48 protein-coding genes and 4 pseudogenes (2 of these 52 running past the window's edge) are annotated in these 57671 nt (G+C 68.5%); 36 read left to right on the top strand and 16 right to left on the bottom strand.

The window, feature by feature from the left end; all coding sequences use genetic code 11:
• Positions 1-315, top strand: partial view of a GNAT family N-acetyltransferase gene (locus ACFQBT_RS08940; RefSeq protein ID WP_377822063.1) — the 3' portion only. Its footprint begins 252 nt before the window's first position; the window shows 315 of its 567 coding nt (coding positions 253-567); its start codon lies beyond the left edge, outside the window; the stop codon is at positions 313-315.
• On the opposite strand, the gene ACFQBT_RS08935 is transcribed toward ACFQBT_RS08940, so the two are convergent.
• A complete protein-coding gene (locus tag ACFQBT_RS08935; RefSeq protein ID WP_377822061.1) occupies positions 301-711 on the bottom strand; it encodes a PaaI family thioesterase in 411 nt (136 codons plus the stop codon). The genes ACFQBT_RS08940 and ACFQBT_RS08935 overlap by 15 nt on opposite strands.
• Before the next feature lie 19 nt (positions 712-730).
• On the opposite strand from ACFQBT_RS08935, the pseudogene polA reads away from it, so the two are divergent.
• A pseudogene (polA, locus tag ACFQBT_RS08930) lies at positions 731-3408 on the top strand (DNA polymerase I).
• A gap of 17 nt (positions 3409-3425) precedes the next feature.
• On the opposite strand, the gene ACFQBT_RS08925 reads toward polA, so the two are convergent.
• Genes ACFQBT_RS08925 through ACFQBT_RS08915 form a run of 3 tightly spaced genes read right to left on the bottom strand, consistent with a single transcriptional unit; the run spans position 3426 to position 5843 of the window.
• Complete coding sequence (locus ACFQBT_RS08925) at positions 3426-5078, bottom strand: hypothetical protein (protein WP_377822060.1); 1653 nt, start codon at positions 5076-5078, stop codon at positions 3426-3428.
• Entirely contained in the window at positions 5075-5530 is a 456-nt protein-coding gene (locus ACFQBT_RS08920) for a nucleotidyltransferase family protein (RefSeq protein ID WP_377822058.1), read from the bottom strand. The genes ACFQBT_RS08925 and ACFQBT_RS08920 overlap by 4 nt, the downstream gene beginning before the upstream one ends.
• Positions 5520-5843, bottom strand: a complete 324-nt coding sequence (locus ACFQBT_RS08915; protein WP_377822057.1) for a nucleotidyltransferase family protein — start codon at positions 5841-5843, stop codon at positions 5520-5522. The genes ACFQBT_RS08920 and ACFQBT_RS08915 overlap by 11 nt, the downstream gene beginning before the upstream one ends.
• Positions 5844-5899: 56 nt before the next feature.
• Here ACFQBT_RS08915 and ACFQBT_RS08910 point away from each other — a divergent pair, with 56 nt between their 5' ends.
• Positions 5900-6340 (top strand): hypothetical protein, encoded by a 441-nt coding sequence (locus ACFQBT_RS08910; RefSeq protein WP_377822055.1) that lies wholly within the window; start codon positions 5900-5902, stop codon positions 6338-6340.
• On the top strand, positions 6341-7150 hold the full coding sequence (locus ACFQBT_RS08905; protein WP_377822054.1) for a class I SAM-dependent methyltransferase: 810 nt from the start codon (positions 6341-6343) through the stop codon (positions 7148-7150).
• A 53-nt stretch (positions 7151-7203) separates the two neighbouring features.
• Here the strand turns inward: ACFQBT_RS08905 and ACFQBT_RS08900 are convergent, their stop codons facing one another.
• Entirely contained in the window at positions 7204-8358 is a 1155-nt protein-coding gene (locus ACFQBT_RS08900; protein ID WP_377822052.1) for an oligosaccharide flippase family protein, read from the bottom strand.
• Between the two features lie 134 nt (positions 8359-8492).
• Here ACFQBT_RS08900 and ACFQBT_RS08895 point away from each other — a divergent pair, with 134 nt between their 5' ends.
• From ACFQBT_RS08895 to ACFQBT_RS08865, 7 genes are all read left to right on the top strand, one after another.
• Positions 8493-10232 carry an alpha-(1->3)-arabinofuranosyltransferase domain-containing protein gene (locus ACFQBT_RS08895; RefSeq protein WP_377822050.1) on the top strand — a complete coding sequence of 580 codons (1740 nt, stop codon included), beginning with the start codon at positions 8493-8495 and terminating at the stop codon, positions 10230-10232.
• Between the two features lie 20 nt (positions 10233-10252).
• On the top strand, positions 10253-12598 hold the full coding sequence (locus ACFQBT_RS08890; RefSeq protein ID WP_377822048.1) for a hypothetical protein: 2346 nt from the start codon (positions 10253-10255) through the stop codon (positions 12596-12598).
• Positions 12591-13409, top strand: a complete 819-nt coding sequence (locus ACFQBT_RS08885; RefSeq protein WP_377822046.1) for a glycosyltransferase family 2 protein — start codon at positions 12591-12593, stop codon at positions 13407-13409. The genes ACFQBT_RS08890 and ACFQBT_RS08885 overlap by 8 nt, the downstream gene beginning before the upstream one ends.
• Positions 13406-14257 (top strand): glycosyltransferase, encoded by an 852-nt coding sequence (locus tag ACFQBT_RS08880; RefSeq protein ID WP_377822045.1) that lies wholly within the window; start codon positions 13406-13408, stop codon positions 14255-14257. The genes ACFQBT_RS08885 and ACFQBT_RS08880 overlap by 4 nt, the downstream gene beginning before the upstream one ends.
• Positions 14254-14481 carry a hypothetical protein gene (locus tag ACFQBT_RS08875; protein WP_377822044.1) on the top strand — a complete coding sequence of 76 codons (228 nt, stop codon included), beginning with the start codon at positions 14254-14256 and terminating at the stop codon, positions 14479-14481. Before ACFQBT_RS08880 ends, ACFQBT_RS08875 begins: the two co-directional genes overlap by 4 nt.
• 24 nt (positions 14482-14505) lie before the next feature.
• Positions 14506-16266 (top strand): MmpA family trehalose lipid delivery protein, encoded by a 1761-nt coding sequence (locus ACFQBT_RS08870; protein WP_377822042.1) that lies wholly within the window; start codon positions 14506-14508, stop codon positions 16264-16266.
• A 71-nt stretch (positions 16267-16337) separates the two neighbouring features.
• Positions 16338-16490: a hypothetical protein gene (locus ACFQBT_RS08865; protein ID WP_377822041.1), complete on the top strand. Its 153-nt coding sequence runs from the start codon at positions 16338-16340 to the stop codon at positions 16488-16490.
• A 69-nt stretch (positions 16491-16559) separates the two neighbouring features.
• On the opposite strand, the gene ACFQBT_RS08860 is transcribed toward ACFQBT_RS08865, so the two are convergent.
• Complete coding sequence (locus ACFQBT_RS08860; RefSeq protein WP_377822039.1) at positions 16560-17795, bottom strand: glycosyltransferase family 4 protein; 1236 nt, start codon at positions 17793-17795, stop codon at positions 16560-16562.
• A gap of 95 nt (positions 17796-17890) precedes the next feature.
• Between ACFQBT_RS08860 and ACFQBT_RS08855 the strand changes: the two genes are divergently transcribed.
• Genes ACFQBT_RS08855 through ACFQBT_RS08845 form a run of 3 tightly spaced genes read left to right on the top strand, consistent with a single transcriptional unit; the run spans position 17891 to position 22931 of the window.
• A complete protein-coding gene (locus ACFQBT_RS08855; RefSeq protein ID WP_377822038.1) occupies positions 17891-18748 on the top strand; it encodes a class I SAM-dependent methyltransferase in 858 nt (285 codons plus the stop codon).
• On the top strand, positions 18745-19458 hold the full coding sequence (locus ACFQBT_RS08850) for a class I SAM-dependent methyltransferase (RefSeq protein ID WP_377822036.1): 714 nt from the start codon (positions 18745-18747) through the stop codon (positions 19456-19458). The genes ACFQBT_RS08855 and ACFQBT_RS08850 overlap by 4 nt, the downstream gene beginning before the upstream one ends.
• A complete protein-coding gene (locus ACFQBT_RS08845; RefSeq protein ID WP_377822035.1) occupies positions 19455-22931 on the top strand; it encodes an alpha-(1->3)-arabinofuranosyltransferase domain-containing protein in 3477 nt (1158 codons plus the stop codon). The genes ACFQBT_RS08850 and ACFQBT_RS08845 overlap by 4 nt, the downstream gene beginning before the upstream one ends.
• 159 nt (positions 22932-23090) lie before the next feature.
• Here ACFQBT_RS08845 and ACFQBT_RS08840 read toward each other — a convergent pair whose 3' ends face one another.
• The gene (locus ACFQBT_RS08840) at positions 23091-23981 is read right to left on the bottom strand and encodes an acyltransferase family protein (RefSeq protein WP_377822033.1); all 891 of its coding nucleotides are present in this window, start codon (positions 23979-23981) and stop codon (positions 23091-23093) included.
• Positions 23982-24008: 27 nt separating this feature from the next.
• Between ACFQBT_RS08840 and ACFQBT_RS08835 the strand changes: the two genes are divergently transcribed.
• The 5 genes from ACFQBT_RS08835 to ACFQBT_RS08815 all read left to right on the top strand — a co-directional run bounded on the left by ACFQBT_RS08835 (position 24009) and on the right by ACFQBT_RS08815 (position 28549).
• Positions 24009-25094 carry a GHMP family kinase ATP-binding protein gene (locus ACFQBT_RS08835; protein ID WP_377822031.1) on the top strand — a complete coding sequence of 362 codons (1086 nt, stop codon included), beginning with the start codon at positions 24009-24011 and terminating at the stop codon, positions 25092-25094.
• A 184-nt stretch (positions 25095-25278) separates the two neighbouring features.
• A complete protein-coding gene (locus tag ACFQBT_RS08830; protein WP_377822029.1) occupies positions 25279-25713 on the top strand; it encodes a D-sedoheptulose-7-phosphate isomerase in 435 nt (144 codons plus the stop codon).
• 13 nt (positions 25714-25726) lie between these two features.
• Complete coding sequence (locus ACFQBT_RS08825; protein WP_377822028.1) at positions 25727-26323, top strand: D-glycero-alpha-D-manno-heptose-1,7-bisphosphate 7-phosphatase; 597 nt, start codon at positions 25727-25729, stop codon at positions 26321-26323.
• 28 nt (positions 26324-26351) lie between these two features.
• Positions 26352-27542 (top strand): cell envelope lipid trafficking protein PgfA, encoded by a 1191-nt coding sequence (gene pgfA / locus ACFQBT_RS08820; protein WP_377822026.1) that lies wholly within the window; start codon positions 26352-26354, stop codon positions 27540-27542.
• Entirely contained in the window at positions 27539-28549 is a 1011-nt protein-coding gene (locus tag ACFQBT_RS08815; protein ID WP_377822024.1) for a UDP-glucuronic acid decarboxylase family protein, read from the top strand. Before pgfA ends, ACFQBT_RS08815 begins: the two co-directional genes overlap by 4 nt.
• A gap of 131 nt (positions 28550-28680) precedes the next feature.
• Here the strand turns inward: ACFQBT_RS08815 and ACFQBT_RS08810 are convergent, their stop codons facing one another.
• Positions 28681-29481 (bottom strand): class I SAM-dependent methyltransferase, encoded by an 801-nt coding sequence (locus ACFQBT_RS08810; RefSeq protein ID WP_377822022.1) that lies wholly within the window; start codon positions 29479-29481, stop codon positions 28681-28683.
• A gap of 93 nt (positions 29482-29574) precedes the next feature.
• Between ACFQBT_RS08810 and rpsA the strand changes: the two genes are divergently transcribed.
• From rpsA to ACFQBT_RS08775, 7 genes are all read left to right on the top strand, one after another.
• A complete protein-coding gene (gene rpsA, locus ACFQBT_RS08805; RefSeq protein WP_377822020.1) occupies positions 29575-31035 on the top strand; it encodes a 30S ribosomal protein S1 in 1461 nt (486 codons plus the stop codon).
• Between the two features lie 188 nt (positions 31036-31223).
• A complete protein-coding gene (locus tag ACFQBT_RS08800) occupies positions 31224-31658 on the top strand; it encodes a hypothetical protein (protein WP_377822018.1) in 435 nt (144 codons plus the stop codon).
• Between the two features lie 21 nt (positions 31659-31679).
• On the top strand, positions 31680-32876 hold the full coding sequence (gene coaE / locus ACFQBT_RS08795; RefSeq protein ID WP_377822016.1) for a dephospho-CoA kinase: 1197 nt from the start codon (positions 31680-31682) through the stop codon (positions 32874-32876).
• A gap of 226 nt (positions 32877-33102) precedes the next feature.
• The gene (locus tag ACFQBT_RS08790) at positions 33103-33942 is read left to right on the top strand and encodes a carbohydrate ABC transporter permease (protein WP_377822014.1); all 840 of its coding nucleotides are present in this window, start codon (positions 33103-33105) and stop codon (positions 33940-33942) included.
• Complete coding sequence (locus ACFQBT_RS08785) at positions 33935-34834, top strand: carbohydrate ABC transporter permease (RefSeq protein ID WP_377822012.1); 900 nt, start codon at positions 33935-33937, stop codon at positions 34832-34834. The genes ACFQBT_RS08790 and ACFQBT_RS08785 overlap by 8 nt, the downstream gene beginning before the upstream one ends.
• Before the next feature lie 25 nt (positions 34835-34859).
• Positions 34860-36179 (top strand): ABC transporter substrate-binding protein, encoded by a 1320-nt coding sequence (locus tag ACFQBT_RS08780; RefSeq protein ID WP_377822011.1) that lies wholly within the window; start codon positions 34860-34862, stop codon positions 36177-36179.
• A gap of 5 nt (positions 36180-36184) precedes the next feature.
• A complete protein-coding gene (locus ACFQBT_RS08775; protein ID WP_377822009.1) occupies positions 36185-37255 on the top strand; it encodes an ABC transporter ATP-binding protein in 1071 nt (356 codons plus the stop codon).
• Positions 37256-37259: 4 nt separating this feature from the next.
• Here ACFQBT_RS08775 and ACFQBT_RS08770 read toward each other — a convergent pair whose 3' ends face one another.
• On the bottom strand, positions 37260-37787 hold the full coding sequence (locus ACFQBT_RS08770) for a GNAT family N-acetyltransferase (protein WP_377822007.1): 528 nt from the start codon (positions 37785-37787) through the stop codon (positions 37260-37262).
• 68 nt (positions 37788-37855) lie between these two features.
• Between ACFQBT_RS08770 and ACFQBT_RS08765 the strand changes: the two genes are divergently transcribed.
• The 6 genes and pseudogenes from ACFQBT_RS08765 to ACFQBT_RS08735 all read left to right on the top strand — a co-directional run bounded on the left by ACFQBT_RS08765 (position 37856) and on the right by ACFQBT_RS08735 (position 42853).
• Positions 37856-39292: an MFS transporter gene (locus ACFQBT_RS08765; protein ID WP_377822005.1), complete on the top strand. Its 1437-nt coding sequence runs from the start codon at positions 37856-37858 to the stop codon at positions 39290-39292.
• 22 nt (positions 39293-39314) lie between these two features.
• On the top strand, positions 39315-40364 hold the full coding sequence (locus ACFQBT_RS08760) for a lipoate--protein ligase family protein (protein WP_377822004.1): 1050 nt from the start codon (positions 39315-39317) through the stop codon (positions 40362-40364).
• A 36-nt stretch (positions 40365-40400) separates the two neighbouring features.
• Positions 40401-40762, top strand: a pseudogene (locus ACFQBT_RS19925) (siderophore-interacting protein); the annotation flags it as partial.
• Positions 40763-40798: 36 nt separating this feature from the next.
• On the top strand, positions 40799-41329 hold the full coding sequence (locus ACFQBT_RS08745) for a siderophore-interacting protein (protein ID WP_377825422.1): 531 nt from the start codon (positions 40799-40801) through the stop codon (positions 41327-41329).
• A gap of 29 nt (positions 41330-41358) precedes the next feature.
• Positions 41359-42595 (top strand): annotated as a pseudogene (locus ACFQBT_RS08740) (DUF222 domain-containing protein); the annotation flags it as partial.
• An 87-nt stretch (positions 42596-42682) separates the two neighbouring features.
• Positions 42683-42853 (top strand): HNH endonuclease signature motif containing protein, encoded by a 171-nt coding sequence (locus ACFQBT_RS08735; protein WP_377825420.1) that lies wholly within the window; start codon positions 42683-42685, stop codon positions 42851-42853.
• Positions 42854-42901: 48 nt separating this feature from the next.
• Here ACFQBT_RS08735 and ACFQBT_RS08730 read toward each other — a convergent pair whose 3' ends face one another.
• From ACFQBT_RS08730 to ACFQBT_RS08720, 3 genes are all read right to left on the bottom strand, one after another.
• Positions 42902-43720, bottom strand: coding sequence for a TrmH family RNA methyltransferase (locus tag ACFQBT_RS08730; RefSeq protein WP_377822002.1), 819 nt, complete (start codon positions 43718-43720; stop codon positions 42902-42904).
• 63 nt (positions 43721-43783) lie between these two features.
• On the bottom strand, positions 43784-45922 hold the full coding sequence (locus tag ACFQBT_RS08725; RefSeq protein WP_377822000.1) for a HelD family protein: 2139 nt from the start codon (positions 45920-45922) through the stop codon (positions 43784-43786).
• A gap of 150 nt (positions 45923-46072) precedes the next feature.
• Positions 46073-46591, bottom strand: a complete 519-nt coding sequence (locus ACFQBT_RS08720) for a CHAP domain-containing protein (RefSeq protein ID WP_377821998.1) — start codon at positions 46589-46591, stop codon at positions 46073-46075.
• A gap of 129 nt (positions 46592-46720) precedes the next feature.
• Here ACFQBT_RS08720 and uvrB point away from each other — a divergent pair, with 129 nt between their 5' ends.
• Positions 46721-48838, top strand: coding sequence for an excinuclease ABC subunit UvrB (gene uvrB, locus ACFQBT_RS08715; protein WP_377821996.1), 2118 nt, complete (start codon positions 46721-46723; stop codon positions 48836-48838).
• Positions 48839-48841: 3 nt separating this feature from the next.
• On the opposite strand, the gene ACFQBT_RS08710 is transcribed toward uvrB, so the two are convergent.
• The 4 genes from ACFQBT_RS08710 to ACFQBT_RS08695 are packed head-to-tail and all read right to left on the bottom strand — an operon-like array spanning position 48842 to position 53045.
• Positions 48842-49753, bottom strand: a complete 912-nt coding sequence (locus tag ACFQBT_RS08710; protein WP_377821995.1) for an EamA family transporter — start codon at positions 49751-49753, stop codon at positions 48842-48844.
• Positions 49750-50496 (bottom strand): C40 family peptidase, encoded by a 747-nt coding sequence (locus ACFQBT_RS08705; RefSeq protein WP_377821993.1) that lies wholly within the window; start codon positions 50494-50496, stop codon positions 49750-49752. The genes ACFQBT_RS08710 and ACFQBT_RS08705 overlap by 4 nt, the downstream gene beginning before the upstream one ends.
• A 12-nt stretch (positions 50497-50508) precedes the next feature.
• Positions 50509-51183 (bottom strand): MBL fold metallo-hydrolase, encoded by a 675-nt coding sequence (locus tag ACFQBT_RS08700; RefSeq protein WP_377821991.1) that lies wholly within the window; start codon positions 51181-51183, stop codon positions 50509-50511.
• Entirely contained in the window at positions 51180-53045 is a 1866-nt protein-coding gene (locus ACFQBT_RS08695; protein WP_377821989.1) for a glycoside hydrolase family 15 protein, read from the bottom strand. Before ACFQBT_RS08695 ends, ACFQBT_RS08700 begins: the two co-directional genes overlap by 4 nt.
• Before the next feature lie 126 nt (positions 53046-53171).
• On the opposite strand from ACFQBT_RS08695, the pseudogene uvrA reads away from it, so the two are divergent.
• From uvrA to uvrC, 3 genes and pseudogenes are all read left to right on the top strand, one after another.
• Positions 53172-56176: pseudogene (gene uvrA / locus ACFQBT_RS08690) on the top strand (excinuclease ABC subunit UvrA).
• 69 nt (positions 56177-56245) lie between these two features.
• Positions 56246-56761, top strand: a complete 516-nt coding sequence (locus tag ACFQBT_RS08685) for a Rieske (2Fe-2S) protein (RefSeq protein ID WP_377821987.1) — start codon at positions 56246-56248, stop codon at positions 56759-56761.
• A 35-nt stretch (positions 56762-56796) separates the two neighbouring features.
• A protein-coding gene (gene uvrC / locus ACFQBT_RS08680; RefSeq protein ID WP_377821986.1) for an excinuclease ABC subunit UvrC crosses the window boundary here: on the top strand, positions 56797-57671 show its 5' end (the start). Its footprint extends 1129 nt past the window's final position; 875 of the gene's 2004 nt are visible here — the first part of the coding sequence; its start codon is at positions 56797-56799; its stop codon lies beyond the right edge, outside the window.

Below are 57671 nucleotides of genomic sequence, written 5' to 3'. Positions count from 1 at the left end.
TTGTGGTTGGAGCAGTTGTGGGTCCGGCCGGATATGCGCCGCCGTGGTGTCTCCCGGGTGCTGCTGGCGGCGGCGGTCTCCCGGGCCGAGCAGGTGGGCGCGACGTCACTGGTGTCGTGTGTGCCGGCCGCCGGTCGCGACGAGCAGCGCTTCTTCGCCCGCCTCGGTTTCGGTCCCTTCGTCAACGCCCGCAGCGTGACCCCCGCTGCGCTGCGCAGGCGGCTGGCCACCGACGACCACCGCGAGACCGTGGCGACGGCGCTGGTGCGCCGACGCCGGTCGTTGCGGGCCCGGGCGGCCCTACCCCGCACGTGACCCGGGAGCGGCGTCGCGCAGCAGACAGGTGATACGCGACGTACACACACGTTTGCCGTCCTCATCGGTGACCACCACGTCATAACTGGCCATGGTGTTACCCAGCGACAACGCGGTCGCCGTTCCGGTGACCACACCGCTGCGCGCGGCCCGGTGGTGGGTGGCGTTGATATCCACTCCTACGGCGACCCGGTTCGGCCCCGCGTGCAGTGCGGCGCCCACGGAGCCGAGGCTTTCGGCCAGCACCACGCTGGCGCCGCCGTGCAGCAGCCCGTAGGGCTGGGTGTTACCGGCGACCGGCATGGTGGCCACGACGCGTTCCGGGCTGGCTTCGAGGATCTCGATACCCATGCGTTCGATCAGCGTGCCGGCGGTGGAGAAGGAAGTGTCAGTCATAGCGCCTAGGCTGCCATGCGTGAAGCGACTGCTACTGCTCGACGGACATTCATTGGCCTATCGCGCGTTCTTCGCGCTGCCGGCGGAGAACTTCTCGACCACCACCGGCCAGACCACCAACGCCGTCTACGGCTTCACCTCGATGCTGATCAACGTGCTGCGGGACGAGGAGCCCACGCACATCGGTGTCGCCTTCGATGTGTCCCGGCAGACCTTCCGCGCCGCCGAGTACCCCGAGTACAAAGCCGGTCGCTCCAAGACCCCGGATGAGTTCAAGGGCCAGGTGTCGCTGATCCACGAGGTGCTGGCGGCGCTGCGCATCCCGTACGTCGAGTCCGAGGGTTACGAGGCCGACGACATCATCGCGACGTTGACGACCCGGGCCGTCGCGGAGGGATTCGATGAGGTCCTGATCTGCTCCGGCGATCGCGACGCCATCCAGTTGGTCAGCCCCGAAGTGACGTTGCTCTACCCGCGCAAGGGCGTCTCCGATCTGGCCCGGCTGACGCCCGAGGCGGTGCAGGAGAAGTACGGCGTGCCCCCGAGCGTTACAGCGACCTGGCCGCGCTGGTGGGGGAGACCTCCGACAACCTGCCGGGTGTGCCCGGCGTGGGTCCGAAGACTGCGGCCAAGTGGATCGGCCAGTACGGCGACCTCGGCGGGCTGGTCGCCCACGTCGGGGAGATCAAGGGCAAGGCCGGAGAGTCGTTGCGGGAGCACCTGGACGGAGTTCTGCGCAACCGCCGGTTGAACCAGTTGTTGCGCGACCTGGACCTGCCGGTGGGCCCGGAAGATCTGGCCCGGCAGGTATGGGATCGCGACGAGGTGCATCGCGTCTTCGACGGCTTGGAGTTCCGGGTCCTGCGCGACCGGCTCTTCGCGACGCTGGAGGCGGCCGAACCCGAGGCCCAGGAGGATGTGACCGTCGACGGCGCGGTGCTGGCATCCGATGAGGTTGCCGGTTGGCTGGCCGAGCAGGTGCCCACCGGCTCCCGCGCCGGCGTCCACGTGGTCGGCACCTGGGCCCAGGGCACCGGTGACGCACGCGGCATCGCCCTGGCCGTCGGCGACGGCGAGCACACCGGTGCATACATCGATCTGGCCGCCCTGACCCCCGAAGCCGAGGATGCCGTTGCCCGCTGGGCCGCGGATCCGTTGCGGGAGAAGGTGTTTCACGAGGTCAAGGGTCAGTTGCAGGCGTTGGCCGCGCGTGGCCTCCTGGTCGAAGGTGTCGTGAGCGACACCGCGCTCGCGGCCTACCTGGTCCGTCCGGACCAGCGCTCGTACGATCTGGCGGACCTAGCCCTGCGGCATCTGAAGGTTGAGCTCAACCCGGCGTCCGGTAACCCGGACCAGGGACTCCTGGCCCTGGACGGGATGGACGACGAAGCCCAGCAGGCGATGCGCAACGCCAGCGCCGTACTGGACCTGTCGATAGCTCTGGACGAGGAACTGGTCGCCACGGGTGGTGCCGCGCTGCTGCGCGACGTCGAACTCCCGCTGGCCGGTGTGCTGGCCACCATGGAGCACGACGGTATCGCCGTGGACAGCGACCTGCTGGCCGAGCTCGAGGACGGCTACGCCGACGGTGTACACCAGGCCGCGCAGGACGCCTACGAGGCGATCGAGGGCAAGCAGATCAACCTCGGCTCACCCAAGCAGTTGCAAGCCGTGCTCTTCGACGACCTGGGCATGCCCAAGACCAAGCGGACCAAGACCGGCTACACGACCGACGCCGACGCCTTGACCGAGCTCTACGCCAGGACCGGCCACCCCTTCCTGGAGGCGCTGCTGCGCCACCGCGACGCGACCCGGTTGAGGGTGACGGTCGAGGGGCTGCGCAAGTCGGTGGCGGACGACGGTCGCATCCACACGACGTACCAGCAGACCATCGCGGCCACCGGCCGGCTGTCCTCCACCGACCCGAACCTGCAGAACATCCCGATCCGCACCGAGGCCGGCCGCCGGATCCGCGAGGTGTTCGTGGTCGGTCAGGGCTATGAATCCCTGATGTCCGCCGACTACAGCCAGATCGAGATGCGCATCATGGCGCACCTGTCCGGCGACGCCGGTCTGATCGAGGCGTTCCGGGGCGGGGAGGACCTGCACCGGTTCGTCGGGTCGCGGGTGTTCTCCGTCGAACCGGCGGATGTCTCCGCGCAGATGCGGGCCAAGGTGAAGGCGATGTCCTACGGGCTGGCCTACGGCCTGTCGGCGTTCGGGCTGTCCAAGCAGCTGTCGATCTCGACCGGTGAGGCCTCCGGGCTGATGGAGGAGTACTTCGCCCGGTTCGGCGGGGTGCGCGACTACCTGCACGAAGTGGTCGAGCAGGCCCGCAAGACCGGCTACACCGAGACGATGCTCGGGCGCCGCCGGTACCTGCCCGACCTCACCTCGGACAATAGGCAGCGCCGCGAGATGGCCGAGCGGATGGCACTGAACGCGCCGATCCAGGGCTCGGCCGCCGACATCATCAAGTTGGCGATGCTGCGGGTGGGGGCGTCGCTGCGGGAGGCCGGGCTGCGCTCGCGGATGCTGTTGCAGGTGCACGACGAGCTCGTCCTGGAGATCGCACCCGGCGAGCTGGACCGGGTCGAGCAGATCGTGCGCGACGACATGGGCAAGGCCGTGGCGCTGGATGTACCGCTGGACGTCAGCGTCGGCGTGGGCAGGTCCTGGCACGACGCCGCGCACTGAGCCGCGAGCCGCTCACGTCAGCGGCGCACACACGCCTCGATCCGGGTGCCGGGCGCCGCATCGGTGGGCGGCTGGATCGAGTGCCAGACGCAGCCGGCGGTACCCGCCCATTCCGGCAGGGCGTCATGGCCGCCGGCGTCCCGCAGGAAGACCGTCGGGGCACCCGCCGGTGCGTTGCGCAACCGATGGAAGTCGTCGTCCTGCGGGTTGGGCCAGAACACGTCGAAATACACCGGCCGGCCCGCGGCCGCAAGGTCCGTGACGACCGCCGGACCCAGACTGGTCCACGAATACAGGCCCTGATATTCCACCCGGACGGGCCCGTCGGTGAAGCCCTGCGCCGACAACTCGCGGTCCACCACGCCGACCGCGTCCCGGGCCAGCGTCGTGAGGGTGGTCGGCTCGCTGAAGGAGGATCGCAGCGCGCTGGCCGGAAGGACGAACACCGAGAAGGCGGCGATCAACGCTCCCGCCCCGACGGAAACCGGCACCGATCGCTGCGCGAGGGATCGGGCGGCCGTCCGTGCCGGATCCCAGACCCCGGCCAGGTTGCGAACCACCCACCACGCGACGAACGCGGCCAGACTGAACGGGACGGCGCTGAGCGCGTCGGCGTACGGCAGTTGCAGCAGGTTACCGATCCGCAGCGTCGTCCAGATCGCCGCTAACGTCCCGAGGAGCGCGACGACGACCGCGGCGTGAACACCCAGGCCGCGCCGCTGACCGTGCCAGTAACGCCGGGCCAGATCCACGCAGCAGACGATGGCCAGGACGAGCACGATCACAAGCACCGCGGAGTGCACCAGATGCCCGCCCCAGGGCCAGATGGCCGATCCGACCTGGCCCAGGGCATCGGACAACGGCACCGATGGCGCGCCGCCGAGGGCCACGCCGATCAGCTGGGCGGTATTGCCGGGGAAGAAGGCGAACGTCTCGACGATGACCGGCGCCCACAGGACCAATCCGACGAGCAGTGCCAGCACACCGCGTCGAGACCACGGCGGCGGGAACCAACTGCCCGTGCGCAACCGTCGCCGGACGACCGCGGTCACGATCACCGTCAGGGTTATGACGGCGACGGTCAGCAGCAGCGAGATGTGCGGTTGCGCCACGATACTGGCGATCGCGACGTACCAGACCGTGGCGTCGCGGCGGCCCACCATCAGGCGCCACGCAAGCATGACCAGGGGGACCAGACCCAGGATCGGGAAGTAGAGGTTGAGGGGGCGGATGAGCAGATCGCCGAAGCCGGCCATCGTGGCTGCGGTGACCGCCACCGCGATCCACCCGCCCACCAGGCCACCGGTCAACGCAGCGGCGCGTACCCCCACCACCACGAACGCCATCTGTACCAGGGCGCTGCCCACCAGCAGTCCCACCGGAGCGAAACCGAAAAGGGCATAGGGGATCGCGAGCAGATAGAACTCGATCGGGCCGGGGTGGTGGGCGTAGACGTCGTTGGTCGTGAGGCTGCTGGTACTGCGCTGCCCCTGAAGCGGCGGGTGGGCGCTGAAGACGTCGTGCACCTTGGTCGCGACGACAGCGTTGTCGCCCTGAGGGATCCAGTGCGCTCCCGCCAGGATGACGACCCACGCAGCGATGACGGCGCACAGCACGATGACCGCGAGCCACACGATGAGGTGCGCCCGGTCGCGTTCGGGGTGCCTCATCGATCGGCCCCGTTCCCGAGGTGCTTGTGCGCCTCGGCCAGGGCGGCTGGAGTGCCGACATCCAGGCCGAATGCGTCGTCGCGGAACGCGTCGATGGCTCTACCCCCGGCGATCCAGCCCGGCAGGAGCTCTCGCTCCAGGCTCACCGGACCGTTGTGCTCAGCCACCTGTCGGATCAGCGACGGGTGGAACACGTAACAGCCGACGTTGACCAGCCCGGGACCGGCGCCGGCCGGCTTCTCCCGGAAGGCCGTCACCCGGCCGGCCGCGTCCACCTCCACGGCGCCGAACGTACGACGGTCATGAGCGAACCGCACATGCAGCAGCCCCTCGGGCCGGTCGCGGTCGAACTGCCGCAGTTGCGCAGACAGGTCGTGGCCGGACAACTGGTCGGCGTTGAGGACGACCACCGCATCGGGGGCGGGCCGTCGCCCCGGTTGATCACGCGCCACGCGAGGCCCAGTGCGCCACCGGTGCCGAGCGGGGGTTCTCGACACTGAAACGCAAGCGCACGCCGTACGCCGATCCGTCGCCGAGCACGGCAGGGAATTGCGCGGAGCGGTACGCGGTACTGAGCAGGACATCGGTGACGCCGGCGGCGGCAAGCCGGTCCAAGGCGTAGCCCACAAGCGGACGGCCGCCCACCTCCACCAACGGTTTGGGACATTCGTCGGTGAGGGGGCGCAGACGCTCACCGCGTCCGCCGGCCAGCACGATGGCGACGACCCGGCCGAGGGAGGCCGGGCGATGTGCCGAATCGTCCATGGAATCAAGCGGTCCGCTGACGGCACGTGTGTCGCACGCCACTAGGGTATGTCGGTATGTCCGACGATCAAGCAGCAACCCGCGCAGAGGCGCCCACGCGCGTCTCCGTTCGACCCCGGTTGGGCACCAAGATCTGCCTGCTGGTGGGTCTGGCCCTGCTGGCCATCGCGCTGTACTTCTACTACGAGCCGCTCCACACGGTCAGTGACAGCGGCGGCATTTTCGGTTGCGGCTCTGCAGCCAACATCCCGACCGATGCATTCGCCAAGGGAGTGTGCGGCAACCTGGCCGACGTCAGCAAGCTGCGGACGTTCCTCTTCGGCGGTCTCGGTCTCATGGTGCTGATCCTGGGGTCGTTGTTCTTCGGCGTCGCGCGCACCGAAGTGCCCCGGACACCCCGTGGCTACATCAGCGAGGACGGCCAGTTCCGCCGGAACCAGGATGTAGCCGGAACCGCTGCTGAGGACGTCGATCCGAGTACGGCAGGGCGCGGCTGAGTGGACACGCAGGCATTTCTCGCTGGCATTGCGCCGCTGTTCACGGCAGACCCGCAGACGACCCCGCCGGCCGACGAGCGCTGGATGGGTTTCGTCGACGGTCCGGACGCGGTGACCGGCTTCACCGGCCCGAACGAACTCGCCGTGCTGCACTGGGCCGCGAGTCTGTTACCGCCCGACGAGGTCTACCTGGAGGTCGGCACCTTCAAGGGCCGTTCGCTGTGCGCGGCGGTGCAGGACGCGAGGCACCAGAAGTTCTACGCGATGGAGAATTTCCTCGAATTCGGCATGGCCGGCCAGGAGGCCCGGGCCGAGTTGGAGGCCAACCTCGAGCGGTGGGCGGGTACTGCTGACGTGACCCTGCTCGAGGGCGACTGCTTCAAGCTGATGGCCGAGCCCGGCGCACTGCCCGACCCTGTCGGGGTCTACTTCTACGACGGCGAACACACGCTGTTGTCGCACTACCTGGCGCTGGCCGTCGTCGAACCGCTGTTGGCCGACGAGGCCCTGGTCCTGGTCGACGACGCGACCTGGCCGGTGGTGCAGCGGGCGCACCGTCAGTTCATCAAGCGGCACAGCGGCTGGCAGGTCGTCGAACGGTGGGACGCCCGCGAGGCGGACGACCCGCTGTGGGCCAACGGTCTGCATGCCCTGGTCTACCGCCGTCCCCCGGCGCTCGCCGTGAGCTCAGTCGCACCGACGAGGCGCTGCGGTACTACCAGGCGCACGTGCAGGACCGCCTCAACAGCGTTGCGTGGAAGGCAGCCGCGCGGTTCCCCGGCCCCGCCAAGGAAGCGGCCAGATGGGTGATGGGACGCTCGCGCAAGATCGACTGATGGGCTGCGTGCGCCCGGGCGATGCGTTCAGCGGCGCAGCCGCAGTTCGACCAGCCCGCCGACGGCGATGACGGTTGCGCCGATACCGCACACCAACGCGATCTGAGCACCGGACCCGTGCATCCACAACGCGATCACCGCGATCTGCGCGGCGGTGACCACCCAGGTCAGCGCGCCGAGCACGGCCCCGCCGCGGCTCATCTCGGAGAACAGCCACAGCTGTGCCAGAGCCCAGGCGATCCCGAGCAGGACGCACGCCAGGGCCAGGGGTCCGTACTCGGCGTACTCCGGGCCGCCGGCCGCGGTGACCCAGAAGCGCGGGTTGATCGCGACGATCGCGAAACCGGTCAGGCCGATCAGCACGACGAGGCCGGTCGCGCGCAGCAGCGCCCGGGTCGCGTCGACGCGATGCATCCGCGGGACCACGATGAGGGCGATGAACTGGGTGCCCCAGAAGATGGCGCGGGCGAAGGTCGACGCCAGCGCGTAGCCGCCGGACTCGTGCGGGCTCAGGAAGTGGCGGGCGAGCAGAACGTCGACGTTGGTGAGCGCGATGAACGCCGCCAGCGAACTGTTGGAGCGCAGCATCTCGCGCACCAGGGCATGCCCCGTCGTCGGCACTGTGCGCAGTTCCCGCCGGCACAGCCACCCGCCGACCAGAACGGTCAGGACGTTGGCGGTCAACATCGCCGCCATCACCCCGGTCACGTCCGCGTGGACTGCGGCGGCGACGAAGGCCGCGATGAGTCGCGTCACCGCGGTCACGACGTACAGCGATGCCAGAGCCGGCAGCCGGTGGCTGCCGAGCAGGATTCCCTGCAGGCAGCCGGTGATCAGCATGCCCGGCAGCATCGCCGCCAGGAGGACCACAGCCCACAGCGATGACAGGTGGAATGCCGCCGCCAGCACGGGCGCGAGGACGACCGTGATGGTCGTGGCAAGGGCGGACAGCAGCAGTGTGGCCCGTAGCCCGGAGGTGACCTCACCGGCCCGGTTCATCGCGATACGTCGGGCGATGATGACCTGGAAGGCGCCGGCCGGGATCGACAGCAGGACGCCGTACGCGCTCAGGGCGCTGTATCCGCCGAAGTCGGAAGCACCCAGGGACCGCGACAGCAACAGCACGACGAGGTAACCCACCGCGTTCGCGACGCCCATCGCGACGCCGAGCGCTGCACTCATCCCGCGGCCCGGCCGAACCGGCGCCGGCGCCGGGGTCTGCTACGTGGCGACGGGGCACAGTGATGCAGGTTACTCCCGGGTTATATTGGCGCGACTGCCCGCCAATACCTGGAGCTTTGTTCACTGTGCGACGTGTGCTGGACCCCTACCGGTTCGCCGTCGGCATGGGGATCGCGCTACTGACCGCGATCGTCTTCCTGAACGGCCTGGGCACCTTCAACACCGACATCAAGCCGGAGATCTACTGGGCTCCCTGGCGTACGGCGGGTAGTTACCTGCACGCGTGGATCTCCTCGCCCTACCTCGGCTCTCCGAACTTCAATGTCGGCGTCGTCCCGGTCCTGCTCGTCACGGGAGTGCTGCGCAGCATCGGCTTGTCACCGGAGTGGACCTTCAAGGTGTTCCACCTGGGACTGTGGCTGATTGCTGCATGGGGCGCCAACCGTCTGCTGCGGGAGTTGAGTCCGAAGGTCAGCAGGTGGTCGGCGCTGGCTGCCGGTGTTCTGTACCTGGCCAACCCCTACACCGTGCAGGCCGGTTCGACGCTGGCGATCGCGCTGCCGCTGGCTTTCCTGCCGTGGCAGTTGCTGTGCTTTCTCAGGGCGCTGCGCGCCGAGACCCGCTGGGGTCGCTGGGCGTGGGCGGGATTGTTCGGCCTGTGCTTCTTCGCGATGAGCGGCATGAACGCCGGCGTGGTCCCCGTGTTGCAGCTGTTGGCGTTGGTGCCCCTTATCGTCTTCGCCCGCTGGCAGTGGCAGATCGGCTGGGGCCGGATCGCGGGTACGGTGCTGCGCTGCGCCGTCTTCGTGCTCGGCCTGTCGGCCTACTGGTTGGTGCCGGCGATCTCGGCGTCCGCGACCGGTGCGTCGATCACGGCCGCCTCCGAGACCATCGACGGCATCGCAAAGGTGTCGTCCTACCCGGAGGTGCTGCGCGGGATGGGGCTGTGGCCGCTGTACGGCTTCGACGCCGACGGCGCCTGGATCCCGCAGTACAGCGCCTACGTCACCAGTCCGCTGATCATGCTGCTGACGATCGTCTGGCCGGCGTTGGCGCTGGTGAGCCTGCGCTGGTCGCGAGGTATGGCCCGGTGGTTCGCGACGGGTGCGGTCGCGATCGCCGCGGTGGTGATGGTGGGGGCCTATCCCGGAAGCGATCCCGCGTCGCCGTTCGGCGGTCTGCTGGCCCGGGTGCTCGGCGTACCCGCGTTGTCGGCCTTCCGCACCACCAACAAGGTGGGCGCGGTGCTCGCACTGGCGTTCGCGCTGTCGCTGGGCGCAGGGGCGTGGGTGCTGGTCCGCCGTTTGCGGACCCTGCCCGTGGTGGCGCCGGCCGCCGGCGCCGGTGCCCTGGCGTTGCTGACCGCCTGGACGCTGCCCGCGGTCACCGGCAACCTCTACATCTCGCCCTTGGACGTACCCGACTACTGGATCACCGCGTCCGCCGCGGCTGACTCCGGGGCTGCGGACTCCGCGGTGCTGATGCTGCCCGGCCAGGTCAGTGCCCGGTACCGGTGGTCGACCAACCGGCCGGACGACCTGGCCAATGCGCTGTTCACGCGCAACGTGATCATTCCCTACACCACTCCCAACGCGTCCGCACCAGCGGCCAATTACCTTGCGGCACTGGATGACACGCTGCAATCGGGTACGGCGCCCACCGACTTCGTCTCGTCGGCGGCACGCTATCTGGGCGTGGACAAGGTCCTGTTGCGACACGACATCGACTGGCAGACCGACGGTGGGGCCTCGCCGCTGCAGACCGCCGGCACCCTGGATGCGGATCAGGGACTCACCGGCGAGCAGAACTTCGGCGATCCGGGGAGTACCTCTTCGCGGGCGCCTCGGACGTCGATGAGCAGACCGCGAAACTGACCCCACTGCAACTGTTCTCGGTGAGGAACGCGAGACCGACGCTGCGCGCGGAACCGGCTCGCGGTTCTCTGCTGGTGGCCGGCGACGGCTGGGCCGTTCCGCAGCTCAGTGCCGCCGGCGACCTGGGGACGTCACCCAGTTTCGAGTACGCCGCGGGTCTGAGCGCCGCCCAGTTCAGCCAGCGGTTGTCGACCGCCGGACGGTTGGTGCTGACCGACACCAACGCGCGCCGCGACACGCTCACCAACCGGCTGACCGACGGCCAGGGCGCCCTTGTGTCGGCTGACGAACCGTTGGGGGTCACGCGCACGCTCGGCACCGACACGGGCGACCAGACCGTGCTGGTGCGATCCGGTGCTTTGGTGACCGCCTCGTCGTACGGCGGCGCATTCATCGGGATGCCGTATGCGGTCCCGGAGAACGCCGTCGACGGCAATCCCGAGACCGCCTGGCTCTTCGGCGATTTCGGACACGCCGACGGGCAGTGGCTGCAGATCGCACTGCCGCACGAACAGGACCTGCGCACGATCCGGATCGCCCAGGTGACCGGTGATGCCGGGGTGCGGATCGACAAGGTCACCGTGCAGGCGGGTGGTGTGAAACGAACCGTGTCGTTGCCCGACAGCGGTTACGGCACGGTCGACCTCGGCGGGGTTCGCGCCACCAGCGTCCGGGTCACCATCGACAGCACCCGCGGTAGCGGTTACAACGTGGTCGGCATCCGGGACATCCAGGTGGACGGCGCTGTCGCCGTGCGCGCGGCCCGGACCCCGCTGACGTTCAACACGGCGTACGCCGCACTGGACTCCGCCGGCCGGCAGGAGTTCGACGCCACGCCACTGGACGTCCTGCTGACCCGGGTTCGCGGCAGCGCCGGCAACGATGATCCGGAGACGTCGCTGCAGCGCATCGTCACGCTGCCGGATGACCGGGACTTCGCGGCGACTGCGACGGTGCGGGTGACCAGCGCCCAGCAACGGCAGCGTTTGGACGACGACCTCGCCGGCTACGCGACGGATGTTCGGGTCACGGGCTCAGGAGCTGCCTTCGACCAGGCCGCGTCGCGCCCGTCACAAGCAGCCGACGGCTCGAGCGGTACCGCGTGGGTGCCGGCGAGCACCGCCTCCGCGGCCACCTCTCTGGTGGGCGCCTGGTGGCAGATCGATACGGCCCGGCGTCCGATCAGGTCGGTCACCGTGGACCAGCAGCGCGGCTCCGGCGACGACACCGGGGTCAGCACCCGCTGGGCGGATCGGGTGGCGGTACTGGTGGACGGTAAGCAGGTCACCACCGCAACCCTCGAGCACGACGGCAGCACGACCATCCCGGTCCCCGGTGACGTGCAGGGATCGTCAGTCCGGATCAGGATCCTGTCGGACTCGGGTGCGCCGCGCGGGCCGGCTGCACGCTTCGTCAGGATCGATACGGGTGCGAAGGTGCACACCGGGTCCGGGGCGACCACACCCAACCCGTGCCGCACGGTCACGACGATCGACGGTGAGCCGCTCATCCTCCGGCCGGCGACCAGCGCGGTGTCGGCGAGCGGTTCGACGTGGCGGGCCTGCAAGGCGTCCACCCCGGTATCGGCGGGGCAACACACGATCGCGCCGGTGGCCGGTTATGTCATCGATGCCCTGCAGTTGCGCGATCGGCAGGGTGCACGCACCACGCCGGGTCAGACCCCGGGTCAGCAGATCACGCGTAACGATGCGACGCACAAGACGATTGTCGTCCGCGGCGAGGGGCCGGTGAACGTTCTCATCGGGCAGAGCTACGACAGTCGCTGGAAGGCCACGGCCGACGGCGAGGATCTAGGGGCGCCGCAGGTCATCGACGGCTACTCCACCGGGTGGCGGCTGACCGCCTCTGCGCGGGAGACGGTCATCGACATTCGCTACGCGCCGCAGTCCTCGGCGAACATCGCGCTCGGCGGATCCGGAGCGTTCCTGCTGGCGGCGCTGGTCCTGGCGGCCCGGCGTTCGCGATTGCGGGCCGTCTCCACGGTGCCCGAGGGCACCTGGCGCGCGCCGGCGGTTTCCCCACGGACCCGGTGGGCGCTGGAGGGTGCACTGGTCGTGGTGAGCGCCTTCTTCGTCGGCATCCCCGGCCTGCTGGCTGCGTTGGGAACCGTTGCGGCCGTGCGGATCTGGCGGCTTCCGGGTCGGGTCCTGCAATGGGTCGGCGCCGGTGCGATCGTCGCCTCGATGATCGTGTATCTGATCGTGCTGGGCGATGCTCGCGGCACGCAGAACGCGACCGCAGTCGCTGCGCATCTGTGGCCGCACTACCTGGCCGGCGCCGGGCTGGTCGTCGCGCTGGCCGGTACGCTGCGCACGCTATGGCGCGACAACGGCGAGGATGACTGACGTGTCCGAGATGGTCAGTGTGGTGGTGCCGACGCGCAACAACCAACGCACCATCGCCGCCTGCCTGGAGTCGGTGCGCGCCCAGGACTACCCCAGCGTCGAGCTCATCGTCGTGGACAACCACAGCTCCGACGCGACGCAGCAGATTGCGCGCGAGTACGCCGATCGCCTGGAGATCGCGGGACCGGAGCGTTCGGCGCAGCGAAATCGCGGTATCGAGGTCGCTTCGGGGCCGTGGATCATCTGGCTGGACAGTGACATGATCCTGCCGCCGGACGCCGTGACCGCGGCCGTCGCGACGGCGCACGAGACCGGCGCGACGGGAATCGCACTGCCGGAACGCACTGTGGGAGAAGGTTTCTGGACCGCCTGCCGTGCTTTGGAGCGCGAGTGCTACCTGGATCAACCCGGTCTGCACAACCCGCGTCTGCTGCGACGGGATTACCTGCGGGAGGATGGCGGCTTCGACCCGGCGATGTCCGGTCCCGAGGATGCCGACCTGCGGTTGCGGATGCGGGAGCGCGGTGACGTGATCGCGTTGGCGCCGGTCATCATCGACCACGACGAAGGCCGGCTGACGCTGCGCGACATCTGGACCAAGCGCTACTACTACGGCCTCAGCATCCCGGCCCTGGAGAACGAGCACGAAGGTGCGGTCAGCGGCCAGGGCCGTGCACTGCTCACGGCGTACGTGCAGAACCGGGGCAGACTGCTGCGCCGGCCGGTGCACGCGGCGGGAATGGTGCTCATGCGCGGGATGGAAGCGGCCGGTTACCTCGCCGGTGCGCGGGCCGGTCGGCGGCGGCGATGACCCGCCGTCTGCTGTGGGTGTCCTTGCCGGATCAGCGTGCTCGCCGGGAGTTGTACTGGATGTCCAAGATGCCGGGGACATCGGTCACGGCGCTGGCCCGGCAGGAGCCGGTGGGTGACATCACATGGGTTCCCACGACGTACCGGCGGCCGATCAAGCGGTTCATCGAGGCGGGCGCCTTCGCCTGGGCGCGCGGCCTCGACCGGCAGGATCCGGGCGATTACGACTGGGTTGCGTCACTGGAGTTGTGCTCGCTGGTGACCGGTCAGGCCAGCCGGTGGCGGCGGGGCGGCACACCGCTGCAGGCGGTCATCACCTGGGAGAACCTGCCCGACCAGCCGCTGTACAAGATCCCGCCCTACCGGCAGGCAGTGACGTCGTGCCGTGACGCGGACCTGCTGCTGTGCATGGTCGATGCTGCGCGAGACCACCTGCTGGCCAACGGGTTCGAAGACGAACGGATCCGGGTGGTCAAACCGGGCGTGGACACCGGGCTGTTCACCCCGGCCTCGGCGCCGTCGACCGATCCGCGGGTGGTCTTCATCTCGCCGCTGGAACCCAACAAGGGGATCGACCGGGTACTGCAAGCGATGACGATCGTGCGTCGCACCATTCCGGAGGCGTCGCTGGTCGTCGCCGGCAGCGGCTCGTTGTTGCCCCTCGTGCAGTCTGCTGCGGCAGATCCAGGTCAACGGGTCACCCTCGCCGGTTATCTGGACGCCGCCGGCGTGGCCGACCTGTTGCGATCCTCGGCCGTGTTCACCACGGCCCCCGGCCCACGTGGAAGTGGACCGAACAACTCGGGTTGGCCTACCTGGAGGCACAGGCCTGTGGTCTGCCGGTCGTGACGACCCGGTGTGGCACGAACGACGAAGCCGTCCACGCACCGAACCTTCTGGTGGACGACGACCCCGAGGCACTCGCCGATGGGCTGCTGGCTTTCCTGTCCGATCGCGCCCGTCGGGCCGGGGTCGGGGCGGTCAACCGGGCCAGGATGGTCGCGGAGCACGATCTGAGCACCCAATGTGCCCGGATGGGAGAGGCGTTCGCTCAGGTCGAGGCTCAGCAGTGAGGGCGCCGCTGTGAGGGTGTGGCCGTGAGGCAGCGCCGCTGGATCGGGGCCATCGTGGGGCTGCTCACGGCGGCTGCGGTACTTGGTCCCGCGCTGAAGCCGGGGTACCTGCTGTTCTACGACATGGTGTTCGTGCCGAGGCTGGGACTCAGCGATCGGACACTGGGCATCGACGGCTCGGTGCCACGCGCCGTACCCAATGATCTGGTGGTCGCGCTGGCCTCCCATGTCGTACCGGGGTGGGTGGTCCAGCACGTCCTGCTGGTGCTGGTTTTCGTGGGCGCGGGTGCGGGGACTGCCGCGCTGGCCCGGACGCCGTGGGGCGCGGCGGGGGCAGCGCTGGCGGCGACCTGGAACCCGTGGGTGGCCCAGCGGCTGGCGATCGGTCACTGGGGCTTCCTGCTCGGATACGCGTGTCTGCCGTTCATCGCGTACGCCGCTCGGCAGCTTCGCGCGGATCCGAGCCGCGCCGCCCGGATCCGGTTGGGAACCTGGATCGTCGTGGTGGCGCTGACCGGCTCGACCGGTGCGATCCTGGCGGCGCTGGTGTTGCTGGCGGTGCTGCTGGTGCCGGCGGCCACCCGGCCCGCGTGGCGCGAACTGCGCTGGATCGTTCCGGCGTTCCTGGTGGCCAATGCGGCGTGGTGGTGGCCGTTCCTGACCCTCGCGCCGTCGGGCGACGCGGATCCGGCCGGCGCGCAAGCGTTCATGGCCCGGCCGGACACTCCGCTCGGGGTATGGGGCTCACTGCTCAGTGGGGGCGGAATCTGGGGCCAGGCGTGGTGGTTCGGCAGCCGGCAGGTCCTGGCGGTGGCCGTCCTGACGCTGGTCGTGGTCGCGGTGTGCGTCCTGGCGCTGCTGCGTCGCCCCGAGGACCGGTCCGACCCGCTGGTGCGCGGGCTGCTCGTTGCGGCGGTCATCGGCCTGGGGATCGCGGGCGCGAGTGCCGTGCCGGGCGGCGAGCAGGCGGTCACCTGGGTGATCACCCACGTCCCCGGCGGTGGCCTGATCCGCGATGCGCAGAAATTCGCAGCGGTGTGGATGATCGTGGTCGCGCTCGGTGCGGGCAGGTTGATCGAGTGGTTGGTCACCAGCGGTCGCCGGACCGGAGTGCCGACGCTGGCAGTGGCCCTGGTGGCGGCAGCGGTGGCCCTGTGGCCGGTGGCGACGCTACCGGGGATGGCTTGGGGTGGCGGTCGCACCTGCACGGTGCGTTCCTCCACCGATCCGCAACAGTGCATTCACACCGCGCCGCGGTGGGCCGCCGTGCAGTATCCGGACTCGTTCCTTGCGATGGCGGACCGTCTCAACGGGTCCGCGCCGGGCTCGGTGGCGGTCTTCCCGTGGACGTTGTACCGCAAGTACGCCTGGAACGCCGATCGCACGGTGCTGGATCCCTGGCAGCGTCTGGTCGACCGGCAGGTCCTGGTCAACGACGATCTGCCGCTGTCGGACCGCGTGGTGCGCGGTGAAAGTGCCGCCTCCGCGGCCATCGGTTCCGCTCTGGCCAGTGGAGATTTGGTGGCCGTGCTGCGCGCGCAGGGAGTGCGCTGGGTGCTGGTGCAAACCGACCAGCCTGCGGTCGGACGGCTACCCGAGCTGGGTACGCCGATCGCGGCCGAGGGCCATCTGCGTTTATACGATCTGGGCCAGGTTGCGACGCGCGTCGGTGCGTCGGGTTGGTGGCGCTGGGTCGGCCTGGCCGGGCTCACGATCGCCGTCGTCCTGGCTGCCGCGGCCTCGATACTGCGGGTCGGCGGGAGCGTCGGACGAGCGCGAATGTGATGTGTATGACTATGATGACGGTCAAGTAACTTCCGCGACGCGGTCGCGGTTCGACGGGATGGAGTCCGGTAGTGGGCAGTGGCGGAAACCGCGCGTTGTGGATCATCGGCGGCACTCTCGGCGGGATCGTCATCGCCGCCGGATCAGTATTCGGCATCGTGGCTCAGCAGAGTTCGATCCAGCAGCCGCAGAAGTACAGCAAGGTCATCAGCTACGACCAGTAGGTCGATCGTCGGTCGAACCGGGCGCGTTCCCCTCCGGGGGACGCGCCCTCGTTCTTGCTCCGGCCCGCCTCAGGCCACCGACGAGTGCTGATCCTCGGTGACCCGGGGCGGCGCCGCCGGACCGGAACTGCGTAGGCGGAACGACGTCGCGGCGCTCACCGGCCGGGGCGCATACCCCAGGACCGACAGAAGCGTCTGCTCCAGTGCCCTTCCGGTGTCCAGCCAGTCGAAGCTCATCGCGAACTCCCGGGCGTTGGCGCCGAGTTTCTCGCGCAGATCCCGGCTCTCCAGCAGCTCCTGGGTCCGGCGGGTCATCTGGTCCACGTCGTCGACGAGATATCCGGTGACGCCGTCGACGATCGATTCCCTGGGGCCGCCGGCGTGGCGGAAGGCGATGGTGGGCGTTGCGTGCAGCCCGGCCTCGACGATGGTCAGACCCCAGCCTTCCTTGCCCGAGGGCATCAGGACCAGCCACGCCGAGGCGAGCAGGGTGTGTTTGGTGTCCTCGTCGACGAATCCGTGCAGGGTGACCAGGTCCTCGACGCCAGCAGCGACGGCGTGCTGTTCCAGCGCGTTCTGCCAGTAGCCGGCGCCCACCACGTGCAGATCGACGTCCCGACCCGCAGCACGTAGCGCCGCCACCACGTCGATGGCCACCTCGACCTGTTTGTGCGGCACCAGTCGGCCAAGGACCACGATGCTGGGTCGATCGCTGCGCGGCATGAGTGCGAACCGCTCGGGTTCGTCGGGTTGATCGTTACCGGAGTAGATCAGGTCGACGCGATCGGAGGTGATACCCAGGTCGGCCAGTTCCTCCCGGGTCGCTTCGGACACCGTGACGTAACGGCTGCGACGGTAGACCCTCGGCGCGACCCGTGATTCCAGGAACCACCCCAGCGCGGCGACCGGGCGCGGGAAGAAGGTGTGCCACTGGTCGCGGTGCACGTGGTGCACGACGTCGACCACCGGGACCGCCGCAGCCAGCGGCGACCAGAAGGGCACCCCGTTCTGGACGTCGATCACGATGTCGTAGGCCCGGCGATGCCGCGCGGTGTGCACCAGCCCGGACAGGTAGGTGGTGAAGCGGTTTCCCCGGCGCAGCACCCGCACCTTCCCGTGCCGGGTCTGCCGCGCCGCTCCAGGGAAGCGGCTGGTGAACAGGGTGACCTCATGGCCCTGTTCGGTGAGCACCTCTGCGGTGCGTTCGACGAAGGTCTCCGAGCCGCCCGCCTCCGGATTCTCCCGGTCACGCCAGGACAGGTAGAGCACCCGCAGGTGCGGCGCCCCCGCTGCCTTCTCGCCCACCACTCGCTCCCTGTGATTCAGGACACTACCGGCCAGTAGAGTACGCCAGGAAACCCCGCAGGCCGCAATCGCCGGCGGCACGTCAGGATGAGGTCATGAATTCGCGGTGCGAGGTGTGCGGTGCCCCGGCCGCCGCGTGGGTTCTGGACCCCGATAACCAGCTGACGCGGTGTACGGCGTGTGGCCACCTCACCCGTGACGTCGCCCTGGCGCCGGCGCAGCACCGCGCCGCCGCATACGGCGGGGAACCCCACCTGGACCGGCTGCGACTCCTGCTGACGCACCGGTTGCTGCAGCAGGCGTGTCCCGAGAAGCCCACCTCCGTCTTCGAGATCGGCTACGGCAGCGGCCAACTGCTGCGAGCCTTCGCTGACGCAGGCGCCCGTGTCGCAGGGGCCGATCCCGACCAGCTCGACGTCGCCGTCGACCCGGTGGTGGCAGCCTCCGGCCGGCTGAGTCCCGTAGCGGTCGAAGACCTCGGGGCCGACGTCGTCGACACAACGGCCGCCGACCTGGTCTTCGGCATCCACGTCGTCGAACACGTCCGCGATCCAGCGCGCACGATGCAGGTGGCGGCCCGACTGGTTCGTCCCGGGGGCACCCTGGCCTTCCTCACCCCTGCCGGCGACAGCGACGGACTGCGCCGCTGGGGCAGCGACTGGTGGATGCTGGAGGACCCCACGCATGTGCGGTTCTTCTCCGCCGACAGCCTGGCCGACGTGGCGCACCGGGCCGGGCTGCACGATGTGCAGGTGCGTCGCCCGCGGCTGGACTCCCTGGTCACCGACGCCGCCAGTGCGGCCCGGCGCCGGGGTCCCAGACCGGCCGGCGCGCTCGCCGACCGTTCCGTCCTGGTCCGCGCGGCCCTGTCGGCACCCTGGGTCCTCGCGCGCCGTACCGCTCAGCCGCTCAGCCGCCCATCGCTGCTGCTGGTCGCCCGGAGACCGACGTGACCCGCCGGCGCGACCTGCGCCGGTCGGTGCACCTGTTCCGGTCCTTCCTGGTCGAGCAGACCGAGCCCGAGGTGTTCTACGGCGCGCTGGCGCAGGACTCCGTCGCAGACGTCCAGGACTGGACCAGTCTGACGGGGCGGACGGTGTTGGACGTCGGCGCCGGGCCGGCGGAGTTCGCCCGCGCGTTCCGCTCGGCCGGTGCGCGCTACATCCCCCTGGACCGCGACCCGGGCGTCGCGTCGGTCCGCGACGGCGGGATCGTTGCTGAGGCAGCGCAGCTGCCGTTCGCCGACGACAGCATCGACATCGTGTTCAGCAGCAACCTCTGGGAGCACGTCGCCCACCCCCGTGCGGTGGGCGATGAGTTCCTGCGCGTCGTACGTCCCGGCGGTCTGCTCCTGCTGTCCTACACCAACTGGCTCTCGCCCTGGGGCGGGCACGAAACCTCGCCCTGGCACTGGCTGGGCGGGGAGTTCGCCGTACGCCGATACGAGAAGCGCGAAGGCCACGCACCCAAGAACCGGGTGGGGTCGACGCTGTTCAAGGTGAGTGTCGCAACCGGGCTGGACTGGGCCCGCACGCAGCGCTCCGCGGAAGTTCTGGTCGCACGTCCCCGCTATCTGCCCGACTCGTTGCGCTGGGTCCTGAACCTGCCCGGGCTGCGCGAGATCGTGACGTGGAACCTGCTGTTGGTATTGCGGAAACGATGACGCGCAGCGCGGTGGTGACCGCAGGGGAGTGGTGTCGGCGTCATTGGGTGCTCGTCGCGGTGGCGGTCCTGCCCTGGCTGGTGGCGCCGCGCCTGATCCAGCCGGACACCAAGACCGACCTGACCATCTCGCCGGTGCGCTACCTCGCCCGCGCGCTCACCGCATGGAACGACCACGCCGGTCTCGGCGAGTTGCAGAACCAGGCCTACGGCTACCTCTTCCCGATGGGCCCGGTCTTCGCGATCGGGCAGTGGTTGCACCTCCCCGCCTGGATGACCCAGCGGGTGTGGTGGTCGCTGCTGCTGGTCCTCGCCTGCGCCGGAGTCATGCGGCTGACCGCGCGGCTGGGCCTGGGCACACCGCAAGCCGGTGCCATCGCGGGGCTGGCCTATGCGTTCAGCGCCCGGATCCTCACGGTGCTGGCGAACAATTCCGTCGAAGCGTGGCCGATGGCCGTGGCGCCCTGGCTGGTCGTCGCTGCGTTGCCGTTGACCGACCCGGCGGCCGCCCGGCGCCAGAAGCTGCACGCCGCAGCAGTCACCGGCCTGTTGACGACGGCGCTCGGCGGGGTCAACGCCGCGGCCTCCGCCTCCGTCCTGGTACTTCCGGCGCTCTTCCTGCTCACCCACCCCACGGGACGCCGCCGGATCGGGTGGTGGGCCGGCGGCGCATTCCTCGGCGGGCTGTGGTGGCTCATCCCGCTGCTGGTCCTGGGACGGTACGCCTACCCGTTCCTGGACTTCATCGAGACCTCCTCGCTGACGACCGCCGTCACCTCGGCGCCGAACACGCTGCGCGGCGCCAACGACTGGGTCGCCTTCATCCTCGACGCCGAGAACCACCCCGTCTGGCAGAGCGGCTGGGTGCTTGCGCAGACCGTCGTCGCGATCCTGGCCACCTGCGCCGTCGCCGGTCTGGGGATCGTCGGCATCGTCCGGCTCCGCGGCCACCTGGCCCGCTGGGCGCTACTCAGTGTCCTGATCGGCGCGCTCGCGATGGTGATCGGTCACGACGGGGTCGTCGGCTCGCCGGTCGCGGGTCCGGTGCGTGATCTGTTGGACGGCCCGTTGGCGCCGCTGCGCAACGTGCACAAGGCCGATCCGTTGCTCCGTCTGCCGCTGAGCCTGGGGCTGGCCGTCCTGTGGACCGCCTGGCAACGTTGCGGCGAACGGCGAATTGCGCTGCGCCGCTTCGGTCTCGGCGCGCTGGTACTGATCGCGGCGACGCCGGTGTGGGTCGGCCGCCTCGGCGATGCCGCTGCCTACGAGGCCATTCCGTCGTCGTGGCAGCAGGTCGCCGCCGCGGTCGATGCGGCTGCCGACCAGGACGGCGGCTCGACGCTGGTGCTGCCCGCCGCCCGCACCGCGCAGTTCGTCTGGGGCAAGACCACCGACGAGCCGTTGAGCGCGCTCGCGCAGTCGCCGATCGTGACCCGGGCGGCAGCTCCGCTCGGTCACCCGGGCGCGACCCGGTTGCTGGATCGGGTCGACCAGCTGGCCGCCAGCGGCGTCGCCCAACCGGACCTGGCGCGGACCCTGTCCCGGATGGGGATCACCCGGGTCGTGGTGCGGCACGACGTCTCGACCGCGGCGCGCGCTCTGTCCGCCGACCGGGTCGAGACCACCCTCGGCCGCTCGACCGGCTTTCGCCGGACCGGCGACTACGGTGCGGGGGTCCAGCGCATCGACCTATGGGACGTGAGCGATTCCGCGGCGACGGCGTACACCGGCGCCATCCGGGTGGCCGGCAGCCCGGAGTCGGCCGGCGATCTGCTGGGCACCCAGCTGCTGGGGTCGGACCAGGCGCTCCTGCTCACCGACGACCATCCCCAGGTCGTGACCGACACCGCTCGCTGGCGGGCCTACAACAACGGCGTGCCGGCGCAACTGGCGTTCACGCCCACGCTGCCCGGTTCGGACTCCGGGCCCACCCGCGTCGGCGGGCTCGACCTGGCGTCCAGTAACGACCCTGCCGACCACACCACCCGCGTCTTCGAGGGCTTCACCGGCATCGCGGCGACGTCCGATGCCTCCGATCCGTTCGCCGACGGTTACGCCGGTCCGGCGTACGCCCCCTGGTCGGCCCTTGACGGCGATCCCGCCACCGCCTGGCGCACCACCGGCCAATCGCGTACGGCGACCCTCACCTTCCGCGTCGACCCTTCCGTGACCGTGCGGCAGGTGACGATCCTGTTGGCGCAGGGCAGTGCTCTCGCCCTTCCCCGGCAGGTGACGGTGCGCGTCGGAGGCTGGTCGCAGTCCGTAGCCGTCGGAGGGCAGGGCACCGTGCGGTTCCCGGTTCCCGGTGCCGCCGCAGGTCCGGTCTCGATCACGCTGGACAGCGGGCACGGCACGGACACCGACCACACCGACGCCGACCAGGTGCCCATGGGGATCGCCGAGGTCAGCATTCCCGGCACGCGCTTCGGCACGGCGTTGCGGCTGCCGGGCACGGTCGACACCGCGCAGCAGGCCGTGCTGCTCACCCGCGCGGCCGAGGACCCGAGCACGTTGTCGCGGCAGGTCCAGGTCGCCGCGGGCGGACACACCACCGTGCGTGCCTGGGTGAGGCCTGTCGCAGCCAGCAAACCTGGTGAAACTGCCTGCGGTGCAGCGGGTTCCGTCACGGTGGGTGCCAGCCGGATCCCGCTGTCGGTCTCGTTCACCGCCCGGCAGATCGCCGACGGAGCATCGGTCGAGGCCACGTCGTGCGGCGGTGGCGCGGTGCAGGTCCCGACCGGTACCGTCGCGGTCGAGGCTGCGGCGGGGACGGATGCGACCGTGCAGCACGTCGTTCTCGGCGCGATGCCGGCAGCAGGCGCGGGCCGCTACCTGACCACCCACCAGGGCGCGAATGCCGGTTGGCAGGCGCACGCCGGCGGACGCGCTCTCACCCCCGTGACCCTGGACGGCTGGCAGCAGGGCTTCGTCCTGCCGGCCGGCATCGCGCCGAAGGACGTCACGGTCACCTTCGCCCCGAATACCCTGCACCGCATCGGTCTGGGGCTCGGCGCGCTGGCGGTCCTCGTGCTACTGGCCCTGTGGGCGGGCACCGCGCGGTCCCCTGGGGGGCGACGACCGGGTCCAGTGTCCCTCTCCGGTGACGACAGGGCGCCGGAGAGGGTGGGCGCAGGGTCGAGTGTCCCTGTTGTGTCGCGGGTCCTGCCGGTCGCGGCGGCCACCGTTGTCGCGGTGCTGACCAGCGGGCTGTGGGGAGTCGCGGCGGCGGCGATCGCACTCGCCGTACCGTCGCGGTACCGGGGGCAGGCGGCGGCGGGCGCGTTGGTGCTCTCCGGAGTGTTGCTATCGGCGTTCGGGGTGGTGGATCGGTACTCGTTCGGTGCGATCAGCGGGCAACTGGTGTCGACGGTGACGCTGGCACTGCTGGCCGCCCGGTGGGCCACCGGCGATGCGCCCAGCGCAGCAACGGTTGCTCCACGAGGTACACCGACGCCGAGGCCACCAGCAGCGTGACGGCACTGACAGCGATCAGGACCAGCCAGAACGAGCCGGTCAGCACCGGCTGGCCGGTGACGATGTAGAGCACCTGCAGCGCGAGCACCTGCCACAAGAACACGGCGTACGACATGTCTCCGGCCCAGCGGGCCAGGCCGGTGTCCACGACCGTGGTCGTCAGGTCCCCCGCGGTCGGCCCATCGCAGCCAGCACCAACAATCCGGCGAACAGCGCGTAGGCGGCTTCCTTGAACGCGGCCTGCGCCGGGGTCGGCAGGTGCAGATCCACCGGGCCGCCGAGCGGGGTGGCCGTGACGAGCAGGATGCACAGTGCTGCGGCCGCGCAGGCCGCCGGCCGTCCGGCGACCCGTTCCCATCGTTCCCGGGGGCCGCTCACCAGGAGGGCGAGCGCGGCACCGGCGGCATACCAGGCGAGGTGCCCGAATACGCTGCGGCCGAGAACGCCTGCAGCCCAATTGTTTCCGGATCTGGACCAGACCGTCGACAACGTCTGCAACAACACGCCCAGTACGCCGATACCCGCCAGCGTGCCGAACACCACCCGGTCGCTGCGACGAGCCAACCGGCCCAATGCGATACCGATCAGGGGGACCAGCACATAGAAGGTCATCTCGGTCGTGAGGCTCCACGTCTGGGTGAAGGCCTGGTACTGGTCGTCGGTGTACCCCTGCAGGAAGAACAGGTGGGCCACCACCTTGCCGACCCCGCCCAGGCCGCCGGTCTGCGTCGGCAGGAGGGCCGCAACCGCCAGGACCCCGGCCAGGGCCAGCAGATAGGCGGGGTAGATCCGGATCAGCCGGTGCGCCCAGTAGGTGCGTCCGCCGGCCCGGCCGGTGATCCATGGACGCAGCAACAACATCGCCGACAGCACGAAGAAGATGGCGACCCCGCTGTCGCCGCGGGCCAGGACGGCGCCCGGTACGTCGAGCGCGCTGGTTCCAGTCCAGAAGGACACGTGGGCCACCAGGACGAAAGCCGCGGCCAGACCGCGGACCGCGTCCACCAGCGGGAAGCGCCCACTGCCTCCGGTACCGTCGTGCCCACCCATCAACTGGAAGGTACCCGAAGGCGCGTCATGACCGGTGTCGACATCACGCCAGCTACGCCGGCCGGGGCGCAGCATCCGACGCGTCCGGTGCTGCGGGCGCGTGCACCGCTGCGGTTGTCCTTCGCCGGGGGCGGGACTGACGTCGCGCCGTTCCCGCAGCGGGAGGGTGGCGCCGTGCTGTCGGGCACGATCTCGGCCTTCGCGTTCTGCACCCTGCGCCCGCGCGTCGACGGACGCATCTCGGTGCATTCGGTGGACTTCGGCACCGCGGTCGGCTTCGGAGTCGACGAGGAGGTCGAGTTCGACGGCAACCTGGACCTGCCGAAGGCGGCGATCGCGCGACTACGCGACTTCGAGGGCGCGATCCCCACATCGGGGTTCGACCTGTTCATCCACACGCAGGCACCTCCGGGCTCGGGTCTCGGCTCGTCCAGCGCCGTCATGGTCTCGGTCATCGGGGTGGTGGCAGCACACTGCGGTGTCGACCTCACGCCGTACGAGATCGCCGACCTGGCCTACCGGCTGGAACGCGAGGACCTTGCCGTACCGGGCGGATCGCAGGACCAGTACGCAGCGGCGTTCGGCGGATTCAATTTCATGGAGTTCACAGGTGACCAGGTGCTGGTCAACCCGTTGCGGGTGCGGCCGGGCACGGTCCACGAACTCGAGCACAACATGCTGCTGGCCTTCACCGGCGCCACGCGGGTCAGTGACCACATCATCGATGACCAGGTCCACCGGTACGAGACCGGCAACGCCGAGGCGTTGGAGGGGTTGCGCGCCCAGAAACAGCTCGCGGTCGCCATGAAGGAGGAGCTGGTCCGCGGCAACGTCGACGAACTGGGCCGGCTCCTGGGCCAGGCCTGGGCCGAGAAGCGCAAGATGTCCGCCCGCATCGCGACACCGCTCATCGACGAGGCGATCGGACGTGCCCTGGCGCACGGCGCCCTGGGCGGCAAGGTCACCGGCGCCGGTGGGGGTGGCTATCTGCTGTTCATCTGCGAATTCGAGCGGCGGCACATCGTTGCCGCACAATTGCTGGAGCTCGGCCTACGCCTGGAGGAAGTCACCTTCAGCGGCGACGGCGTCACCACGTGGCGAGGACAACGATGACGACCCACCCCTTGACCCAGCGGACCACCGGCGACATCGCACGCGCGGTCGCTGCCGCATCGGGCGATGCCGGCCGCTCGTGGCAGGAACTGGCAACGGCACTGTCCGCTACCGACCTGACCGAGCGGGTGGACGCTGCCGGGACGGCGCTGGTCGGAGCGCTGGCGGCGGGGGAGCGTTGCTGGTGGCCGGCAACGGCGGCAGTGCAGCGATCGCCAGCCACGTCGCTGCCGAGTTCATCGGCAAGTGCGTGCAGGACCGCGCACCCCTGCCCGCGCTCAATCTGGCCGAGTCGCTGTCGTCGGTCACCGCGATCGCCAACGACTACGGCTACGACCAGGTGTTCACCCGGGGAATCCTGGCGCATGGCCGGCCGGGCGACGTCCTTCTTGCGATGACCACCAGCGGGACCAGTCCGAACATTCTCGCCGCCCTCGACGTCGCCGCGCAGCACGGCCTGCTCACGATCGTGCTGACCGGTGCCAAGGGTGAGGGTCTGCATGGCCGGGCCGACCACGTCCTGGTCGTGCCCAGCGACCAGACCCCGCGTGTCCAGGAAGTGCACATGATGTGGGCGCACGCATGGTGCGAGGCTGTGGACGCGCTCAGCCAGCCGTGACCGGCAACCGTCCGTGACCCTCACCGACGACGAGCTCCTGGGCCGGGCCGCCGGCCCGATCCCGGCGGCCGACCCGCACGCGCCGTACGACCTGGTTTTCCTCGATCGCGACGGGACCCTCAACGAGCACCGGCCCGGGTACGTCGACCGGCCGGCCGACCTGATCCTGCTGCCGGATGCGGTGGCGGCGGTTCGCGCGATCAACGACAGCGGGGCGCGGGTGGTGCTTATCGCCAACCAGCGCGGCATCGCTACGGGAGCCCTGCGGGAGGCCGACCTCCTGCGCGTCCAGCGCGAGTTGGTCCGCCGGCTCGCGAACGGCGGAGCGCACCTGGACGCGGTGCAGGTATGCCCGCATGACACGGGCACCTGCCGCTGTCGCAAACCGGCACCCGGGTTGCTCGAGCTGGCCCTGGCTCGCGCGCCCTGGGCGGATCGGGCGCGGTGCATCCTCTTCGGCGACCAGGACTCCGACCTGGGCGCTGCGGCGTCCGCGGACGTCCGGGGTGCGCCTCGGCGCATCCGGGTTGACGGTGAGCGCATTGGATATCCCAGATTCGCGCGCCGTGTGACGTGGATCGCATCGATCCTGCTACTGTCCGGTAGGTAAGTCCGTCCGGCGTTGGAGGTTACGCAGCATGCTGCGCAAGTTGGCGCTCCCCTTCCTTATCGGCCTGGGGGCCTTTCTGATCGTGATGGCCCTCGGTCTGAAGTTCTGGGCTCCCGACAAACTGGCGATCATCCCCCTGGACCAGAACACCCGTCAGGTCCTCAACGACCAGAACGCGAAGTTCTTCGACGCGGACACCTTGTCCTACAAGGAAGGCCCGGTTACCACGACGTTGGTGGTCGCCGCCGACAAGGCGGCCAGCGAGAAGCTGGGCGGCAACAAGGTGATCCTGAACAAGTGGCAGGTCACCGACAACAACAACACCCCGCCGCCGATGGCCGCCAACTCCTCCAGGTACGCCGTGGACCGCAACACCGGCCTGCCGAAGGAATGGTCGGGTACCACCGTCAACGACGGCATCAACGGCGACCAGCCGGCGACCGTCGAGGGTTACACCATCAAGTTCCCGTTCGGCACCCAGAAGACGACCTACCCGTACTGGGACGACACCCTCAAACGCACGATGGACATGAAGTACGTGTCCACCGAGAGCATCAACGGTCTCGAGGTGTACAAATTCGAGGGAACCGTGCCGGAGACAACCTTCCGCAAGCAGGAAGTCCCTGGGGCGATCTTCGGCCTGGGCGCCAGCAGCCCGGGTCAGGATGCGGACCGCACCTACGCCAACACCCGCATGCTGTGGGTCGAACCGCAGACCGGCGTCTTCATCAAGGCCTCGGAGCACCAGGTGCAGCGGTTCAAGATTCCGGGTCACGACCCGGCGCTGGCAGTCGACACGACCCAGGTCATGACGCCGGCGACGATCAAGGAGAACACCGACTACTGGGGCCAGAAGGCGTTCCTGCTAAAGGTCCTGCACATCATGCCGTGGATCCTCGGCCCCCTGGGTGTCCTGACCCTTCTCGGTGCGCCGCTGGTGGCCAGGTTGCTGAACCGTCGCGACGAGGAGGAATACGCCGAGTGGTCCGACGACGAGTCCGGGCCGGACGGGTCCACCCATCGCGCCGAGCACGCCGAGACCCGGTCCTACGACGCCGATCACGTCGACGCCGACCACGATGACGCCAACCACGATGACGCCGAGCACCGTGATGCCGGCTACGTGCACGCCGACGAGATCTGGGACGACGAGTACGCCACGCGCGCCGAGCGCCGCAGCGGGAGCGGCGACGACACGATCGAGTTGCGTAAGAAGTGACGTCTCGTGTCGTCGTGACCGGGGGCGCAGGATTCCTCGGTTCCCATCTGTGCGAAACCTTGCTCGCCCGAGGTGACACTGTGGTGGCCGTCGACAACCTGTGCACAGGGCGTGTCTCGAATGTTGCTGCGCTGCAGGACAATCCGCGGTTCACCCTGGTCACGGCCGATGTGGTCGACGGTCTGCAGATCGATGGTCCGGTGGACACAGTGCTGCACTTCGCCAGTCCCGCTTCGCCGGTGGACTATCTGCGGCTGCCGATCGAGACGTTGCGCGTCGGATCCCAGGGCACCATGCACGCTCTCGACCTGGCCCGCGACAAGGCGGCCCGCTTCGTGCTCGCCTCCACATCGGAGGTGTACGGCGACCCGGAGATCCACCCGCAGCGCGAGGACTATTGGGGCAATGTGAACCCGGTCGGTCCGCGCGGTGTCTACGACGAGGCCAAGCGGTTCGGCGAGGCCATGACGATGGCCTACCGCGCGACGTACGGCGTGGACACCGCCATCGTGCGGATCTTCAACACCTTCGGCCCCCGGATGCGGCCCAATGACGGCCGTGCCATCCCGAACTTCATCCGGCAGGCGTTGGCGGGGGAGCCGGTGACGGTGAGCGGCGACGGCCTGCAGACCCGGTCGATCTGCTACGTCGACGACCTGGTCGCCGGCATCGTGGCCCTCGCGGACAGTTCGGAGCCGGGCCCGATCAACATCGGCAATCCGCACGAGATCTCCATGCTGGATCTGGCCGGCTGGGTGGTGAAGCTGACCAATTCCAGATCACCGGTGGTGCACATCGAACGACCCGTCGACGACCCCACGGTACGACGGCCCGATGCCACCAAGGCGCAGCAGGTGCTCGGCTGGTCACCCCGAGTGGAGATCGAGGACGGCCTGGAGCGCACCATCGCGTGGTTCCGCAAACACGAGGTCGCGGATCAGGCGCTCAGCCCGGAGCAGACACAACGAATCCTGACCCGCGGCGAGCCGGGTCAGCCCGCGGACTAGGACTTCCCGGCGCCGTTCCTGCCTCGTGAACCCGTGGCGGTTTCGTCACGAATCGTGGTGCGGTGTTGCTGTGGCGCGGCAACGTGTGGCGATTTCGTCACGAATCGTGGTGCGGAGCGACCGCGGCCGCGTCAGTCCGGGCGGTGTGCCACGAAGATGGCCGTTCCGGGAATCAGCCTGCCGCGCAGGGGACTCCAACCGCCCCACACCTCGTCGTTGCGTTCCGGCCATTCCGGCTCCACCACATCGTTGAGGACGAAGCCGGCGGCGGCCAGTTCGCGGATCCGGTCGCCGAGCGTGCGGTGATGCTCGACGTACGTCGCCCGGCCGGTGGAGTCCTGCTCGACGTACGGCGTGCGGTCGAAGTAGCTCGAGGCCACCGTCAGGCCCTCGGGTCCGGGCGCGTCCGGGAACGCCCAGCGCAGGGGGTGGGTGGTCGCGAACACCCAGCGGCCGCCGGCGTCCAGCACCCGGTAGACCTCCGTCATCACCGTGGCCGTATCGGCGATGAACGGGATCGCCCCGTACGCCGTGAACACCAGGTCGAAGCTGCGGTCAGCAAAGGGGAGCCTGGTGGCGTCGCACTGCACCATCGGCAGCTGCGTGCCGGCCGAGCCGTCGATCAGGCGGCCCTGCGCCAGCATTCCCGCCGACAGATCGGTGGCGACGACTCGCCGTACGCCGATCTTCTGCAGGTAGCGGCTGCCCTGGGCCGCGCCGGCGCCGACCTCGAGCACCCGGTCGTCCGGGCGCGCGCCCAGCAACTGCAGTTCCTGCTCGGTCCAGCCCTCGGGGCCCCAGACGAGGTCGCTGTCGCCGAGGAAGCCGCCGTGTTCGGCCACGTACTCGGCGGCCTCCGCGTCCCACCACGTGCGATTCGCATGAACGGTCTCGTCGTGACCGGCAGGGCGGCGGGATACCGTATCACTCATTTTGACCCGGTGCTCCCAACATCAGTAGGCTTGCTGGGTGCGCTCTATGCGTACACCCAACTCCATTCCATTTATCTAAAGGTTTCCTACTACATGACTGCCACTACTACCTCTCCGATCGCGATCAACGACATCGGGTCGGAGGAAGAGCTGCTCGCCGCGATCGACGCGACGATCAAGCACTTCAACGACGGCGACATCGTCGAAGGTGTCATCGTCAAGGTCGACCGGGACGAGGTCCTGCTCGACATCGGGTACAAGACCGAGGGTGTCATTCCCTCCCGCGAACTCTCCATCAAGCACGATGTCGACCCCGGTGAGGTCGTTTCCGTCGGCGATGAGGTCGAGGCCCTGGTCCTTCAGAAGGAGGACAAGGAAGGTCGGCTGATCCTGTCCAAGAAGCGCGCTCAGTACGAGCGGGCCTGGGGCGCGATCGAGAAGATCAAGGAAGAGGACGGCGTCGTCACCGGCACCGTCATCGAGGTCGTCAAGGGCGGCCTGATCCTGGACATCGGCCTGCGTGGCTTCCTGCCGGCCTCCCTGGTCGAGATGCGCCGGGTGCGCGACCTGCAGCCGTACGTCGGCAAGGAGATCGAGGCCAAGATCATCGAGCTGGACAAGAACCGCAACAACGTGGTGCTGTCCCGCCGCGCGTGGCTCGAGCAGACCCAGTCCGAGGTCCGCACGACCTTCCTCAAGGAACTGCAGAAGGGCCAGATCCGCGACGGTGTCGTCTCCTCGATCGTCAACTTCGGTGCGTTCGTGGACCTCGGCGGTGTCGACGGTCTGGTGCACGTGTCCGAGTTGTCCTGGAAGCACATCGACCACCCGAGCGAGGTCGTCGAGGTCGGTCAGCCGGTCACCGTCGAGGTGCTCGACGTGGACATGGACCGCGAGCGTGTCTCCCTGTCGCTGAAGGCGACCCAGGAAGACCCGTGGCAGCACTTCGCCCGCACCCACGCCATCGGCCAGGTCGTGCCGGGCAAGGTCACCAAGCTGGTCCCGTTCGGTGCGTTCGTGCGTGTCGAGGACGGCATCGAGGGCCTGGTGCACATCTCCGAGCTGGCCGAGCGCCACGTGGAGCTGCCGGAGCAGGTCGTCACCGTCGGCCAGGACATCTTCGTCAAGGTCATCGACATCGACCTGGAGCGTCGCCGGATCTCGCTGTCGCTGAAGCAGGCCAACGAGGCCGCTGACGGTGCCACCGAGTTCGATCCGACGCTCTACGGCATGGCGGCCGAGTACGACGAGCAGGGCAACTACAAGTACCCCGAGGGCTTCGACCCGGAGACCAACGAGTGGCTCGAGGGCTTCGACGCCCAGCGCGAGAAGTGGGAGAAGGAGTACGCCGAGGCGCACGCCCGCTACGAATCGCACCAGGCGCAGATCGAGGCGGCCCGCAGGGCCGACGCCGAGGCCGCGGACTCCGCCGCCACGACGAGCTCGTTCTCCTCGGAGTCCGGTTCCGACACCGGTGCCGCTGCGCCGGTCGAGGGCACGCTGGCTTCCGACGAGGCGCTGGCCGCACTGCGCGAGAAGCTCACCGGCAACTGACGATTCGCTTCGTCACAGCAGACGCTGCCCGCCCCGCAATTGCGGGGCGGGCAGCGTCGTGTGGCGGTGCTTCGTGGGTGCGCCGCGCGTGGTTGGTGCCCAGTTACGGGTCAGTAACGCTAGGTTTGTCCCAACGTTAACCAGGTCACACCGCCACGGCTGCGCGGTGTCGTTGTGAAGGGGTACCCATGAGTCACGAGACGACGCTTCGGCGTCCGGTGTCGGTCGGGGCGGTTTCGATCTTTCTGCTGGTCGCCGGGATCCTGGAGATCATCGCCGGCATCCTGCTGATCGTGAACCATGACAACAAAGACACGCAAGAGGGACTCGGGACGGCGAGCCCTGACGTCCCGCACGCCACGACACTGCTGCTGCTCGGAATCGCCGCCATCGTCATCGGGCTGATGTACATCGCGGCGTCCCGTGGTCTCTGGGCCGGTGACGACACCTGGCGGGTCATCGTCATCTTCGTCTCGGTGCTGAACATCATCGGCCTGATCATGGCCACCATCTTCGTCATCGATACCACCAGCCGGATCGTCACGATCGTCACGGCCGTCGTGGCGGCGTTGGTGATTGCCGCCCTTGCCTCGCCCAGGTCGAAGGAATTCTTCGGCGCGTAGCATCCGCACTAGGGTCGGTCCATGCTGCGGATCGGATTGACCGGCGGGATCGGCTCGGGGAAGTCGACGGTGGCCGCACGCCTGCTGGAGCGCGGCGCTGTGGTTGTGGACGCGGACCGACTTGCGCGCGAGGTGGTCGAACCCGGCACGCCCGGACTCGCCCGGATCGCAGCGACGTTCGGGCCGTCGGTGATCGCGCAGGACGGTGCGCTCGACCGGGCCGCGCTGGGAGCGGTGGTCTTCGAGGACCCGGCTGCTCGACGTACGTTGGAGTCGATCACCCACCCGTTGATCCAGGCCAGGACGCGGGAGCTGTTTGCCGCCGCGCCGCCGGAGGCGGTGGTCGTGCACGACGTGCCGCTCCTGGTGGAGTTGGGGATGGCGCCGAACTACCACCTGGTGATGATGGTGCACGCCGACGAGCAGGTGCGGCAGGACCGCCTGGTCAGTGACCGGGGGATGGACCCGCAGGCGGCTCGCAGCCGGATCGCAGCCCAGGCGGGCGTGGTGCAACGGCGTGCGGTCGCCGACGTATGGCTGGCCAACCACGGCTCCCGTGACGAACTGGCGGCCGCGGTGGACCGCGTGTGGGACGCCCGTCTCGCGCCGTACAACCGGAACCTGCTGACCGGGACCCGAGCTGCGCTGACCGGTCCCGCCCGCCTGGTGCCGCCTGACCCGACCTGGCCCGCGCAGGCTCAACGGCTCATCAACCGGCTGCAGCACGTCCTGGGTGACCGCGCAGTCCAGATCGACCACATCGGTTCGACGTCGATACCGGGCCTGGCCGCCAAGGACGTCATTGATCTCCAGGTGGGCGTGGCGCAGCTCGTCGATGCCGACGAGCCAGGGTTTATCGCGGATCTCGCGGCGGCCGGGTTCCCGCGGATGGCTGGCAACACCTGGGACTCGCCCAAGTCCTGGTCGCCGGATGTTGCCAACTGGCAGAAGCGTTTTCACGGGGGAAGCGATCCCGGACGGATCGTGCACGTCCATGTGCGGGAGATCGGCTCGGCCGGCTGGACGGCGGCCCTGCTGTTCCGTGATTGGTTGCGGGCCGAGGCAGGCGAGCGGGCGGCGTACGTCGAGCTGAAGCGTTCGTTGGCGGCATCCAGTGCGACGACGGGGGAGTACGCCGAGGCGAAGGAGCCGTGGTTCGACCAGGCTTTCGAGCGCGCCCGGGAATGGTCCGGCCACTCCGGTTGGCAGCCGTCCTGACCAATTCCTGACCGGCCGTTCACCGGTTCGACAGGATCGGGCCACCGGCTGGTCATCGGTGCCGACCAGCCTCGACGAACGTGCCGGACCCCGATCGCCCCATCGAGCGAGGGGGCCAGCTACAGTCGGCGACTGTGAGTCAGATCACGACGGCACCGGAGCCCACCGGCCCCCGCCACGCCGCCGCGGGCGCCCGGTAGGGGAATGGCTGCTGGCCATCGCCCTGTTGCTTCCGAATCTGGTGCTGCTGATCGTCTTCACCTACCGGCCGTTGATCGACAACATCCGGTTGTCCTTCACCGACTGGAACATCGCGGCACCGCTGGCCAACTACATCGGTCTGGAGAACTACCGCGCCTGGCTGTCGGATCCGAATTCCCATCTGGTGCTGCGCAATACGCTCGTCTTCACGGTCGCGACGGTGGGTTTGTCATTGGTCATCGGCCTCGCCCTGGCCATGTTGCTCGACCAGAAACTGCGCGGGCGCAACCTGGTGCGCTCGGCAATCTTCGCGCCGTTCGTCATCTCCGGTGCGGCGATCGGCATCGCCTTCCAGTTCGTGTTCGACCCGAACTTCGGCATGGTGCACGATCTGTTGTCCCGGGTCGGCATCGGGACCCCGGACTTCTACCAGGAGCCGGGTTGGGCGCTGGTTATGGTCACGGCCACCTACGTGTGGAAGAACATCGGGTACACCTTCGTGATCTACCTGGCCGCGCTGCAGGGCCGGCGCACCGACCTGGACGAAGCCGCCGAAATCGACGGTGCGTCGGCCTGGCAGCACTTCCGCCGGGTGCTGTTGCCGCAGTTGCGCCCCACGACGTACTTCCTGTCGATCACGGTGCTGCTCAGCTCGGTGCAGGTGTTCGACATCATCAACGTGATGACCAAGGGCGGTCCGCAGGGCTACGGCACCACCACGATGGTCTACCAGGTCTACCGGGAGACCTTCGTCAACAACAAGGCCGGCTACGGAGCGACGGTGGCCACCATCATGTTCCTGATCCTGCTGGTCGTCACCGTGGTCCAGGTCCGGGTCATGGATCGGGGGCAGCGTCGTGACTGATTCCGCTGTACAGGGCGACGAGGTTCGCGACACCGAGCAGGGGCTGGTCGACGACGGACCCGAGTTGAACGTCTCCACGGCGCGCAAGGTCGTCGGGTACGCCGGGATGCTGGTGGCCTTCCTGATCGTCGCCGTGCCGCTCTACTGGATCGTGGTCACCTCGTTCAAGGAGCGGCCGGACATCTACACCCAGCCGGCGCAGTGGTGGCCGAAACACTTCACGACGAAGAACTACCCGGCGGCGACGACCGAGATCGACTTCTGGTCCTATCTGCGCAACTCGGTCTTCATCACCGCCGTGCTGTCGTTGGCCAAGATCATCCTCGGGGTGCTGTCCGCCTATGCGTTGTCGCTACTGCGCTTTCCCGGCCGGTCACTGGTCTTCATCGTCGTGATCGCGGCGCTGATGGTGCCCAACCAGATCACCGTCATCTCCAACTACGCGCTGGTCAGTCAACTCGGCTGGCGTGACACCTACCAGGGCATCATCATCCCGTTGGCCGGGGTGGCCTTCGGCACCTTCCTGATGCGCAACGCGTTCCTGGCGGTACCGCACGAGATCGTCGAGGCCGCACGGATGGACGGCGCCGGCCCGTTGAAGCTGCTGTGGCGCGTGGTGCTGCCGATGACCTGGCCGACGTTGATCGCCTTCGGTCTGATCACCGTCGTCAACGAATGGAACGAATACCTCTGGCCCTACCTGATGGCCAGCGACAGCCGGGTCGGCACGCTGCCGATCGGCCTGACCCAGTTGCAGAACACCGACGGCATCAGCAACTGGGGACCCGTCATGGCGGCGACCGTCCTGGCGATGCTGCCCGTGCTTGCGCTCTTCCTTGTCCTGCAACGTCACATGATCAAGGGCCTGACCGCGGGTGCGGTCAAAGGCTGACAACCTCGAAAGGACTGTGTCCGTGATGGATTCAACTGTCTCCCGCCGTAACCTTCTTGGTCTGGGCGGAGGTGCGCTGATCGCCGCCGGCCTGTCGGCATGCGCCGGCACCGGTTCGACGACCTCCGACAACGGCGGTGGCGGCACCGCCGGGTCGGGAACGATCGATTTCTGGAGCAACCACCCGGGCAAGTCGAAAGCGACCGAGCAGAAGATCATCGCGGCCTTCGAGAAGGCCAACCCCGGTCTCAAGGTAAAGCTCACCGACGCCGGCAAGAACTACGAAGAGGTCGCGCAGAAGTTCAACGCGGCCCTCTCGGGTGGGTCACTGCCCGACGTGGTCGTCGTCTCGGACGTCACCTGGTTCAACTTCGCGATCAACGACCGGCTGGCCGATTTCGCCGCACTGGCGACCGCGAACAAGGTGGACACCGCCGACTACGTCGAGGGCCTCTACAACGACTACCAGTACGACGGGAAGCACTACGCGGCGCCGTACGCCCGCTCCACGGTCGTCTTCTACTGGAACAAGGACATGTTCAAGAAGGCCGGCCTGCCCGACCGTGCGCCGACGTCGTGGGATGAGTTCACGCAGTGGGCGCCGAAGCTGCAGTCTGCGATCGGCAGCGGCAAGTCGCCGATCATCCTGGACGACGGCTCGAACTACCTCGACTGGACCTTCCAGAACATCGTGTGGAACTACGGCGGTGCCTACTCCAAGGATTGGACGCCGACCTTCACCGACCCGGGCACGGTCAAGGCGGCGACGCTGCTGCAGTCGTGGGCCAAGAACAAGTACCTGAAGACGTCGGCGGACTCGGCTGCCGACTTCAGTGCCGGTCTGGGCGCCGTGTTGATGGAGTCCACCGGCGACCTGGGTGGGTTCAAAGACCTGCCGTTCGAGTTGGGCGTGGGCTTCGTGCCGGCCCCCGAGGGAGTGAAGACCTGCCCGACCGGTGGTGCGGGAGTGGCTGTGCCGCAGGGTATCTCCGATGCCCGGAAGGCGAACGCGATCAAGTTCATCGATTTCCTGACCAACACCGCCAACACGGCCACCTTCACCCAGGCCACCGGCTACATGCCGGTGCGGACCTCGGCGACCTCCGATGCCTCGGAGGCGGCCTACCTCAAGGCCAACCCGAACTACGAGGTGGCGGTCAAGCAGCTGCCGAGGACCCGGCCGCAGGACTACGCGCGTGTCTTCGTCCCCGGAGGCGGCACCATGATCGGTGAGGCACTGGACAAGATCGTCGCCGGTTCCGACGTCAACGGAACCCTGAGCGCGCTCAACCAGCAGATCCAGTCGGCGTACGACAGCCAGCTGAAGTCGAAGGTGCAGAAGTAGGGTCAATGGCGTCAGTTTTCTTCGACAAGACCACCCGGCGGTACCGCGGGAACGACCGACCTGCGGTCGATGCGCTCACGCTGGACATCCCGGACGGCGAATTCCTCGTGTTGGTGGGACCGTCCGGCTGCGGTAAGTCCACGACGTTGCGCATGCTGGCGGGTCTCGAACCGGTCAACGGCGGTCGGGTGCTGATCGACGGCCACGATCAGGACGGCGTACGGGCCAGGGACAGGGACGTGGCGATGGTCTTCCAGAGTTACGCGCTCTACCCCAACATGACCGCCGAGGAGAACATGGCCTTCGCACTGCGCAACGCCGGGGTGTCGAAAGCCGATGCGCACGCGCGGGTCGCCGACGCGGCCAAGATCCTGGAGCTCGAACCGCTGTTGGATCGCAAACCGGGGCAACTGTCCGGCGGCCAGCGCCAGCGCGTCGCGATGGGCCGGGCGATCGTGCGCCAGCCGAAGGTGTTCTGTATGGATGAGCCGCTGTCCAACCTGGATGCCAAGCTGCGGGTTTCGACCCGCGCCCAGATCGCCCAACTCCAACGCCGGCTCGGTGTCACGACCGTCTACGTCACTCACGACCAGGTCGAGGCCATGACGATGGGCGATAGGGTCGCAGTGCTGAACGAGGGTGTGCTGCAACAGGTTGCGCCGCCGCAGGAGCTGTATGACAACCCGGCGAACACCTTCGTCGCTGCGTTCATCGGCTCACCGGCGATCACCTTGTTCGACTCCGAGGTCACCGATGGGCGGGTAGACGTCTTCGGGCTCGCCGTGCCGTTGCCACGCGAGCAGGCACAGGCCGCCCGTGTCACCGTCGGTGTTCGCACCGAGGGATGGCACGTGGTCGGTGAGGGCGAGGACGGCATCCCGATCACCGTCGAACTGGTGGAGGCGCTGGGGGCGGAGTCGTTCGTCTACGGCCGGCCGGGCGGCGATCCCGAGGCGCCGCGGATCGCCGTACGCGTGGCCAAACGTGCGTCGCCCGAGGTCGGTTCGCAGGTCCGGGTCGCGGTCGACGCACAGGAGATCCACGTATTCGACGCGGAGTCCGGCGAGCGGGTCTGATCGGTCAGGGCACGTACGCCGGATACGCGACCTGCCCGGCAGGTACCGGTGCACCGGAGTCCAGAACGAGGATCTGGGCCACCTCCGGTGGAGCCCAGTCGGGGATCGGAAGGTGCAGGCCGTACGCCGCGGCCCGGCCGAACCCGAACCGCCCGTAGTACTGCGGTGAGCCCTCGAGCACGACGAAGGGCACACCGTCGTGGGTGGCTGCGTGCAGAACCGCGCGGACGAGCGCGGACCCGATGCCGGTGCCTTGGGATCCGGGACGTACGGCGAGGGGCGAGAGCATGGTGATCGTGCCGACCGTGCCGTCCTGCGCCCGCACCGGCGTTCCGCTCAGACACACCTGACCGACGACCTGACCATCCTCCTCGGCAACGAGTTCGTGGTCCGGGCAGACGAATTCGCCCGTGCGGATGCTGCGCACCATGGTGGCGACGGCAGGACCCTCGTCAGGGCCGAACGCCTCCCGGACCACATCGTCGATGGCGTCGTAGTCGGACGGGGTGGCGCGGCGGATGCTGACGGTCACGTCATCGAACTTCGCCCACCAGGGCTGCCGAGTCAACCGGATTGTCGCCCGCGTCGTACTGTCGGGACGTGACGCGGACTCTCGGTGAACCGGTGGACATCGCGCCAGGGCACGATCGGCGTCATGTGATCCTGGGGATCTGCGCCCTCAGCCTCCTGGTCGTTGGGATCGACTCCACCGGCGTCAACCTGGCGCTACCGGACATCTCCCGTCAGTTGGGCGCCGCGGACGCACAACTGCAGTGGGTCGTGGACGCCTACACCTTGGTGCTCGCCGGCGGTTTGATGCTGGGCGGTTCCATGGGCGACCGGTTCGGCCGGCGCCGGGTCTTCACGACCGGATTGGTCGTGTTCGGCCTCGGATCCCTCCTCTGCTCCCTTGCCCCGAACGCCGACCTGCTGATCGCTTCCCGAGCCGCACAGGCCATCGGCGGCTGCATGCTGAACCCCGTGGCGATGGCCATCATCACCAACACGTTCCGCGAGCCACGAGAACGGGCCAAGGCGATCGGTATCTGGGGTGCGGTCTTCGGGCTGAGCATGGCGTTGGGGCCGGTGGTCGGCGGTGCCCTGATCGCCGCCGTCGACTGGCGAGCCATCTTCTGGCTGAACCTCCCGGTCGTGGTGCTGGCCATGGCTCTGACCGCTCGGTTCGTGCCCGAATCCCGTGCCGATCGGGTGCGCCGGTTCGACCCGGCCGGGCAACTGCTGGTCGTCGTCTTCCTCACCAGCCTGGTATTCGGCATCATCGAGGGTCGTCGGCTGGGCTGGACCTCGGCCGCGATCATCGGCTGTTTCGCAGTGGCTGCCGTGGCGTTGGCGACTTTGGTCGTCGTCGAGTCGCGGGTGTGCGAGCCGCTGATCGATCCCCGATTCTTCCGCAGTGTCACGTTCAGCGGCGCGGTGGTCAGCGCCGTCCTCGCGTTCTGTGCCATGGGTGGCTTCCTGTTCCTGACCAGCGTCTACCTGCAGAACACCCGGGAGCTGTCCGCGTTGCACGCCGGTCTGATGACGCTGCCGATGGCCTTGGTGATGGCCGTCTGTGCCCCGATCTCGGGCCGGCTGGTCGCCGCGCGTGGAGCCCGGTTGCCCACGCTCATCGGCGGCCTGGCGACGGCGCTCGCCGGATTGCTGCTCGTGCGGCTGGCCGCCGACACGCTGTGGGCGTACCTGATCGCGTCGTACATGATCTTCGGGCTCGGCGCCGGACTGCTCAACGCACCGATCACCAACTCAGCGGTCGCAGGGATGCCGCGATCGCAAGCAGGGGTCGCGGCCGCGATCGCTTCGACGAGCCGCCAGGTGGGAACGTCGCTGGGCGTGGCGATCCTGCCGGCGGTCACCTACGCGGGACTGGGCGCTGCTCATGGCGACTTCGCCCGCGCGTCGCGACCGGCGTGGGCGATCACGGCGGTCATCGGCGTGGTACTCGCGGCGGTGGCGCTGGTGATCGGTTCGAGATGGGCCGTCCGCAGCCAGGGAAAGGTGGCTGCGCTGTTCGATTGAGCGGTCGGCTTACGGTGGTCGTATGCGCGGTGAATACAAAGTCGTCGGCGGAAAACTCGTAGCAGTCGAACTCGAGGTCGAAAACGACCGTCTCGCAGGGGTGTCTGTGTCGGGCGACTTCTTCCTGGAACCCGACGATGCGTTGGAGGACATCGACGCGGCGTTGGACGGTATGCCGGTGGATGCTTCGGTGGAGCAGTTGGCGCACGCCATCGAAGGGGCGCTGGACCCGAGCGTGCGGCTGATCGGGTTTAGCCCCGAGGCGGTGGGGATCGCCGTACGCCGAGCATTGGGCAAGGCGACCGGCTGGGACGACCACACGTTCGACGTGATCCCGCCAGTAGTCCTGCCGCCGGTCATGCACGTGGCTCTGGACGAGGTCATCGCCAAGGAGGTCGCGGCGGGGACGCGAAACCCGACCTTCCGCTTCTGGGACTGGGACTCGCCGCTGGTGGTGATCGGGTCGTTCCAGTCCTACCGGAACGAGATCGATCCGGAGGGGGCGGCGAAGTACGGCATCGGAGTGGTGCGCCGGATCTCCGGCGGCGGTGCGATGTTCATGGAGCCCGGCAACTGCATCACCTACTCGCTGGTCGTGCCCGCGTCACTGGTCGAGGGCCTGTCGTTCGAACGGTCCTACTCCTTCCTCGACGAATGGGTCATCGCTGCGTTGGGCGAGGTCGGCGTGAACGCGCACTTCATACCGCTGAACGACATCGCCTCCGACCAGGGCAAGATCGGCGGCGCGGCGCAGAAGCGCTTCGCGGCGGGAGCGGTGTTGCATCACGTGACGATGTCCTACGACATCGATGCCGACAAGATGCTGCAGGTGTTGCGGATCGGCCGGGAGAAGATGTCCGACAAGGGCACCAGGAGCGCGAACAAACGGGTCGACCCGATGCGTTCGCAGACCGGTCTGCCGCGGGCGGAGATTCTCTCCTCTTTCCAGCGGTCGTTCATGGCCCGCTACGCCAGCCGGCTGTCGGCGTACTCGCCCGCTGAGCTGTCGGAGGCGGAACGGTTGGTGCAGGAGAAGTTCGGTACGGAGGAGTGGACGCACCGCGTCCCGTGACTTAGGTAAGCCTTAGCTATCTGTTACGGTCGGTCCATGACCGCGACGGACCCGTCAGTCCTTTCCGAAGTCCGCCCCTTCGAGCTGTACGACGTGCGCGTCCTTCGCCGCGAACGGCTCACGCCGCACTTGGTGCGCGTGACGTTCGGTGACGCGTCGCTGCCCGAGGGGCAGCCGTGGATCGCGGACGCCGGCTACGACCAGCGGATCAAGCTGATCTTCGCGGCGCCGCGGCAGAGTCTCGATGACTTCCCCAGGGGGCGGACTGGTTCACGCAATGGCGGCAACTTCCCGATGCGCAGCGGGCTGCCATCCGCACCTATACGTTGCGCCAGGTGCGCCGTGCCGCCGGGGAATTCGACGTGGACATGGTCGACCACGGTGACAACGGTCCCGGTTCGGCGTTCGCCGGCAGTGCAGCGGTTGGGGACCGGGTGCTGGTGCTGGGGCCCAACGACGCCTACGACGGCGACGCCGGCGGGCTGGAATTCCACCGTGACGCGGCGGCGGGTACGCATCTGCTGGTGGGTGACGAGACGGCGGTCCCGGCGATCTGGGGGATCTGCGAACGTCTGCCGCAAAACGCCCGGGGCTTGGTGTGCGTCGAGACTGCGGACGCTGCGGATGTCGTTGACCTACCGCGCCCGCCCGGCCTGGAGGTCAGTTGGGTGCGCTCGGCGCCGGTGCGTGGCGAGTTGCAGACCGAGGTGGTACGTCGATGGCTCGCCGACCACCCCGAACTCACCCACGGCGGCGGCCCGGGTGCAACGACCATCTTCTTCGACGGCGCCGATGACGCGTACTGGGAGACGACGCAGGAGCAGGATCCCCGGTTTTCGGTGTGGATCGCGGGGGAGTCCTCGGTGGTGAAGTCGTTGCGCCGGGTGCTGGTGAACGAGTTCGAGGTACCGAAGTCGGCGGTTGCGTTCATGGGGTATTGGCGCGAGGGGCGCGCGGAGAACTAGGGGTAGCTCTGGGTCGGTCGCCCTGAGCTGTGGATTGCGGGGCGCGATCGCGAGTTGTCCACACCCGTGACGTCGGCTCTGGCCGGTGCATCGGGGCCGCCCTACGTTCGAGGGGTGAGCACTTCCGCAGAGCCGGTTCCGCCCTCCGGCGAATCATTCTGTGCTGCAGAGGAATTCGAAATTGCCGAAACCCTGTTGGCCCCGTTCACAGGACTCTGTGCCGCAGCGTTGGACGCGGTGCGCGGCGGTGTCGCCGTGATGGCAGCCATGCCCCCGGGCAGGAGTTGGATCCCGTGGCCGGGGCCGCGGCTCGTTTCACCGAGCGTGCTCTGGTGGATGCGTTGGACGCGGTCGGGGTGTCGAGGGCCGCTCTGCAACGCCTCGAGACTGAACTGGTCCGCGAGGGACTGGCCCGCGGACTGCCTGCGTCGCAGGGCCGTTCGGGCCCGGATTGGGTGCGCGTCGTCGAGGGCGTGCACGCGCCACCGCCGGATCGGACGCATGCGGGTCGGGTGGTGGCGGTCGCTTCAGCCGCGAATGCCACCGCGGTGGGCGGCCTCCCGCCTCTCGGTCAGGTCGTGTCCGCAGTGAGCGAGGGGCGACTGGCGGTGGACAAGGCTGCGCAGATCATCCGGTTCGTCGAAGACGTGGCACCGGTCGTCGACGAGCAGGAGCTGTCAGAGGTCATCACCACGATGGTCGTCGCGTCCGTGGACGCCCCGGAGACTGCGCAGCGCCTGCGTAGGCCGGGCGAGTCGTGGTTGGGATCGTGGGGTCTGACCTCCCGGGAGTTGGCGACGGTGATCAACAAGAGCCGACAGGTGCTCGCACCGCACGATCTTCTGGCGCAGGAGGAGTCCGCAGCGCGCCGGGGCCGGACACTGCACACGTTGCCCGGGCCCGGAGGATTGACCGAGTACCGGTTGACCGTCGAGGCGGAAGCAGCCGCCGTGATCGACGCGGCCGTCGCGGCGCTGTCGGCACCGGTGCCCGGTCCCCAGGGCGAGCCGGATCCGCGGCGGCTGGCGCGCCGGCGCGCGGATGCCCTGATGGACGTGATCGCTCGAGGCGTCGAAGCCGGCGGCGCTCTTCCTCGGTGGTCGCGGGCCCAGCTGCTCGTGACGATCGGCCTCGATGCGCTGCGCGGTGACACTGACGCCGCACACCGGTACCGGTCAGGTGCTGTCGGCTGCGGCCGTTCGGCGTACGGCGTGTGACGCCGGGATCATCCCGATGGTTCTGGGGACGGCTGGTCAGGCCCTCGACATCGGTCGGGAGAAACGGCTCTTCACGCAGGCACAACGCCTCGCGGTCTGGCGCCGGGACGGCAAGTGCACGTTCCCCGGGTGCTCGGTGCGTGCCCCGTGGTGCGACCTGCACCATCTGATCGCGTGGGCCAAGGGTGGACGGACCGACCTGGCGAACTGCGGGTTGTTGTGCCGACGACACCACACCCTGGTCCACGAGCAGGAACTCACCGCGACGGTGACCGCGATGGGCGTCCGGTGGAACCTGCGACCATGAGTGCACGCCTCCCGTGCCCCTGAACCGGTGGATGTGGGCCGGTGACTCTCAGCCGCGCTGACGGACCGCTTCGTACAGCACGATCGAGGTGGAGTTCGCAGCGTTGAGCGATGATGCGTGCCCGCCGATCGGGATCCTGGCGATGACATCGCACGCCTCCCGCCAGCCCGCCGACATCCCCGTCCGTTCCGTGCCCGTGACAATCAGGGTCGGGCGGGTCAGATCGATGCGGTCGACCGAGTCGGTGCCGGTCTCGTCGGTGCCGACGACCTGGACCGGTATGCCGCCGTGCCGCATCGAGTCGACCCAGTCCATCGCCTCGGCCGGTCCGGCGAGCCGTACCGACGGGACGGTGAACACCGACCCGGTAGATGCCCGTACCGCCCGGGGGTCGTAAGGGTCGGCTCCGTGTCCGGTGATCAGGACGCCGTGTGCCCCGAACGCGTCGGCTGACCGGATGATCGAGCCGATGTTGCCGGGGGAGGCGGGCCGGTCGAGGGCGACCGCCAGCAGGTCCGGGGCAACCGGGATCCGGCCGGGGTCATCCGGCGGGATCGCGACCGTGATGAGCAGCTCCGGCGTGCGGTCCTCCTGCTCGCCGAGTTCGGCGAGCAGGTCCGGCTCCAGCAGATACTCCCTGGCGCCGGCCGCCCTCGCCCGGTCGGCGACGTTGCGGGCCCACCCCGAACGCGGACCGTCTGCAGCGATGAGAACGGAACGGATCGGCGTACCCGCAGTGAGGGCCAGATCGGTCGGGCGCACGCCCTGAACGATCAGTTCACCGGCCCGGTTGCGCTTGGTGCGGTTGGTCAGCAGGGTCTGCCAGTACTGGAAGGTCGCGTTGCGCGACCGGATCCGGGTGACCATCCTCAGGCCTTCATCGGGCGGTGGCCGGTTGTCGGGATCATGGGTGCAGCCTAGGCAGGGTGCTCACGGGGCCAGCAGCACCTGGCCGAGTTCCTGCGTACATCGCGTGAGCGCGACGTACAGGCCGTTCCAGCCACGGGGTTCCCGGCAGATGCCGCCGGGATCCACCACGAGGGTGGCGTCCCACTCCAGTCCCTTGGCTTCGGTAGCCGCCAGCACCGGCAGGGCCGGCAGCTCGGACCGGAGTGCGGTGAGGCGGTCGCTTGGGGCGATGACACCGACGGTGCCGCCGGCCCAGCGCTCGGTGAGTTCTGCGGCCAAGCGTGCGGTCGTGGCGATGAGGACCTCTTCGGTCGCGCTGACCTCCCACGGCTGGTAGCCGGAGTCGCGCATGGCCCGGGGTGGATGGTTGTGGCTACCGGCCGCTTTCAGGACCGGCGGGGTCAGGGCCATGACTTCTCGTGGGGTGCGGTAGCAGATCGTCAGGTCGGCGCGCCGCCAGCGATCGCCGAAGGCGACCGAGACTGCTTGCTCCCACGTGGTGTGACGATGCGGCGTCTCGGCTTGATCGATGTCGCCGACCGCCGTGACGGATCGGGACGGCACGCGGCGGCCCACCATGTGCCATTGCATCGCGGACAGCTCCTGCGCCTCGTCGATCACGACGTGCCCGTAGACCCAGTCGCGGCGGTCCGCAGCCCGGTGAGCCACGAATTCGCCCTGGGCGTCGTTACTGCCGTGGGCCTCGCCGAGCGCGTCGGCGATGGCGTCCAGCAGGGGTAGGTCGCTGGGGGCCACCTGGCCCTTGGTATCAAGATCGGGCGCACGGAGCACCTGGTTGCGCTCGCCGTCCGTCAGCCACGGCATGAAGTGGGTGAGTAGCCCGCAGTCGCCGAGCAGCCGGCTCAGTGTCGTTTCCGCATCGAGGGTCGGCCAGAACTTCTCCAATGCACCCGCCACGACCGTGTCGTCGGCGATACGGGTGCGGAGCCGTTCGATGTCGGCGTCGGTGAGTGACCCATCGACCTCGCCGCCAGACACTCCTAGCAGGACGCCGCGATTGTCCGCGCGCGCCAGACCGGCGTCGACCCCGGCCAGGATGTCCTCGAAGCCCTCCTCCATGCTGGCGACGAGCTGGTCGTGCAGAGCGATGACGCCATCGGTCAGCGCGTCATGCATCGTGTCGATGAACCGGCGCCTGGCGGCGTGATAGTCGCGGCCCGCTGACGCATCGATCGCGCGCTGCACGCGGTCGCCATCGACGGTCACCTGCTCACCGTCGATGGCGACGGTCAACGGCGCGGGTTGGGGTCTCAGGGATCTGACGTACGCCGTGAGGGCGGGTTGCCAGGCATCGCGACCCTTGATCTCAGCGACCTCGCGAGTCTCGGGCAGCCGGGTCTCGACCCCGGGGATCAAGGTGTCCAGTGTCATGGCAACGACCGAGGTTTCGCCCAGGGCGGGCAGTACCTGGGCGATGTAGTCAAGGAACCGGCGGGACGGGCCGATGACCAGGACGCCTTGCCGGGCGAGCTCGGGTTGGTCGAAGAGCAGGTAGGCGACCCGGTGCAGCGCGACGACGGTCTTGCCGGTGCCGGGCCCGCCCTGCACCACCAGCGGCTGGTTGGCCGGGGCCCGCACGATGTCGTCCTGTTCGCGTTGCAGGGTGGCGATGGCTGTGCCCATGGTGCCGGTCCGTCGCGCGGACAGTGCCGCCAGCAGAGCGCCTTCCCCGACCAGATCGGTTCCGGGCAGGCTCGGGTCGAGCGGTTCGTCGTCGACCCTGATCACATCTCGGCCATCCAGACGGATGTGCCGGCGTCGCGCGTACCCCTGGGGATCGAGCGGGGTCGCGGTGTAGAACGCCCGCGCAGCACGTGCCCGCCAGTCCAGCACCAGTGGTTCGTTGTCCTCCACGGGGTCCGGCAGCCCGATCCGACCCAGCCGGCGGGTGGAACCATCGAGGCTGTCCAGCCGGCCGAAGACCAGCCCGCGCTCGGCGTGCTCCAGTTCTGCCCGCCACCGGCGCACCGAGGCCAGGCGCGCCACCCCCACCTCGTCGTCCGCGAGGATGTCGGCCAGTTGCTGGTTCGCCTGCGTCAGCAGTTCGTCGCGTCGGGCGTACGCCGCGTCGACGGCCTTCTGCTCCTGTGCGATGGCGTCATGCTGGTTGTCGGCGTCATGTTCGAGGCGGGCGGACATGGGCATCAGGCTCCTTCGGCGACGACTCGTCGGCCCCAGAAATGAGGCGGCGACCAGTGAACCAACGCCTCGGACAGGCCACGAAATTACGGCGGCCGCAAGGGATGTCGCGTGGGGGTTGCCGCGCCCGCCCGATGAGCGCACGTTCGCTCAGGGCAGCGAGCCGTAGCCGAGTATGCCTGCGTCCGTGATGTTCTGGGTGGTTACGGTGATGCCGCCGGGCTGGTTTCCGCCCACCGTCGTGAAGGAGTCGCCAGAGGTGGCCACCACCAAGTTGGTGTGGTTGCCCCAACGGTTCGGCGCGTCGTACATGACGACATCGCCGATCACCGGACGGTACGCGGAGCCACCGCGATGGAAGCGGCCCGCCTTGGTGAAGTAGTCCTGCAACGTGTAGACGCCGGGGATCCGCCAGCCGCCGGAGTTCGGATTGCGCAGGGGAGTACCGGCGGTCTTCATCACCCAACTGACGAAATCGGCGCACCACGCCTCGTCGACGCCCTGGGAGTAGGTGGTCGCGCTCTGCGGGTGCTCGAACTGCTCCCGGGCCACCGTCACGACGCGCAGTTGGGTGGCACTCAACCCGTTCGTGGCGGGGTACCCGGGGTGCTCCTGGTCGCTGCCGGCAACGCCGGGAACGTGGCGGATGTCGCGGCCGCGCCGGAGCATCCGGCCAACAGCGCGGTGCAGGTGAGACCGAGCGCGACGAGGCTCCGACGGGGCATGGATCAGAGCGTACGACGCGTGGCGGGCCGCCGCCGGAATGTCGCTGTCGGTGGTGGCGTTTACCGTTGCAATATGCGACCGACAACTGATCTGCAGCGCCGGGTGGCGCCCTTCGAGGTCGTCTCGGAGTATTCGCCGAGCGGTGACCAGCCGACGGCCATTGCCGACCTGACCGCGCGGGTGAAGTCGGGCGAGCAGGATGTGGTGCTGCTGGGTGCCACCGGCACCGGTAAGTCCGCGACGACGGCCTGGCTGATCGAGCAGGTGCAGCGGCCGACGTTGGTCATGGCACCGAACAAGACTCTCGCTGCGCAACTGGCCAATGAGTTCCGCGAGCTGCTGCCGAACAACGCGGTCGAGTACTTCGTGTCGTACTACGACTACTACCAGCCCGAGGCGTACATCCCGCAGACGGACACCTACATCGAGAAGGACTCCTCGATCAACGAGGAGGTTGAGCGGCTACGGCACTCGGCGACCAACTCGCTGCTCACCCGGCGCGATGTGATCGTGGTCGCGTCGGTGTCGTGCATCTACGGTTTGGGGACCCCGCAGGAGTACGTCGATCGGATGGCCCGCCTGCGCGTCGGCGACCGCATCGACCGGGACGACTTGCTGCGCCGGTTCGTGCAGATGCAGTACACCCGCAACGACTTGGCCTTCACTCGCGGCACCTTCCGGGTGCGCGGTGACACGGTGGAGATCATTCCGGTCTACGAGGAGTTGGCGATCCGCATCGAGTTCTTCGGTGACGAGATCGAGCGCATCTACACACTGCACCCGTTGACCGGAGAGATCGTCCGCGAAGAGAACGAGATGTACGTCTTCCCTGCATCTCACTACGTCGCCGGCCCGGAGCGGATGGAGCGGGCGATCAGCGGCATCGAATCCGAGTTGGAGCAGCGGCTTGCCGAGCTCGAGCGGCAGGGCAAGCTGTTGGAGTCGCAGCGGCTGCGAATGCGCACGACGTACGACATCGAGATGATGCGGCAGGTCGGATCCTGCTCCGGTATCGAGAACTACTCCCGGCACATCGACGGTCGCTCGCCCGGGTCAGCGCCCAACTGCCTGCTCGACTACTTCCCCGAGGACTTCCTGCTGGTCATCGACGAGTCGCACCAGACGGTGCCGCAGATCGGCGCGATGTACGAAGGCGACATGTCCCGCAAGCGGATGCTGGTCGATCACGGTTTCCGGCTGCCCAGCGCGATGGACAACCGGCCGCTGAAATGGGAGGAGTTCCTGGAGCGGATCGGGCAGATGGTCTATCTGTCGGCGACGCCGGGCGATTACGAAGTGGCCAAGGCCGACGGTGTCGTCGAGCAGGTCATCCGACCGACCGGGCTGGTCGACCCCGAGATCGTGCTGAAGCCGACCAAGGGTCAGATCGACGATCTGCTCGGTGAGATCCGCGAGCGGGTCGACCGCAACGAGCGTGTCCTCGTCACGACGCTGACCAAGAAGATGGCCGAAGATCTCACGGACTACCTGCTGGAGAAGGGGGTTCGCGTCCGGTACCTGCACTCGGAGGTCGACACACTGCGCCGGGTGGAGCTCTTGCGCGAGTTGCGACTGGGCGAGTTCGATGTGCTGGTCGGCATCAACTTGCTGCGAGAAGGTCTCGACCTTCCGGAGGTCTCGCTGGTGAGCATCCTCGACGCCGACAAGGAGGGCTTCCTCCGCTCGGCGCGGTCACTGATCCAGACCATCGGCCGTGCCGCGCGTAACGTCTCGGGTCAGGTGCACATGTACGCCGACACGGTGACGCCGTCGATGCAAGAGGCCATCGATGAGACGCACCGCCGGCGCGAGAAGCAGTTGGCCTACAACACGGAGCACGGTATCGATCCGGAGCCGCTGCGCAAGAAGATCGCTGACATCACCGACCTGCTGCAGCGGGAGGACGCCGATACCGACGCCCTGATCGGAAGCGGCCGGACCCAGTCGCGCGGGAAGTCCACCGGCCGCGGTCGGGGTGGTCGTGGTGCTGCTGCCGCCGATGCGGCCGAGGTGTCCGGATCGCGGGTGGCGAGCCTGCCGGCGGGTGAGTTGTCCGACCTCATCCAGGAGCTCACCGCGCAGATGCACCAGGCGGCAACCGATCTGCACTTCGAACTGGCCGCCCGGTTGCGCGATGAGATCGGTGACCTCAAGAAGGAACTGCGGCAGATGGCCGAAGCGACTCGTTGACGGTCACTGCTCCGCGATCGGCTCGTTGTCGGCGACCTTTCGGCCGGTGAGCACGGCAACGCTCGCTGAGACGACCATTGCCATCCCCACGAGTTGCACGGGCGTCAGCCGTTGGTGCAGCACGATGAGCCCGGCAAGAGCAGCCGCAGCCGGCTCGAGGCTGAGCAAGATCCCGAACACCTGCGGCGACAACCGGCGCAGGGCCAGCAGTTCGAAGGAGTACGGCAGCACCGAGGACAGGATGGCGATCCCGGCGCCTTTGAGGAGTGCCTCCGGGTGCAAGAGGCTCGATCCGGCAGACAGCACGCCGAGCGGCACCACGACGACCGATGCGAGACACATCGCGATGGTCAATCCGTCGAGCCGTTCGAAACGAGCCCCGGTCCAGCCGCTGGTCAGGATGTAGAGCGCCCAGAAACCTCCGGCCGCCAGCGCTAGAGCGATTCCCACCAGATCAAGTTCGGCCCACGGCGTGGTCAGTGCTCCCGAGATCAGGACGACTCCTACACCTGCGGCCGCAACCGCGATCGCGTCCCGGGGACGACGGGACAGCACTGCGGAAAGCACCAGCGGCCCGACGAATTCGATGGTGACGGCCACGCCGATCGGCAGCCGCTCCAGTGAGCCGTAGAACGACAGGTTCATACAACCCAGGGCGGCGGCGTACGCCGTAACCGCCAACCAGTCCCGCCGGCTGCGCCCCGACCACCGGGGCCTGGCGACGGCCAGCATGATCAGCGCCCCGATGGCCAGGCGCAGCGCCACCGATCCCGCAGCACCCACCAGCGGCAGCAGCGTGGCGGCCAAGGCGCCACCGAACTGGACCGAGACGATCCCGGCCAGGACCAGCAGCGGCGCCGGCACCCGGTCGCCGGGCAAGGTTGCCGGGCGGCCGGGACCCGCCGCGGAGGTCACCGCATGAGGCCGGGGATCCGGGCCGCCGCTACCAGCGTCGTCATCCGTTCCGGAGTCAGCGCTTCCTCGACGACGGTCGCACCGGTCTCGGGTGCGTGCAGCATGCGCCGGGGTCCGGTGACGATGCCGACATGGTGGATCCGCTTGCCGGGATGGGCGAAGAAGTAGAGATCACCGGGCTGCGCCTCCTCGAGGGCTACCGCGGGCAACGCATCTGCCTGATCGTCGGCGTCGCGGGGCAGCACGATGCCGAACCAGCGAGCAGTGTTGTGTACCAACGAGGAACAGTCGACCGCGTCGGGCGCTGAACCGCCCCAGAGATACTTGGTGCCGGCGTACTCCTGTGCCCGTTGGATGAAGATCTCCGGCAACGGTGCGATGCGCGGCGATCGCAGCGGCGGTGTCTCCTGCGATTCGGCAACCTGTAGATGGGCGGTACGCACCCAACCCGGGTAGCCCCGCTCGTCCTTGGCGCTCGGCTGCCACGCGGCGTACCCGTGGCTCCACCCGTCGTCAGTCTGCTCGTCCACCCAGAACGGCTCGCCCTCGACCAACTCGGTGTCCAGCCGGCCGTGCAGCGAGAGCCGGTCGGCTTCCGGGCCGGCGGCATCCAGCGCCGCCAGCCACGCCCCGTGATCGGGTACGTCGGCCGTCACCGGGCCGTCCACCGCACCGGAGGAGTGCGGTGACACCCAGACCGGCGACACGGGAACTCGGACGAGGAACAACTGGGCGGCGGTCACCGAGCCATCCAATCACCAGCCCCGATCGCGCCATTCCTGCAGGTGCGGCCGTTCGGCAGCCAGCGTGGTGTCGTCGCCGTGGCCGGGATAGACCCAAGCGTCGTCGTACACATCGAAGATGCGGTCGGACACGTCGGCGATGAGTGACGGAAACGACTGGTAGTCATAATGATTGGTGGCGCCGACGCCTCCAGGGAACAGTGAGTCGCCGGTGAACAGCTGCACACCGTCCGCGCTGGTGAGAGCCACCGCCACCGATCCGGGGGTGTGGCCACGCAGGGCGATGACGTCCAACGTCAGGCTCCCCACGGTCAGCCGGTCGCCGTGGGCCAGTGGGATGTCGGTCCGCACCGGAATGGCGTCGACATCGGCGACGCCTGCAGCCGTCTGCGCACCGGTCGCCTCGGCCGCCTCCTGCAGAGCGCGCACGTGGTCCCAGTGCCGGTGGGTGGTCAGGATGGTGCGCACCCGGGCTGCGCTGTTCTCGATCATGGCGGCGATCGCCGGCCAGTCGTCGGCGGCGTCGATGAGGATCGCATCGTGCGAAACCCGGTCCTCGATGAGGTAGACGTTGTTGCTCATCTCGGACACGGCGAGCTTGTAGATCGTTGCTTCCGGTAGTTCGCGAACCGCCCACGGTCCGCCGGGAGTCACCCGCCCGTCGTACGTCAGGCCGTCGTGGCTCATGTCGTCTTCGCCTCCATCCGCGCGATCGTGACCGCGGCCTGCACCAGGGTGAGGTGACTGAATGCCTGCGGGTAGTTCCCGACCATGTGACCGGACGCCGGGTCGTACTCCTCGGAAAGCAGTCCGAGGTCGTTGGTGAGAGCCACCAGTCGCTTCATCAATGCGTGCGCCTCGTCGAGTCGCCCGGTCAGAGCGTAGGCGCTCACCAACCAGAACGAGCAGGCCAGGAACGGGTGTTCGTCACCGGGCAGGCCGTCGACCCCGGAGTCGGTGCGATAACGCAACAGCAACCCGTCCCGCAACAGATCGCGCTCGATCCGCTCGATCGTGGCAGCGACTCGCGGATCGTCACCCGGCAGGAAGCCGACCGCGGGGATCAGCAACAGACTCGCGTCGACCTCGGTCGTGTCGTAATGCTGGGTGAAAGAGTTGATCTCGGTGTTGAACCCCTTGGCCAGCACCTCGCGATGGACCTCGTCGCGCACGCGGCGCCATTCCTGCACCGACCCGTGGCGTCCGTGATCCTCGACCGCCCGGATGGCGCGGTCGAACGCCGCCCACACCATGACCCGGGAGTGGGTGAAATGCCGCAGCGGCCCGCGGATCTCCCACAACCCGTTGTCCGGTTCGTCCCAGTGCTTGACCAGATCGTCCACCAGGGCACGCTGGACCGACCAGGCGTGCGCGCTCTCCTGCAGGCCCATCTCGCGGGCGTCGTGCAGGGCGATCATCACCTCACCGAGCACATCCGTCTGCTTCTGATCGACCGCGCCGTTGCCGATACGGACCGGCCGGGACCCGGCGTACCCCGGCAGATGGCTCAGTTCGCTTTCGGGTAGGTCGCGCTTGCCGTCGACGGCGTACATGATCTGCATGTCCTCGGGGTCACCCGCGAGCGCCCTCACCAGCCAATCTCGCCACAGACTGGTGGCTCCGGTGAATCCCGCTCCGAGCAGCGCCTCCAGCGTGAGGGACGCATCCCGCAGCCAGCAGTAGCGGTAGTCCCAGTTGCGGACGCCGCCCAGTTCCTCCGGGAGGCTGGTGGTGGGGGCGGCGACGATGCCGCCGCGCCGGGTGTCGGTGAGCAGCCGCAGCACCAGGAGGGAGCGCACGACGTACTCCTGGTAGGGCCCTTGGTAGGAACTGGACGAGGCCCACGCCTCGGAGGTCTCGATGGTGCGCTGGATCCGGGACTCGACCTCCAGCGGCGGCGGGATCGGTTTCCACGAGGCGAACCAGTTCAACGAGTACTCGTATCGTTCACCGGCTTTGACCGTGAAACGGTCGTAGTGGTGACCGTCGACCGCGTGCGGCAGACGGGTCCCGCGAAGGACCAGCATGTCCGGGCCGGCGATGGCGGTGAGGACGTCGTTCTGCTCGCTGTGTCCGCTGTGCCGGGCGACCCAGGGCCGCACCCGGCCGTAACCGAACCGGACGACCCACTCGTGCTCGATCTCGACCTCGCCCTCGAGACCCTCCACGACCCGTACGATGTCGGCCCGGTCCATGCCCAACGGCATGAGATCGGTCACGCGGACTTTGCCCGTGGCCGTGGAGTGCACGGTATCGAGCACCGAACTGTTGCCGCGGTAGCTGCGCGTCGATGTGGCATCGCCGACCGGGCCGATCAACCAGCGGCCGTGGTCGGGGGTGCCGAGAAGCGCCGCGAAACAGGCGGCACTGTCGAAGCGGGGAAGGCACATCCAGTCGAGGGATCCGCGGCGGCTGACCAGCGCCGCGGTCTCGGTGTCGCCGATGATGGCGTACTCCGCGATGGGCACGCGGGGCGGTGTGTCCGATGCCGAGTTGTACGGCCCGGGCACCTCCCGGTGGGAGCGCGCGTGATCAGCGACATCGACCATGCTCAGAGCGTAGGGCGTGAGGCGGTGAATACCCTGCAGCCGGTCAGCGGGTGGGAGGCTGTCGGTGGCGCCGCCTAGCATTGACGGGTGCCTGTCTCCTCCCGGTCCGTGCCCGCTCGGGGCTCTATGAATCACGACCAGCTGCGTGTCCGCGGTGCCCGCGAACACAACCTACGTTCCATCAATGTCGACATTCCGCGGGACGCCCTGGCGGTGTTCACCGGTTTGTCGGGATCCGGGAAGTCATCCCTTGCGTTCGACACGATCTTCGCCGAGGGGCAGCGCCGTTACGTCGAGTCGCTCTCGGCGTACGCCCGGCAGTTCCTCGGTCAGATGGACAAACCGGACGTGGACTTCATCGAGGGTCTGTCGCCCGCGGTCTCGATCGACCAGAAGTCGACCAACCGCAACCCGCGGTCAACGGTCGGCACGATCACCGAGGTCTACGACTACCTGCGGTTGCTCTTTGCCCGTGCGGGCCGACCGCACTGCCCCATCTGCGGCGAGCCGGTGGGCCGGCAGACGCCGCAGCAGATCGTCGACACCCTGCTGGAGCTACCCGATCGGACCCGCTTCCAGGTCCTTGCCCCCGTCGTGCGTCAGCGTAAGGGCGAATACACCGAGCTGTTCGCCGAGCTGCAGACCAAGGGGTACTCGCGGGCCCGGGTCGACGGCGAGGTGGTCTCGCTGGCCGAGCCGCCCGCGCTGACCAAGCAGAAGAAGCACTCCATCGATGTCGTGGTCGACCGGTTGGTCGCCCGGGGTGGGGATGCGTCGGGCAAGCAGCGCCTCACGGACTCGGTGGAGACCGCGTTGCGGCTGGCCGACGGCATGTTGTTCATCGAGTACGTCGATCTGCCGGCTGACGATCCCGGCCGCGAGCGCCGCTTCTCGGAGAAGATGGCCTGTCCCAACAACCATCCGCTCGCCCTGGACGAGATCGAGCCTCGTACGTTCTCCTTCAACAGTCCGTTCGGTGCCTGCCCCGAATGCTCGGGCCTGGGGACCGAGTTGCAGGTCGACCCCGATCTGTTGGTGCCCGACCAGGACAAATCGATCCGGGAGGGCGCGATCCTGCCGTGGGCACAGGGCTCGGGTGCGGCCGACTACTTCCTGCGCGTGATCGGGGCGTTGGCCGAGGAGATGGGCTTCTCGATCGACGACCCGTGGCGGGACTTGCCGGCGACAGCGCGGGATGCCCTGCTGCTGGGGCGCAATCACCAGGTCCACGTGAAGTACCGCAACCGGTACGGCCGCGAACGCAGTTACTCCACCGGCTTCGAAGGGGTCATTCCGTTCGTCAAGCGACGGCACGCGGAGACCGATTCGGACTGGAGCCGCGACCGGTACGAGGGTTACATGCGCGAGGTGCCGTGCCCGACGTGTCACGGTGCCCGTCTGCGGCCGGAGGTCCTGGCGGTCACGATCGGCGGCCGGTCGATCGCCGAGGTGTGCGCGATGCCGCTTTCGGAGTCGGCCGGTTTCCTGGACTCGGTCGAGTTCACTGCTCGTGAGAAGCAGATCGCCGAGCGGGTGATCAAGGAGATCGACGCGCGGCTTGGCTTCCTGCTGGACGTCGGTCTGGATTACTTGTCACTGGACCGTCCAGCGGGGACGTTGTCCGGCGGTGAGGCGCAGCGGATCCGGCTGGCGACCCAGATCGGTTCAGGTCTGGTCGGTGTTCTCTACGTCTTGGACGAACCCTCGATCGGTCTGCACCAACGCGACAACCACCGGCTCATCGAGACCCTGACCCGGCTGCGGGATCTGGGCAACACGCTGATCGTCGTCGAGCACGACGAGGACACCATCTCCACGGCGGACTGGATCGTCGACATCGGCCCGGGCGCGGGGAGCACGGCGGCAAGGTCGTCTACTCCGGTCCGGTGCCGGGTCTGCTGAAGGCCCGGGATTCGATCACCGGCGCCTACCTGTCCGGTGCGAGGGAGATCGTCACGCCGGCCGTGCGCCGGCCCCAGGACGGCCGCGTACTCACCGTGCGGGGAGCCCGAGAGCACAACCTGCAGGACGTCGACGTCGAATTCCCGCTGGGCAACCTGATCGCGGTGACCGGGGTGTCGGGGTCGGGTAAGTCGACGCTGGTCAACGAGATCCTCTACAACGTGCTGGCCAACCAGCTCAACGGCGCGCGGCACGTGCCCGGCCGCCACCGGACGGTCGAGGGACTGCACCACCTGGACAAGGTCGTGCATGTAGACCAGGGGCCGATCGGACGTACGCCGCGCAGCAACCCCGCGACGTACACCGGGGTCTTCGACCACGTCCGAAGGCTCTTCGCCGAGACCACGGAGGCCAAGGTCCGCGGCTACCAACCGGGCCGGTTCTCCTTCAACGTCAAGGGCGGGCGCTGTGAGGCGTGCACCGGAGACGGCACTATCAAGATCGAGATGAACTTCCTGCCGGACGTCTATGTGCCGTGCGAGGTGTGCCACGGTGCGCGGTACAACCGGGAGACACTGGAGGTGCACTTCAAGGGCAAGAACATCGCCGAGGTGCTGGACATGCCGATCGAGGAAGCGGCCGAATTCTTCGCAGCGGTGCCCGCCATCGCCCGGCACATGAACACCCTCGTCGACGTCGGTCTGGGGTATGTCCGGTTGGGTCAGCCCGCGCCGACGCTGTCCGGCGGCGAGGCGCAACGGGTCAAACTCGCTGCTGAATTGCAGAAGCGGTCGACCGGTCGCACCATTTACGTGCTGGACGAGCCGACGACCGGCCTGCACTTCGAGGACATTCGCAAGCTGCTGTTGGTCCTGCAGGGTTTGGTCGACAAGGGCAACACCGTGCTGGTCATCGAGCACAACCTCGACGTCATCAAGTCGGCGGACTGGATCGTCGACATGGGTCCGGAGGGCGGCAACCGCGGCGGCTTAGTGGTCGCTACCGGTACGCCGGAAGACGTTGCGGCGGTGCAGGATTCGTATACCGGGCAGTTCTTGGCGCCGTTGCTTGCTGCTCCGGCGAAGGCACGGCCGTCGACCAGGCGTGCCGCACCACGCACGGCAGCATCGGCGAAGACCACGTCGACCAGGTCCAGGTCGGCAAAGACAACCACTTCGGCCAAGAAGGCGCCCCCGACGGCACGAACCCCTCGAGCCAAAGGCGCCTGACCGCTTCTCACAGCCACCTCCTAGGAGGGGTGCGTTGTGATTGACGGTTCAAACACCCACGATGGGTCTATGAACCCCGACAAGAACGTTCAGCGCACGATGCAGCAGTTGGTGGCCGACCGCCGCGCAATCCTGCGGTCGGCCGGTCTCGGCGGCTCAGCGGTCGCCGCAACGGTCGCGCTCGCCGCTTGCGGGCAATCTTCGGACACTGACACTCCCGCGGCCGCCGCGACGACCGATTCCGGTACTTCCGCAGCAGCCGGGACGAGCACGTCGGCCGCGGCGTCCGGCGCTGGTGCCGCGAAGGCCACCGTTGCCACCTCCAAGGTGCCGGTCGGTGGTGGGGTGATTCTCGAGGAGAAGTACGTCGTCACCCAACCCACCTCGGGTGCGTACAAAGCATTCACCGCGATCTGCACCCATCAGGGCTGTCCGGTGACGTCGGTCGAGGACGGTGTCATCAAGTGTCCTTGCCACGGCAGCGAATTCAGTATCTCGGACGGTTCGGTCACAGAAGGCCCGGCAACCGAGGCGTTGGCGTCCTACACCGCGACCGTGGACGGCAGTGACGTCCGGGTCAGCTGATCGGGACTGTCGGCGCCGCTTCGTAGAGTAGAGGCGTGGCCGACCCATCGACGTACCGTCCCAAGCCGGGGCAGATCCCCGTTGATCCCGGTGTGTACCGCTTCCGGGACAAGGACGGACGGGTGATCTACGTCGGCAAGGCGAAGTCGCTGCGGAGCCGGCTGTCGTCGTACTTCCAGGACATTTCGGCGCTGCACCCGCGCACCCGCACGATGGTCACCACGGGGGCCAGCGTCGAGTGGACCGTGGTGCGCAACGAGGTCGAGGCCTTGCAACTGGAGTACTCCTGGATCAAGGAGTTCGATCCGCGGTTCAACGTCAAGTATCGCGATGACAAGTCCTACCCCTACCTCGCCGTGACGATGGGCGAGCTCTATCCGCGCGCGCAGGTCATGCGCGGCCGCAAGCGTCCCGGCACCCGGTACTTCGGGCCTTACGCGCACGCGTGGGCGATCCGCGAGACGTTGGATCAGTTGCTGCGCGTTTTCCCGGTCCGCACCTGCAGCAGCGGCGTTTTCAAGCGCGCCGGCCAGGTCGGGCGGCCCTGTCTGCTGGGCTACATCGAGAAGTGCTCGGCGCCGTGCGTTGGCCGCGTCAGCGAGGAAGCGCACCGCGCGATCGCTGAGGATTTCTGTGACTTCATGGCCGGCCACACCGACCGCTTCGTGAAGCGCCTCGAACGCGAGATGCTCGAAGCCAGTAGCGAACTCGACTTCGAGACCGCCGCCCGCCGTCGCGACGACCTGGGTGCGCTCACCAAGGCGCTGGAGCGCAGCGCGGTGGTATTGGGTGACGCCACCGATGCTGACGTCTTCGGAATCGCCGACGACGAGTTGGAGGCGGCCGTCCAGGTCTTCCACGTCCGCGGCGGCCGGGTGCGCGGCCAGCGGGGATGGGTCGTCGACAAACA

The sequence above is a fragment of the Branchiibius cervicis genome (assembly GCF_042661605.1).
GTDB lineage: Bacteria > Actinomycetota > Actinomycetes > Actinomycetales > Dermatophilaceae > Branchiibius > Branchiibius cervicis.
The sequence above is the reverse complement of the archived record's forward strand: the minus strand, read 5'-3'. Positions and strand labels throughout refer to the sequence as shown.

Excerpts from the sequence above, each read along its gene's own strand:
- ACFQBT_RS08935 (WP_377822061.1), bottom strand. The coding sequence starts at position 711 with ATGACTGACACTTCCTTCTCCACCGCCGGCACGCTGATCGAACGCATG.
- ACFQBT_RS08925 (WP_377822060.1), bottom strand. The coding sequence starts at position 5,078 with ATGAGGCACCCCGAACGCGACCGGGCGCACCTCATCGTGTGGCTCGCG.
- ACFQBT_RS08915 (WP_377822057.1), bottom strand. The coding sequence starts at position 5,843 with ATGGACGATTCGGCACATCGCCCGGCCTCCCTCGGCCGGGTCGTCGCC.
- ACFQBT_RS08910 (WP_377822055.1), top strand. The coding sequence starts at position 5,900 with ATGTCCGACGATCAAGCAGCAACCCGCGCAGAGGCGCCCACGCGCGTC.
- ACFQBT_RS08900 (WP_377822052.1), bottom strand. The coding sequence starts at position 8,358 with ATGAGTGCAGCGCTCGGCGTCGCGATGGGCGTCGCGAACGCGGTGGGT.
- ACFQBT_RS08885 (WP_377822046.1), top strand. The coding sequence starts at position 12,591 with ATGACTGACGTGTCCGAGATGGTCAGTGTGGTGGTGCCGACGCGCAAC.
- ACFQBT_RS08880 (WP_377822045.1), top strand. The coding sequence starts at position 13,406 with ATGACCCGCCGTCTGCTGTGGGTGTCCTTGCCGGATCAGCGTGCTCGC.
- ACFQBT_RS08855 (WP_377822038.1), top strand. The coding sequence starts at position 17,891 with ATGAATTCGCGGTGCGAGGTGTGCGGTGCCCCGGCCGCCGCGTGGGTT.
- ACFQBT_RS08845 (WP_377822035.1), top strand. The coding sequence starts at position 19,455 with ATGACGCGCAGCGCGGTGGTGACCGCAGGGGAGTGGTGTCGGCGTCAT.
- ACFQBT_RS08840 (WP_377822033.1), bottom strand. The coding sequence starts at position 23,981 with ATGGGTGGGCACGACGGTACCGGAGGCAGTGGGCGCTTCCCGCTGGTG.
- ACFQBT_RS08835 (WP_377822031.1), top strand. The coding sequence starts at position 24,009 with ATGACCGGTGTCGACATCACGCCAGCTACGCCGGCCGGGGCGCAGCAT.
- pgfA (WP_377822026.1), top strand. The coding sequence starts at position 26,352 with ATGCTGCGCAAGTTGGCGCTCCCCTTCCTTATCGGCCTGGGGGCCTTT.
- ACFQBT_RS08810 (WP_377822022.1), bottom strand. The coding sequence starts at position 29,481 with ATGAGTGATACGGTATCCCGCCGCCCTGCCGGTCACGACGAGACCGTT.
- rpsA (WP_377822020.1), top strand. The coding sequence starts at position 29,575 with ATGACTGCCACTACTACCTCTCCGATCGCGATCAACGACATCGGGTCG.
- ACFQBT_RS08800 (WP_377822018.1), top strand. The coding sequence starts at position 31,224 with ATGAGTCACGAGACGACGCTTCGGCGTCCGGTGTCGGTCGGGGCGGTT.
- coaE (WP_377822016.1), top strand. The coding sequence starts at position 31,680 with ATGCTGCGGATCGGATTGACCGGCGGGATCGGCTCGGGGAAGTCGACG.
- ACFQBT_RS08780 (WP_377822011.1), top strand. The coding sequence starts at position 34,860 with ATGGATTCAACTGTCTCCCGCCGTAACCTTCTTGGTCTGGGCGGAGGT.
- ACFQBT_RS08775 (WP_377822009.1), top strand. The coding sequence starts at position 36,185 with ATGGCGTCAGTTTTCTTCGACAAGACCACCCGGCGGTACCGCGGGAAC.
- ACFQBT_RS08760 (WP_377822004.1), top strand. The coding sequence starts at position 39,315 with ATGCGCGGTGAATACAAAGTCGTCGGCGGAAAACTCGTAGCAGTCGAA.
- ACFQBT_RS08730 (WP_377822002.1), bottom strand. The coding sequence starts at position 43,720 with ATGGTCACCCGGATCCGGTCGCGCAACGCGACCTTCCAGTACTGGCAG.
- ACFQBT_RS08725 (WP_377822000.1), bottom strand. The coding sequence starts at position 45,922 with ATGTCCGCCCGCCTCGAACATGACGCCGACAACCAGCATGACGCCATC.
- ACFQBT_RS08720 (WP_377821998.1), bottom strand. The coding sequence starts at position 46,591 with ATGCTCCGGCGCGGCCGCGACATCCGCCACGTTCCCGGCGTTGCCGGC.
- uvrB (WP_377821996.1), top strand. The coding sequence starts at position 46,721 with ATGCGACCGACAACTGATCTGCAGCGCCGGGTGGCGCCCTTCGAGGTC.
- ACFQBT_RS08700 (WP_377821991.1), bottom strand. The coding sequence starts at position 51,183 with ATGAGCCACGACGGCCTGACGTACGACGGGCGGGTGACTCCCGGCGGA.
- ACFQBT_RS08695 (WP_377821989.1), bottom strand. The coding sequence starts at position 53,045 with ATGGTCGATGTCGCTGATCACGCGCGCTCCCACCGGGAGGTGCCCGGG.
- ACFQBT_RS08685 (WP_377821987.1), top strand. The coding sequence starts at position 56,246 with ATGAACCCCGACAAGAACGTTCAGCGCACGATGCAGCAGTTGGTGGCC.